General features: G+C 70.2%; 52 protein-coding genes and 1 tRNA gene (1 of these 53 running past the window's edge). 25 read left to right on the top strand and 28 right to left on the bottom strand.

Features of this window, described 5'->3' with window-relative positions; genetic code table 11:
- The 4 genes from Aco04nite_RS26470 to Aco04nite_RS26455 form a co-directional block, all read right to left on the bottom strand.
- On the bottom strand, positions 1-160 hold the 5' end (the start) of the coding sequence (locus Aco04nite_RS26470) for an HAD-IA family hydrolase (RefSeq protein ID WP_212999967.1). It extends 440 nt beyond the left edge of the window; only the first 160 of its 600 coding nucleotides appear in the window; its start codon is at positions 158-160; the stop codon falls past the left edge of the window.
- A gap of 72 nt (positions 161-232) precedes the next feature.
- Positions 233-550 carry a hypothetical protein gene (locus Aco04nite_RS26465; RefSeq protein ID WP_212999966.1) on the bottom strand — a complete coding sequence of 106 codons (318 nt, stop codon included), beginning with the start codon at positions 548-550 and terminating at the stop codon, positions 233-235.
- Positions 551-607: 57 nt separating this feature from the next.
- Positions 608-1,426, bottom strand: coding sequence for a Bax inhibitor-1/YccA family protein (locus tag Aco04nite_RS26460; protein ID WP_212999965.1), 819 nt, complete (start codon positions 1,424-1,426; stop codon positions 608-610).
- 82 nt (positions 1,427-1,508) lie between these two features.
- Positions 1,509-2,492, bottom strand: coding sequence for a small ribosomal subunit Rsm22 family protein (locus Aco04nite_RS26455; RefSeq protein WP_212999964.1), 984 nt, complete (start codon positions 2,490-2,492; stop codon positions 1,509-1,511).
- Positions 2,493-2,620: 128 nt separating this feature from the next.
- On the opposite strand from Aco04nite_RS26455, the gene Aco04nite_RS26450 reads away from it, so the two are divergent.
- A complete protein-coding gene (locus Aco04nite_RS26450) occupies positions 2,621-3,892 on the top strand; it encodes an ATP-binding protein (RefSeq protein ID WP_212999963.1) in 1,272 nt (423 codons plus the stop codon).
- Positions 3,893-3,919: 27 nt separating this feature from the next.
- Here Aco04nite_RS26450 and Aco04nite_RS26445 read toward each other — a convergent pair.
- The 15 genes from Aco04nite_RS26445 to eno form a co-directional block, all read right to left on the bottom strand.
- A tRNA-Leu gene (locus Aco04nite_RS26445) sits at positions 3,920-4,003 on the bottom strand.
- A gap of 78 nt (positions 4,004-4,081) precedes the next feature.
- A complete protein-coding gene (locus tag Aco04nite_RS26440; RefSeq protein ID WP_212999962.1) occupies positions 4,082-5,431 on the bottom strand; it encodes an NAD(P)/FAD-dependent oxidoreductase in 1,350 nt (449 codons plus the stop codon).
- Between the two features lie 126 nt (positions 5,432-5,557).
- Positions 5,558-6,121 (bottom strand): hypothetical protein, encoded by a 564-nt coding sequence (locus tag Aco04nite_RS26435; RefSeq protein ID WP_212999961.1) that lies wholly within the window; start codon positions 6,119-6,121, stop codon positions 5,558-5,560.
- 1 nt (position 6,122) lies between these two features.
- Complete coding sequence (locus Aco04nite_RS26430; protein WP_213000019.1) at positions 6,123-7,457, bottom strand: DUF58 domain-containing protein; 1,335 nt, start codon at positions 7,455-7,457, stop codon at positions 6,123-6,125.
- Between the two features lie 32 nt (positions 7,458-7,489).
- Positions 7,490-8,476, bottom strand: a complete 987-nt coding sequence (locus tag Aco04nite_RS26425) for an AAA family ATPase (RefSeq protein WP_213000018.1) — start codon at positions 8,474-8,476, stop codon at positions 7,490-7,492.
- Between the two features lie 20 nt (positions 8,477-8,496).
- Entirely contained in the window at positions 8,497-9,117 is a 621-nt protein-coding gene (locus Aco04nite_RS26420) for a hypothetical protein (protein ID WP_212999960.1), read from the bottom strand.
- Positions 9,114-9,812, bottom strand: a complete 699-nt coding sequence (locus Aco04nite_RS26415; protein WP_212999959.1) for a DUF4129 domain-containing protein — start codon at positions 9,810-9,812, stop codon at positions 9,114-9,116. The genes Aco04nite_RS26420 and Aco04nite_RS26415 overlap by 4 nt, the downstream gene beginning before the upstream one ends.
- A gap of 92 nt (positions 9,813-9,904) precedes the next feature.
- Positions 9,905-10,642: a uracil-DNA glycosylase gene (locus Aco04nite_RS26410; protein WP_212999958.1), complete on the bottom strand. Its 738-nt coding sequence runs from the start codon at positions 10,640-10,642 to the stop codon at positions 9,905-9,907.
- Between the two features lie 26 nt (positions 10,643-10,668).
- Complete coding sequence (locus Aco04nite_RS26405; RefSeq protein WP_212999957.1) at positions 10,669-11,649, bottom strand: HAAS signaling domain-containing protein; 981 nt, start codon at positions 11,647-11,649, stop codon at positions 10,669-10,671.
- Entirely contained in the window at positions 11,646-11,975 is a 330-nt protein-coding gene (locus Aco04nite_RS26400) for a PadR family transcriptional regulator (protein ID WP_212999956.1), read from the bottom strand. The genes Aco04nite_RS26405 and Aco04nite_RS26400 overlap by 4 nt, the downstream gene beginning before the upstream one ends.
- A gap of 70 nt (positions 11,976-12,045) precedes the next feature.
- Positions 12,046-12,978: a Ppx/GppA phosphatase family protein gene (locus Aco04nite_RS26395; RefSeq protein ID WP_212999955.1), complete on the bottom strand. Its 933-nt coding sequence runs from the start codon at positions 12,976-12,978 to the stop codon at positions 12,046-12,048.
- A gap of 9 nt (positions 12,979-12,987) precedes the next feature.
- Positions 12,988-13,494, bottom strand: a complete 507-nt coding sequence (locus Aco04nite_RS26390; RefSeq protein WP_438874942.1) for an amino-acid N-acetyltransferase — start codon at positions 13,492-13,494, stop codon at positions 12,988-12,990.
- Positions 13,491-13,991 (bottom strand): DUF501 domain-containing protein, encoded by a 501-nt coding sequence (locus Aco04nite_RS26385; RefSeq protein ID WP_212999954.1) that lies wholly within the window; start codon positions 13,989-13,991, stop codon positions 13,491-13,493. The genes Aco04nite_RS26390 and Aco04nite_RS26385 overlap by 4 nt, the downstream gene beginning before the upstream one ends.
- Positions 13,992-14,615, bottom strand: coding sequence for an FtsB family cell division protein (locus tag Aco04nite_RS26380; RefSeq protein ID WP_212999953.1), 624 nt, complete (start codon positions 14,613-14,615; stop codon positions 13,992-13,994).
- Between the two features lie 109 nt (positions 14,616-14,724).
- Complete coding sequence (gene eno, locus Aco04nite_RS26375) at positions 14,725-16,008, bottom strand: phosphopyruvate hydratase (RefSeq protein WP_212999952.1); 1,284 nt, start codon at positions 16,006-16,008, stop codon at positions 14,725-14,727.
- A gap of 167 nt (positions 16,009-16,175) precedes the next feature.
- Between eno and Aco04nite_RS26370 the strand changes: the two genes are divergently transcribed.
- Both Aco04nite_RS26370 and Aco04nite_RS26365 read left to right on the top strand, forming a co-directional pair.
- Positions 16,176-16,793, top strand: coding sequence for a hypothetical protein (locus Aco04nite_RS26370; protein WP_212999951.1), 618 nt, complete (start codon positions 16,176-16,178; stop codon positions 16,791-16,793).
- A 44-nt stretch (positions 16,794-16,837) separates the two neighbouring features.
- On the top strand, positions 16,838-17,509 hold the full coding sequence (locus Aco04nite_RS26365) for a hypothetical protein (protein ID WP_212999950.1): 672 nt from the start codon (positions 16,838-16,840) through the stop codon (positions 17,507-17,509).
- On the opposite strand, the gene Aco04nite_RS26360 is transcribed toward Aco04nite_RS26365, so the two are convergent.
- The 5 genes from Aco04nite_RS26360 to mfd are packed head-to-tail and all read right to left on the bottom strand — an operon-like array spanning position 17,487 to position 25,475.
- The gene (locus Aco04nite_RS26360; protein WP_244876314.1) at positions 17,487-18,440 is read right to left on the bottom strand and encodes an alpha/beta fold hydrolase; all 954 of its coding nucleotides are present in this window, start codon (positions 18,438-18,440) and stop codon (positions 17,487-17,489) included. The two genes, Aco04nite_RS26365 and Aco04nite_RS26360, sit on opposite strands and share 23 nt — an antisense overlap.
- Positions 18,441-18,442: 2 nt before the next feature.
- On the bottom strand, positions 18,443-20,059 hold the full coding sequence (locus tag Aco04nite_RS26355) for a DUF885 domain-containing protein (protein ID WP_212999948.1): 1,617 nt from the start codon (positions 20,057-20,059) through the stop codon (positions 18,443-18,445).
- A gap of 10 nt (positions 20,060-20,069) precedes the next feature.
- Entirely contained in the window at positions 20,070-21,038 is a 969-nt protein-coding gene (locus Aco04nite_RS26350; protein WP_212999947.1) for a nucleoside triphosphate pyrophosphohydrolase, read from the bottom strand.
- The gene (locus Aco04nite_RS26345) at positions 21,038-21,826 is read right to left on the bottom strand and encodes a hypothetical protein (RefSeq protein ID WP_212999946.1); all 789 of its coding nucleotides are present in this window, start codon (positions 21,824-21,826) and stop codon (positions 21,038-21,040) included. Before Aco04nite_RS26345 ends, Aco04nite_RS26350 begins: the two co-directional genes overlap by 1 nt.
- Before the next feature lie 13 nt (positions 21,827-21,839).
- A complete protein-coding gene (gene mfd, locus Aco04nite_RS26340) occupies positions 21,840-25,475 on the bottom strand; it encodes a transcription-repair coupling factor (protein ID WP_212999945.1) in 3,636 nt (1,211 codons plus the stop codon).
- A gap of 186 nt (positions 25,476-25,661) precedes the next feature.
- Between mfd and Aco04nite_RS26335 the strand changes: the two genes are divergently transcribed.
- From Aco04nite_RS26335 to Aco04nite_RS26320, 4 genes are all read left to right on the top strand, one after another.
- The gene (locus Aco04nite_RS26335; protein ID WP_212999944.1) at positions 25,662-27,401 is read left to right on the top strand and encodes a hydrogenase maturation protein; all 1,740 of its coding nucleotides are present in this window, start codon (positions 25,662-25,664) and stop codon (positions 27,399-27,401) included.
- 90 nt (positions 27,402-27,491) lie between these two features.
- Positions 27,492-29,345 (top strand): glycosyltransferase family 2 protein, encoded by a 1,854-nt coding sequence (locus Aco04nite_RS26330; protein ID WP_244876307.1) that lies wholly within the window; start codon positions 27,492-27,494, stop codon positions 29,343-29,345.
- Positions 29,342-31,294 (top strand): radical copper oxidase GlxA, encoded by a 1,953-nt coding sequence (gene glxA / locus Aco04nite_RS26325; protein ID WP_212999943.1) that lies wholly within the window; start codon positions 29,342-29,344, stop codon positions 31,292-31,294. Before Aco04nite_RS26330 ends, glxA begins: the two co-directional genes overlap by 4 nt.
- Before the next feature lie 40 nt (positions 31,295-31,334).
- Complete coding sequence (locus tag Aco04nite_RS26320) at positions 31,335-32,456, top strand: glycoside hydrolase family 6 protein (RefSeq protein WP_212999942.1); 1,122 nt, start codon at positions 31,335-31,337, stop codon at positions 32,454-32,456.
- 3 nt (positions 32,457-32,459) lie between these two features.
- On the opposite strand, the gene Aco04nite_RS26315 is transcribed toward Aco04nite_RS26320, so the two are convergent.
- Positions 32,460-34,049 carry a lysyl oxidase family protein gene (locus Aco04nite_RS26315; protein ID WP_212999941.1) on the bottom strand — a complete coding sequence of 530 codons (1,590 nt, stop codon included), beginning with the start codon at positions 34,047-34,049 and terminating at the stop codon, positions 32,460-32,462.
- Positions 34,050-34,217: 168 nt separating this feature from the next.
- On the opposite strand from Aco04nite_RS26315, the gene ppc reads away from it, so the two are divergent.
- A complete protein-coding gene (gene ppc / locus Aco04nite_RS26310; RefSeq protein WP_212999940.1) occupies positions 34,218-37,013 on the top strand; it encodes a phosphoenolpyruvate carboxylase in 2,796 nt (931 codons plus the stop codon).
- A 15-nt stretch (positions 37,014-37,028) separates the two neighbouring features.
- On the opposite strand, the gene Aco04nite_RS26305 is transcribed toward ppc, so the two are convergent.
- The gene (locus Aco04nite_RS26305; RefSeq protein WP_212999939.1) at positions 37,029-37,487 is read right to left on the bottom strand and encodes a GvpU-like protein; all 459 of its coding nucleotides are present in this window, start codon (positions 37,485-37,487) and stop codon (positions 37,029-37,031) included.
- A 117-nt stretch (positions 37,488-37,604) separates the two neighbouring features.
- Between Aco04nite_RS26305 and Aco04nite_RS26300 the strand changes: the two genes are divergently transcribed.
- The 13 genes from Aco04nite_RS26300 (at position 37,605) to Aco04nite_RS26240 (ending at position 52,372) form a co-directional block, all read left to right on the top strand.
- Positions 37,605-38,519 (top strand): ABC transporter ATP-binding protein, encoded by a 915-nt coding sequence (locus tag Aco04nite_RS26300; protein ID WP_212999938.1) that lies wholly within the window; start codon positions 37,605-37,607, stop codon positions 38,517-38,519.
- Positions 38,512-39,375, top strand: a complete 864-nt coding sequence (locus Aco04nite_RS26295; protein WP_212999937.1) for an ABC transporter permease — start codon at positions 38,512-38,514, stop codon at positions 39,373-39,375. The genes Aco04nite_RS26300 and Aco04nite_RS26295 overlap by 8 nt, the downstream gene beginning before the upstream one ends.
- Positions 39,372-40,283 carry an ABC transporter ATP-binding protein gene (locus Aco04nite_RS26290; protein ID WP_212999936.1) on the top strand — a complete coding sequence of 304 codons (912 nt, stop codon included), beginning with the start codon at positions 39,372-39,374 and terminating at the stop codon, positions 40,281-40,283. Before Aco04nite_RS26295 ends, Aco04nite_RS26290 begins: the two co-directional genes overlap by 4 nt.
- A 1-nt stretch (position 40,284) precedes the next feature.
- Positions 40,285-40,995, top strand: a complete 711-nt coding sequence (locus tag Aco04nite_RS26285; protein ID WP_212999935.1) for an ABC transporter permease — start codon at positions 40,285-40,287, stop codon at positions 40,993-40,995.
- Between the two features lie 41 nt (positions 40,996-41,036).
- Entirely contained in the window at positions 41,037-42,182 is a 1,146-nt protein-coding gene (locus tag Aco04nite_RS26280; protein ID WP_244876306.1) for an FxsB family cyclophane-forming radical SAM/SPASM peptide maturase, read from the top strand.
- 109 nt (positions 42,183-42,291) lie between these two features.
- The gene (gene cysC, locus Aco04nite_RS26275; protein WP_212999934.1) at positions 42,292-43,815 is read left to right on the top strand and encodes an adenylyl-sulfate kinase; all 1,524 of its coding nucleotides are present in this window, start codon (positions 42,292-42,294) and stop codon (positions 43,813-43,815) included.
- Positions 43,816-43,926: 111 nt separating this feature from the next.
- Positions 43,927-45,660 (top strand): tyrosine-protein kinase domain-containing protein, encoded by a 1,734-nt coding sequence (locus Aco04nite_RS26270; protein WP_212999933.1) that lies wholly within the window; start codon positions 43,927-43,929, stop codon positions 45,658-45,660.
- Positions 45,657-47,033 carry an O-antigen ligase family protein gene (locus Aco04nite_RS26265; protein WP_212999932.1) on the top strand — a complete coding sequence of 459 codons (1,377 nt, stop codon included), beginning with the start codon at positions 45,657-45,659 and terminating at the stop codon, positions 47,031-47,033. Before Aco04nite_RS26270 ends, Aco04nite_RS26265 begins: the two co-directional genes overlap by 4 nt.
- Positions 47,023-48,279, top strand: coding sequence for a hypothetical protein (locus tag Aco04nite_RS26260; protein WP_212999931.1), 1,257 nt, complete (start codon positions 47,023-47,025; stop codon positions 48,277-48,279). The genes Aco04nite_RS26265 and Aco04nite_RS26260 overlap by 11 nt, the downstream gene beginning before the upstream one ends.
- Positions 48,279-49,157, top strand: a complete 879-nt coding sequence (locus tag Aco04nite_RS26255; protein WP_212999930.1) for a sulfotransferase family protein — start codon at positions 48,279-48,281, stop codon at positions 49,155-49,157. The genes Aco04nite_RS26260 and Aco04nite_RS26255 overlap by 1 nt, the downstream gene beginning before the upstream one ends.
- Positions 49,154-50,656 carry a lipopolysaccharide biosynthesis protein gene (locus Aco04nite_RS26250; RefSeq protein WP_244876305.1) on the top strand — a complete coding sequence of 501 codons (1,503 nt, stop codon included), beginning with the start codon at positions 49,154-49,156 and terminating at the stop codon, positions 50,654-50,656. The genes Aco04nite_RS26255 and Aco04nite_RS26250 overlap by 4 nt, the downstream gene beginning before the upstream one ends.
- Positions 50,653-51,384 (top strand): methyltransferase domain-containing protein, encoded by a 732-nt coding sequence (locus Aco04nite_RS26245; protein WP_212999929.1) that lies wholly within the window; start codon positions 50,653-50,655, stop codon positions 51,382-51,384. The genes Aco04nite_RS26250 and Aco04nite_RS26245 overlap by 4 nt, the downstream gene beginning before the upstream one ends.
- A gap of 4 nt (positions 51,385-51,388) precedes the next feature.
- Positions 51,389-52,372 (top strand): glycosyl hydrolase, encoded by a 984-nt coding sequence (locus tag Aco04nite_RS26240; protein WP_212999928.1) that lies wholly within the window; start codon positions 51,389-51,391, stop codon positions 52,370-52,372.
- On the opposite strand, the gene Aco04nite_RS26235 is transcribed toward Aco04nite_RS26240, so the two are convergent.
- Positions 52,362-52,727, bottom strand: coding sequence for a VOC family protein (locus Aco04nite_RS26235; RefSeq protein WP_212999927.1), 366 nt, complete (start codon positions 52,725-52,727; stop codon positions 52,362-52,364). The two genes, Aco04nite_RS26240 and Aco04nite_RS26235, sit on opposite strands and share 11 nt — an antisense overlap.
- Before the next feature lie 33 nt (positions 52,728-52,760).
- Positions 52,761-53,540, bottom strand: coding sequence for a WecB/TagA/CpsF family glycosyltransferase (locus tag Aco04nite_RS26230; RefSeq protein WP_212999926.1), 780 nt, complete (start codon positions 53,538-53,540; stop codon positions 52,761-52,763).
- Positions 53,541-53,602: 62 nt separating this feature from the next.
- Here Aco04nite_RS26230 and Aco04nite_RS26225 point away from each other — a divergent pair, with 62 nt between their 5' ends.
- The 4 genes from Aco04nite_RS26225 to galT all read left to right on the top strand — a co-directional run bounded on the left by Aco04nite_RS26225 (position 53,603) and on the right by galT (position 57,404).
- Positions 53,603-54,535, top strand: a complete 933-nt coding sequence (locus tag Aco04nite_RS26225) for a sulfotransferase family protein (protein ID WP_212999925.1) — start codon at positions 53,603-53,605, stop codon at positions 54,533-54,535.
- A complete protein-coding gene (locus Aco04nite_RS26220) occupies positions 54,532-55,446 on the top strand; it encodes a glycosyltransferase family 2 protein (RefSeq protein ID WP_212999924.1) in 915 nt (304 codons plus the stop codon). Before Aco04nite_RS26225 ends, Aco04nite_RS26220 begins: the two co-directional genes overlap by 4 nt.
- 93 nt (positions 55,447-55,539) lie before the next feature.
- Complete coding sequence (locus Aco04nite_RS26215; RefSeq protein WP_203836291.1) at positions 55,540-56,316, top strand: DeoR/GlpR family DNA-binding transcription regulator; 777 nt, start codon at positions 55,540-55,542, stop codon at positions 56,314-56,316.
- A complete protein-coding gene (gene galT / locus Aco04nite_RS26210; protein WP_212999923.1) occupies positions 56,313-57,404 on the top strand; it encodes a galactose-1-phosphate uridylyltransferase in 1,092 nt (363 codons plus the stop codon). The genes Aco04nite_RS26215 and galT overlap by 4 nt, the downstream gene beginning before the upstream one ends.
- Positions 57,405-57,671: the final 267 nt, after the last annotated feature.

Raw genomic sequence — 57,671 nt, 5'->3', positions numbered from 1 at the left:
TGACGGTGCCGATGCTGCCCGCGTGCCACAGGTCTGCGAAGCGGATGTTCAGGTCTCCGGCGGGAAGGCCGAGCCGGTGCTCCCAGCGTTCACCCCAGCCGGTCGCGGGGGTGATCTCCAGGACGCCACCGATGTCGAGGATCAGAGCTCGTTCAGTCATGATCACGACCCTGAGACCTTCCCCTGGGGAAAGGTCAAGAGCTTCAAGAGGGCCCTGGGGGGAAGGTCAAGCTCAGAGGGCTGCGCGCACCGATGTGATCGCGGTGGTGGCCTCGGTCAGCAATTCCGGCGAGGGGGTCGCGGCGAGCAGATCGTCGGACAACACGCGGAGCTGGTCGGGGAGGATCATGTCGTGCTCGCGGGGCACCGGGTGGTGCGGGCGGTGTTCCGCGTCGGCGCCGAGGTCGGCCAGGCGCTGGACGAGGGTGTGGACGAGGTCGCCACGGGTGCCGGGCGTGGCGGTGGCGGCGTGCGCCCAGCGGCCGGTCTCCCAGTGGCCCACCTGGGTGAGGAGTCGCTGGACGGCGGCCTGGAAATCGTCGGCACTCACGCCGGAACCCTACCCGGCCCGCAGGAAGCGGACCGGGTAGCGGCCGGGGCGTCAGACTCAGTCGTCGCCGCTCTGCAGGAAGCTGAGCAGGCGCAGGATCTCCAGGTAGAGCCAGATCAGGCCGACCAGGATGCCGAACGCGGCCGTCCAGGAATAGCGCTGGGGCAGGCCCATGCGGACCGCCTGCTCGATCTCGTCGAAGTTCAGGATGAAGCTGAGCGAGGCGACCACGATGCAGACCAGGCTGAAGATGATGCCCAGGGCGCCGTTGTCACGCAGGCCGGTGTGAACGCCGAAGAGGGAGAGCACGAAGTTGATCAGCATGACGGCGAAGAGGCCGCCCATGACCGCGATCAGCCCTCGGGTGAACTTGGGCGTCGCGCGGATCACCCGGGCGCGGTAGAGCGCTGCCATCAGGAAGAAGACGCCGAAGGTGGCGATCACCGCCTGCAGGACGATGCCCTGGTAGAAGTTGTTGAAGGCCTCGCTGACCAGGCCGACGAAGGCGCCTTCCACCACGGCATACGCGACGACGAGCGCCGGGTTGGCCACGCGCATGAACGAGATGACGAAGCCGAGAACCAGGCCGACGACCGCGGCACCGATCCAGGCGACGCCGGAGAGGCTGTCGGGGATGAGGTTCCAGGCCGCGACGGCGGAGACGCCGGTGATGCCGAGCAGCGTCACGGTCTTGACCACGACGTCGTCGATGGTCATGGGTCGCACGGACGGCGGGGCGGCGGGATAGCCGGGTGCCGATGCGTACGGCTGACCGTAACCCGGCTGGGCGGGCGGCCCGTAGGGTCCGTATCCGGCCCCGCGTTCCCGCTCGGCCGCCTGGCCGAGGCGCGAGAGCACCGGGTTCGATGTCTTCACTTGGAACAGCCTCCCTGATGTTGTGGCACGTCCGTGGATCGTGCTTTTACCAAGGGTAAGCGCACTATCGACGCGGTTCAGGCTACGGAAGCTGTGAAGGGGCTGAAAACCAGGCGTCGCCCCACTCGACGTCCCGCGCCACGCGGTAGAGATCGCCGGCCTTCTTCGAGACGACCTGCGGGCGTACAGTGCCGTCGGCATTGCAGAGCTGCATCGTCACCATGCCCTTGCGGAACTGGGGGTGGCGCAGAACACGCCCGTCCGGCGGCTCGAGCACCGGGGCGGCAGCGCCCGCGACGAAGGAGAACTTTTCGTCCTCGTGTCCCAGTTGGGCGTTCTTCAACCTGCGGTGCAGGGCGCTGCGGTTGACCCGGGCCGAAAAATGGCACCAGTCGCCGGGCGTGGCGGTGAGCGGGCACGCGCCCTGGTGCGGGCACGGCGCGACGATGGTCAGCCCGTGGTCGAGCATCGCCTGGCGGGCGTCGAGGATGCGGGCGTACCCGGCGGGCGTACCCGGCTCGATCACCAGCAGCAGACCGGAAGCCGCCCGCAGAGCCCGGCCCAGCAGCTCGGCCCGCGCTTTCTCGCCGAGCTCGCCGAGCACGTAGGAGATGGTGACGAGGTCCGCGGCGGGCAGCTCCCCCGCGGTCTCGGCCTGCCACTGCTGCCAGGCGGCCTGCGGAAGCAGCCGGCGACCCACCGCCAGGGCCTCTTTGACCTGGTCCAGCACGGTGACTTCGGCCAGGTCCGGAAAGGCATCGGTCGCGGCCCAGGCGGCCGCACCGGTCCCGCCACCGACGTCGAGCTGAGTGCGCGGCTCAAACGTGGGGTACGCCCGGACGACCTGCTCCAGCGCCGTCCGCACAGCGGCAAAAGTCGCAGGCATCCTGTACGCGGCATACGCGGCCACATCCGTGCCGGTAACCAGAATCGGCGCGGTCGCGGGCTTACCCGACCGATAGGCCTCGATCAGCCGCTCCACGGACGACGACATCCGGTCCTCGGAAGCACGCCCGGACTCGGCCACTAGCCCGGCACGAAGGCCGGAAGGCAACTCAAAGCTCACGCTGCGCGATCCTAGGCTATCGAGATCCGGTAGTTGAGGCCGCTCCAATTTTAGTAGCTTGGGGTTCTCCAATTTTGGTAGTTTGGGGTTCTCCAATTTTGGTACTTGAAGCGTGGGAGGCAAGCGGGATGGAGTCGCTCACCGGGATCGCGATGCGACGCGTTTCCGCTCAGCTCGTTGACTTGCTGCACGTGGAGCCCGTCATTGCCCTGCATGGCCCGCGCTCCGTCGGCAAATCCACGGTGCTGAACGCCATCGCCGAAGCCCGGCAGGTGCCCGTCCTGGATCTGGACGATCTCGGCACTCGTGATGCCGTGACAGCCAACCCGCAGACCGCCGTCGCGACGCCGGGCCTACTGTGCATCGACGAGTATCAGCACGTCCCGCAGATCCTCGACGCGCTGAAGGCCCGCCTCAATCGCGAAGGCACCTTGGCCGGCACAGCCGTCCTCACCGGGTCGACCCGGCAGGACGCGCTGCCCCGGACAGCCCAGGCGCTGACCGGCCGGCTACACACCATGACCATCTGGCCGCTGTCACAGGGTGAGATCAACGGTCAGACCGAAAACTTTCTGCCGACGCTACGAGCAGACCCTGAGGCCATGGTCGCGGCTCGGCCAACCTCGGGAACCACTCGCAAGGAATATGTGGACCGGCTCTGCGCTGGAGGATTCCCTCTGGCACTACGCCGCAGCGGCACGGCAAGGGACCGGTGGTTCGACGACTACATTCGCCAGTCTCTGGAGCGGGATGCCATCGAGCTTGTCCGGGTCCGCCAACGCGCGATGCTCCGCGAGCTGCTGGATCGCCTCGCGGGACGCACCGGGCAGGTGCTGAACCTGGCCAACGCATCCCAGGGCCTGACCGGTGAACGCAGAACAATCGAGGAATACGTCCGCCTCCTCGAAGACCTCTTCCTCATCGACCGGTTGCCGGCCTGGGGCAAGACGCTGCGCGTGCGAGCCGCGGCATCGCCGAAAGTGCATGTCGTCGATTCCGGAGTGGCCGCTCGGCTCATGCGGGTCACGCCCACCAGGCTCGCCACTCTCGATCCGACGGCCCTGTCGGAGTTCGGCCACCTACTCGAGACTTTCGTCGTCGGTGAACTCCGCAAGCAGGTCTCATGGCTGGATGAGCGGGCCGCCACCGGGCACTGGCGTACCCACGACGGCGATGAGGTCGACTACGTCATCGAGTTCGACGACGGCCGGGTGCTCGCTTTTGAGGTCAAGGCGAACGAACGCGTCAGCGGCAACGACCTCAAAGGCCTCCGCAAGTTACGCGACACTCTTGGTGACAGATTCATCGCCGGAGTGGCCTTGAGCACCGGACTGCGCTCGTATACCTACGAGGATCGCATCCACGTCATGCCCGTCGACCGGCTCTGGACGCCCACCTGAGGAGGGGCCCACCTGAGGAGGGGCCTGTGCCCGGGGCGGGTCTCGAACCCGCACGCCTTTTTGGGGCAGCCGCTTTTAAGGCGGCCGTGTCTGCCGTTCCACCACCCGGGCCGGAGTGCTGTAAGCCACCGTAGCGGGTGGTGCCCGCCCGGCAAGAAGCCGGACGGGCACAAATGCTACATCGCGATGTCAGCGGGTGGCGGAGACAACCGACTTGTCGTCGGTCAGCGGGGGCGTGACGTCGGTGAACTCTTCGCGGGGCTGGTGGAGCTGGCCCAGGGAGACGGTTTCGCGCTTGAGGACCGAGGCCAGGGCCCAGTCGGCGACGACGCGGACCTTGCGGTTGAAGGACGGGATGTGGCCCACGTGGTAGAGGCGGTGCATCATCCAGGCCGGCCAGCCCTTGACCTTGATGCCGTAGACGTTGGCGACGCCCTTGTGCAGGCCGAGGCTTGCGACGCTGCCGAGGTACTTGTGCTTGTACTCCTTGGGGGTGCCGCCGTAGACGACCTTGCGGATGTTGTCGGCGAGGACCGCTGCCTGGCGCACGGCGTGCTGGGCGCTCGGGGAGCACCAGCCGCCCGGGTTGGTCAGGTCGGGGACCTGGGCGCAGTCGCCGGCGGACCAGGCGCCGTCGAGGACCTTGCCGTCCTCGTCGACGACCTGCAGCGTGGGCAGGCAGTTGACGTGACCGCGCGGGCCGAGCGGGAGGTCGGTCTGCTCGAGCATCGGGGACGGCTTGACGCCGGCCGTCCACACGATGGTCTCGGCGCGGAAGACCTCGCCGTCGGAGAGGTGCACCTCACCGTCGACACAGGACTTCATGATGGTCTCGAGGCGGATGTCGATATTGCGCTTGCGCAGCTGCCGTGCCGCGTAGGCACCCATCTGCGGGCCGACCTCGGGGAGGATCTTGTTGGCCGCCTCGACCAGGATGAAGCGGACCTCGTCCTGGTTGAGCTCGGGGTAGTACTTGAGGCTGTCGCGGACGACGTCCTCCATCTCGCCCAGCGCCTCGGCACCGGCGAAGCCACCGCCGACGAAGAGGAACGTCAGCGACGCCTTGCGGATCTCGGGATCCGGGGTGACGGCGGCGACGTCGAGCCGGTCGAGGATGTGGTTGCGCAGGTAGATGGCCTCGCCGATGGTCTTGAGGCCGATGCCGTGCTCGCGCAGACCGGGGATCGGGAGCGTGCGGGAGACGGAGCCGGGCGCGACCACGATGTGGTCGTACTCGATCTCCGTGACCGGGCCCTCGATCGGCTGCACGGTCACCGTCTTACGGGCGTGCTCGACCTTGGTGACCTCGCCCGCGACGATCCGGCAGCGCTTGAGTTCGCGGCGCAGCGGGACCACCGAGTGGCGGGGCGAGATGTTGCCCGCAGCAGCCTCCGGAAGGAACGGCTGATACGTCATGTGGGGCTGGGGGTCGATGACAATGACCTCAGCCCGGCGCGAGTTGAGCTTCCTCGACAGGCGGAGGGCCGTGTACAGGCCGACGTGCCCTGCCCCTACCACCACGATGCGTTGCGGGTTCACGTATTGATTGTCGCGCCCCGACCGGCCCCGTGCCTCGTTGTGTGACCAAGGACAACCCGTGACGGCACGCGGCGTAACGCTCGGATTTCAGATCCGTGTCGACGACTACTCAAAGCACAGAAACGGTTACGTACGGCGCAACATGCGGGCTAGGACCATGGTCGCGCCGACCGCCGCGGCGAGCCCCACGAGGGTCGCGACGAGGAACGCTCCCCCGGCCAACTCCGAGGTCAGACCCAGGACGATCACCGTGAGGACAGCCGATCCGAGGACCACCAGGGCGGCCCGGAGAAGCCAGGACGTGAGGACGTCCACGTTGACCATGGCGTCGTAGGGAAGGACCGCCGCGAGGGCCACCAGGGTGTGCCCGACGTACGTCAGCGTGGCGATCGCGAGCACCCGCCACAGCGCAACGCGGGCGTCGTAGTAGGTGGTGTCCGCGATCCAGCCGCCCACGACGACCAGGATGGCGAACGTGGTGCCCCGGCCACGCGGCGCGAACGCCGGGTAGACCGCCACCACGGCGAGGATGGCGAGGTAGCGGCTGACCACGAGCGACACCGGCCAGGCGACCGTCAGTGCACCGAAGAAGACAAGGGCGATGGCTGCGCGTACGAGCAGCGGCAGGATCGTCGCCCGCACCACCGCCGTCCGTGCCCGCCCCGCCCGTTGCGTGATCCCACCGGCCATGTCAACGCCCCCGGGGTGCGGAGGCGAGCCGCGAGACGTCACGCAGCACCAGGTCGAGGCTGCCGGCGCCGGCCCACTCGACCACGGGGACGCCGTGCTCGCGGAGCCTGCCGAGCACGTTCTCGCGTTCCATGCGCCAGAGCCGGGTGGCCAGCGGCGTCCACGTGCCGCGCTGCGGCGGCGCGGCGCCCTCGGGCAGGGTGTCCACGGCGACGGTGAAGCGGCCGGACTGGACCAGCCCGGCGAGCATGTCGGCGGCCCGCGGGTCGACCAACGGGGTCAGCACCACCACGAGCGCGTCGGAGGAGACGTTGTGGGCGGCGAAGACAAGCTCGGCCGGGGCGCGGTCGCCCCGTTCGGCCCGCACGTCGAGCAGCCACTCGAGAACGGTGAGGTACTGCCGGCGGCCGGTCGCGCCACGCAGGCGGCGGGCGGACCCGCCGTACTCGGCCAGCGAGACCCGGTCGCCGCGTTGCAGGTAGTGCTCCGCGATGGCGGCGGCCGCGCGTACGGTCGTGTCGAGCACCGACGCCTTGCCCTTCACCCCACCGGATTCCCCCGCCTCGCCGAGCACGTCGAGCAGGAGGAGAACCTCCGCGTCGCGGTCGGAGAGCGTGGAGGCGACATGCAGATCACGCGTACGCAGAGAAACCCGCCAGTCGATGCGCCGCAACCTGTCCCCGGGCGCGAACGGGCGCACACCGGCCAGCTCCCCGCCCTCGCCGGGCCGGCGTGAACGGTGGTTACCGACCAGGCCGGCCGCCGCGGGCATCGCCTCGGTGGCGGCGAACGGCTCGGTCTCCGGGTAGACCCGCACGCCCTTGGCCGGGATCACGACCGGACGACAGGCGAGCAACCCGCCGCACGCCGCGACCCGGGCGGCCGCCGGACCCACGGACTGCCGGCCCCAGCGCGTCGCCCGGCCGCTCAGGTCGACCGCCGTCCAGCCGTCGGGTGCGACCGTGATCGCGTGCGGCCGGTCGGCGTCCTCGAGCTTGAGCCACGGGGAGGTACGCGTACGCACCACCACGAGGTCGTAATTGATCACGTCGGGATTCGCCACCGTGAGGCCGGCCTCGACCTCGCCGCCCTCGACGATGTGCTCCTCCTCGGCCGAGATGGTCAGCTCGGGCGCGGAGCGTGGCATCCGGCGCAGTCCGACCGCCGCACCGATCGCGAACGGCGCGGCGAGCAGCACGAGGTCGACCCGCCCGAGGGCGACGCCGAGCACCAGCAGCAGCCCGGTGAGCAGGACCGTACGCCCGAGGGCCCGGGTGGGCACCCAGACCGGTGGCGCCCAGCTCTCCTCGGACCCGGGCGCCCCGGTCGGCGGCACGGCGGCCCGCAGCGTCGGCGATTCGGTCCCGGTCACTGCTCGGCGTATCCGCCCGCGTACGTCGGCAGCGCGCCGCTGGCCGGCGCCGCGACGTTCTGCAGCACCTCCTGGACCACGAAGCCCGGGTCGACCCGGCGCAGCCACATCTCCGGCCGCAGCGTGAGCCGGTGTGCCAGGGCCGGCACCGCGACGTCCTTGACGTCCTCGGGCACCACGTAGTCGCGGCCGGACATGACCGCGCGGGCCCGTGCCAGCAGCAGCAGCGCCAGGGAACCACGCGGGGAAGCGCCGACCAGCGTGGCGGAGTGCTCGCGGGTCGCCGCGGTCAGCTCCACGATGTAACGGCCGATCGAGTCCTCGACCTGCACCGTCTCCAACGCCGCCTGCATCGCCTGCAGGGTGTGGGAGTTGACCACGGGGGTCAGCTGCGACTCCTCCTGGCGGCGCGACATGCGCCGGCGCAGGACCTCCCACTCCTCGTCGGCGGTGGGATAGCCGAACGAGACGCGCAGCAGGAACCGGTCGAGCTGGGCCTCGGGCAGCGGGTACGTGCCTTCGTACTCGATGGGGTTGGCGGTGGCCAGCACGTGGAACGGCGGGTCCAGCCGGTAGGTCACGCCCTCGACCGAGACCTGCTTCTCCTGCATCGCCTCGAGCAGCGCCGACTGGGTCTTCGGCGGCGTCCGGTTGATCTCGTCGGCCAGCAGCATGTTCGTGAAGACCGGGCCGGCCCGGAACGCGAAGTCGCCCTTGCGCTGGTCGTAGAGGAAGGAGCCGGTCACGTCCGCGGGCAGCAGGTCCGGGGTGAACTGCAACCGCCGGAAGTCCAGCCCGAGCGCCTGCGCGAAGCAGCGGGCGGTCAGCGTCTTGCCCAGGCCGGGCAGGTCCTCCAGCAGCACGTGCCCGCCGGCCAGGATCCCGGCCAGCACCAGCTCGAGGGAGTCCCGCTTGCCGACCACCACGCTGCCGACCGAGTCGAGGACCGCGCCGGCCAGGCGGCCCACCTCGTAGGGCGCCATCGCCTCCACGCTCGAGTCCGTCACCGATCCACCCTTCTGGAGATCCGTTCCAAGGCGTCGACGAGTGCCGACAGATCACGGGGCTTCGGCGCACGCCGGCCCGGTTCGTTCAGCAGCTGCCACAGCTGCTCGCCCATCAGCTCCCGCGCGCGCCCGGGATCCGATTCGCGGGTGAATCCGTGCCGCAGCCGCAGCCGTTCGTCCGCCATCTCCGAGAGCGCGGGCAGGACGATACGCGAAAAGCGGTCGGCGTCGTTCTCCGACCAGTCGAGTTGCTGCTCCCAGCGGCGTACGCCCACGCGCAGCAGGTCGCCGGAGGCCCAGAGATAGTCACCGGACTCCTCGCCGCCCCGAGCGCGCCGGCGGGGAGGTGCCGGCGGGGCCACTTCGGACACCGCGAACATCAGCAGCCGCAATGCCACGAAAGCGACCACGGTCAGCAGCACCGAGATCTTGATGCCCTGCGAGCGCGACACCGCGATGGTGATCACGGTGGCCGTGCCGATGAGCAGCACGTTGCCGGCGATCCGGTCGATCCGGATGCGGCGCTTCTCGACCGGGCCGGGCGGTTCCTCGGCGCTGTACCGCTCATCGGTGGCACCGAACAGATCGGCGAGACCGCCGTCAGCGTCGAGACTCATGCGGAAACCCCCGCTCCCAGGTCGGTACGGAGCCGTTCGAGCGCCGCGCGGGCCTGCTGGCGCATCTGGTCGTCAACCGTGTGCGTCGCGTAACGGGCCTGCCGGTAGACGTGTGCGAACGGCGTCAGCACCGCCGTGTCGAGGTTCTGCTCGTTCAGCAGACGCGCGACCAGGTCGGTCGGGCTGTCGCCGGCGTGGCGCGGTGTCCCGGCAGCGGCGGCGGCCTGCTCCAGGCGCACCCAGCAGGCGATGACGGCGCGGCGTGGATCCCTGTCGGTGTCGGTGAGCTCCTGCAGGCCCGCGTCCACCGCGGCCACGATGTCCTCGGCCGCACGCGCGTTGGAGCGGGGCGCTGCCCGCTTGCCCTTGCGGGGTCCCCGCCGCCGCGCGACGTCCCGCAGCAGCGCGACGGCCACCAGGACCAGCACCGCGGCCAGGGCCACGCCGATCACGATCCACGCGACGGTCCCGACCCAGTCGGGCAGCCCGGCGGCGGCCTCCACCGGGCGGGGCGCCTTGCTGGCGATCGGCTCCGGGGACGGCGGGAGCAGCGGTGCCAGCGGTGCCTCGGGCTCGGCGTCCGGGTTGAAGCGCTCGAGCTGGGGCGCCGAACGGGTCGCGGCCAGGGCGGCGAGACAGAGCAGCGCGAGGACGGCGGCCAGCGGCCACCAGCGTCGCAGTGCGGCGAGATCCAATTCTCAGGCCCTTGATCGTTCGTGCTTCGGTCCTTGGTCTTCCACCGCGGGAGAGCTCAGGGTTCGGCGTGGGGAAAATGCGGTGGCCCGAATCATGCCAGGCCCGCGAGGCGTTTCGCACTGCCGAACACGTCGTCGAGCATCGCGGGGGTCAAGCGGCCGGTGAAAGTGTTCTGCTGGGACACGTGGTAGCAGCCGAGCAGATCGGGTCCGCCGGGCAGCACGACATGGGCACCGTGAGTGAAGCGGGGGCGGGGAACCGGGGCGCTCACGGCGTACACCTGCTTGAGAACCGGCCACCACGCGGCCCAGGCGAAGGCACCCAGGGCGACCACGACGCGCAGGGTCGGTCTGATGAGTGAGACCTCGCGATGCAGCCAGGGTGCGCAGGTGTCGCGCTCGACCGGCAGCGGCTTGTTGTCCGGCGGGGCGCAGCGGACCGCGGCGAAGATTCGGGTGTGCGCGAGGGTCAGGCCGTCGTCCGCGCTGACGCTGGTCGGCTGATTGGCCAGGCCGGCGCGGTGCAGCGCGGCGAAGAGGACGTCGCCGGAGCGGTCACCCGTGAAGATGCGGCCGGTGCGGTTGCCGCCGTGCGCCGCGGGGGCCAGACCCAGGATCGCGATCTCGGCGTCGCCCGGGCCGTACCCGGGGATGGGCCGGCCCCAGTAGGTCTGGTCACGGAATGCGGCACGCTTCGTGGCCGCGACCTCCTCACGCCAGGTGACCAGGCGCGGGCAGGCGAAACAATCCGCGATGTCCGCGTCGAGCACGCTCAGTCGCGGCGCGGCGGCCGCTCGGGCGCTGACTTCCTCAGGGGTACGGGTGGGCACGCGCCCAGCTTCGCACCTCCTGTCACCTACTTGCTGGGCGACGGGCTGACCGAAGGGCTGGGCGTCGCCGGGGCGTCGCTGGGCTCGGCCGCGGACGGGCTGATCCCGCTGGGAGCGGGGCTGGGCAACGGGGCGTCGGAGGCGTCCGGCATCCGGAAGGGGGCCTTGCTCGCACAGTACGGATAGACGCCCTCGGGCGCGTCGGCGTAGGTGCCCTCGTCGTCGTAGCAGTAGGCGTTGCCGAGATGGATCGGCTGGCCGTTCTGGTCGAGCAGCCGCGCGCCGGTCACCAGCCGCCCCTGCGCGTCATAGACGAACACATCCTCGACCTGACTGTACGGATTGTCGTAGGAAGTGACGTTCGAGTAGTACGAGTCGCGGGTGTAGCCGTCGGCCTGGGTGAACCCGGTCAGCGCGACGATCACGAGCACGAACGACGTGCCGTAGAGGACGGCCTTCGGCCAGGTCGACAGCCGGAACGAGCGCCGCCCGAGCCAGATCGACCCGAGGATCCCGGCGGCGAGCAGGATCAGCGCGACCCCGTCGCTGCCACCGATCCGGGGCAGCAGGCCGATCGGCTGGTCGCCGCCGTCGAGGATCTCGGCGACCACCATCGCCGCGAGATAGCCGCGCAGCACCCACCAGGCGGGGCGCAGCAGCCGGCCGAAGTCGCTGGCCCGCTCGTAGCCGAGCACGCCGCCCACCTTCACATCCGCTGTCCGCAGGACCGGCAGCACCTGGTCGCGCAGCTCGATCAGCGGGTTGGGACGCGTGGGCGGATCGGGGAACCCGCCGACGAACGGGGCCGTGCCGCGCAGCTCGGCCGCGTAGGCCTCCGGGCTGCCCACCCGGTCGGTGAGCGGCCCCTCACCGTCGGCCATGACCTCGGTCAGATGCTCGGTGAGGTCCTCGAGCAACTCGTCGCGCTGCGCCTCGGGCAGATCGCCGAGCGCCGCCCGGACCGCGAAAACATACGCGGTGATCTCGTCCTGAGCCGTCGAATTCACGCCGTCCCCCGCTCGCGAAGCAGATCGTCCATCGTAGATGCGAAGCCTTGCCACACTTTGCCCGACCGCTGCAACTCCGCCCGGCCGGCGGGATTGAGCGAGTAGTACTTGCGGTGCGGCCCCTCGTCGCTGGGCACCACGTAGGTGGTCAGCAGCCCGCCGTTGTAGAGCCGCCGCAACGTGCCGTAGACGCTGGCATCCCCGACGTCGCCCAGCCCCGCCGTGCGCAACCGGCGCAGGATGTCGTAGCCGTAGCCGTCCTCGTCACGGAGCGCGGCCAGCACGGCGAGATCGAGGACGCCCTTGAGCAGCTGCGTCGTATCCACGCGATGCACACTACTGTGCGATGCGAAGTAGTGTCAAAAGAAAAGTAGTAGCGGCCGTGCCGGCGGCGTTCTATGCGAGGGAGAAGGCGATCCCGTCGAGGATGTCGTGCTCGCTGGCGATGACGGAGGCCTGACCGGTGCGCTCCATGATGATGCGCAGGATCAGTGCGCCGGCGGCGATGACGTCGGCGCGGCCGGGGTGCATCACCGACAGTTCGAGGCGGTCGGCGACGGTTGAGCCGAGGAGGTCGGCTGTCACCCGGACCACGTCGTCGTACGCGATGCGGGCGTGGTGGATCTGGTCGGAGTCGTACTCGGCGAGGTTGAGCGCGAGCGCCGCCACGGTGGTGACCGACCCGGCAAGGCCGACCAGCGTCGCGGCGTCCTTGCCGGAGACCGCGCGCAGGGCCTCGTCGACAGCGGCGGTGATGTCCTTCTCCGCGGCCGCGATCTCGGCCTCGGTCGGCGGGTCGCTGCGCAGATGCCGCTCGGTCATCCGGACGCAGCCGATGTCCATGGAGATGGCGTTCCGGACACCGGTGTCGCCGACGACGAACTCGGTCGAGCCGCCGCCGATGTCCACCACCAGGTAGGGCGTCTGCGCGTCGAGGCCGGTGACCGCGCCGGCGAAGGAGAGCAGCGCCTCCTCCTCGCCGGTGATCACCTGGGGCTCGACACCCAGCACCGAACGCACCATCGCGCGGAAGTCCTCCGCGTTGGAGGCGTCGCGGGAGGCCGACGTGGCACACATGCGGACCCGGTCGACGCCCAGCTCGGCGATCTCGGCGGCATATCCGATGAGGGCCTTGCGGGTGCGCTCGATGGCCTCCGGGGCCAGCTCACCGGTGCGGTCCACGCCCTCGCCCAGCCGGACGATCTCCATCCGCCGGGCGACGTCGGTGAGCGCCGGCATCGTCCCGTCGGGAGCGGAGAGGTCGCCGCTCACGTCAGCGATCAGCAGACGGATCGAGTTGGTTCCGCAGTCGATGGCGGCGACACGCAAGGCAGTCTCCTAGAGATGTAGCAACATCCGCTTGTTGCCGAGCGTATTCGGCTTGACCCGTTCCAGGTCGAGGAACTCGGCGACACCCTCGTCGTACGAGCGGAGCAGCTGCTCGTAGACCGTGTGCGGGACCGGCGCGCCGTCGATCTCGGTGAAACCGAACGACCCGAAGAAGCGCGTCTCGAACGTGAGACAGAAGACGCGGGCGACGCCGAGCAGGCGGGCCTGGTCGATCAGCTCGGCGACGAGCCGGTGGCCGATCCGCAGGCCGCGGCAGGCCGGGTCGACGGCGACCGTGCGGATCTCCGCCAGGTCCTCCCACATCACGTGCAGGGCACCGCAGCCGACCACGCGCTCGTCATCGGTGACGGCGACCCAGAACTCCTGGACGCTCTCGTAGAGCGTGACCGTGGCCTTGCTGAGCAGCCGCCGATCCGCTGTGTACGTGTCGACGAGCGCACGGATCGCCCGGACATCCGAGGTGCGCGCCCGGCGGATCTCCACCTGCACGGTCACTCGGTTTCCAGATGCACGCAGGCACCGTCGGCCCACCAGGGCTCGATCGCCGCGCGGACCTCGTCGCCGAACGGGTTGACCCCGGGGCCGGCAGCGAGCGCGTGACCGAGCTGGACGTGCAGGCACTTCACCCGGTCGGGCATGCCGCCGGCGGAGACCTTCGCGATCTCGGGGACGTGGCCGAGCGCCTCGCGGCGGGCCAGATAGTCCTCGTGGGCGGCCCGGTAGCGCTTGGCGAGCTCGGGATCGGTGGAGAGCCGCTCCTGCATCTCGCGCATGACCCCGGCGGACTCGAGACGGCTGCACGCCGCCGTGGCCCGCGGGCAGGTCAGATAGAAGGTGGTCGGGAACGGGGTGCCGTCATCGAGGCGGGGCTCGGTCTCCACCACGTCCGGATTGCCGCACGGACAGCGGTGGGCGATGGCACGGGTGCCCCGGGGGCGGCGGCCGAGCTGCTCGGCGACGATCTCGAGATCGGTCTCGGAAGGAGTCGTCATCTACTTTCGGGATTCTGCATTGGCTGCTGCGACACTTCCCCACAGTGTGTCGTACCACCGGCCGGGCTCGGCCGTCGCGGTCTTGGTTCCGTCGCGTTCGGCGCCGGTCGGGTCGTCGAACACGACCAGCGGCACCTCGCCCGGTTTCACATACATCAGCCGGTCACGGGCCTGGCTGCGGACGTATTCGTCGTCCTGCCACTTGTCCGCCTCCTCCTGCAGCCCCTTGATCGTCGACTCCTGCAGGGCCTGGTCGGCCTGGATCTGAGCGATCTGGGATTCCTGCGCGAGATAGACGCGGACCGGGTAGGTGTAGGCGAGAGCGAGCACCACGAGGACGGAGATCAGAACGGTCGCCCGGGCGGTGAACGCCTTGGGCCGGGTCGCAACGGTGCGCTTGGTGGCGCCGGACGCGGCCGCGCGGCGGGCTGCCGCCGGTCTGCTGCTGGATCTGTTGACGCTGCCGGTGCTGCGGGCCGACGGCATGTGCCGCGGCTCGATGCGGGTCGGCACGGTGTCACGGGTGCGCGAAGGACGGGCGCCGTTACGGACACCCGGACGCCCCGCATAGCCGGTGGAGCGGCGCGACGGCCCCTGTCCACTCGGACTGCGGCGCTGCGTCATCCCTGCCCTCCCCCGGCACTCGCCAAAGACCATGGAGTTGCGGCACCTGTCCCTGGACACTATGCCCAAAAAACGGGGAGCCACAACTCCATGATCTCGTGACAGAGCGTTACGCGGAGCGGTAACGCGGGAACGCGCCTGCCCCGGCGTAGCGGGCGGCGTCGCCCAGCTCTTCCTCGATGCGCAGGAGCTGGTTGTACTTCGCGACCCGGTCCGAACGCGCCGGAGCACCGGTCTTGATCTGGCCGCTGCCGACGGCAACTGCCAGGTCGGCGATGGTGACGTCCTCGGTCTCGCCGGACCGGTGGCTCATCATCGTCTTGAAGCCGGCCCGGTGCGCGAGGTCCACCGCGTCGAGCGTCTCGGTGAGCGAACCGATCTGGTTGACCTTCACCAGAACAGCGTTGGCGGCGCTCTCGGCGATGCCCCGGCCGATTCGAGTGGGGTTCGTCACGAAGAGGTCGTCGCCGACGATCTGGATTTTGTTACCCAGCTGTGCGGTCATCGCCGTCCAGCCGGCCCAGTCCTCCTCCGACAGCGGGTCCTCGATGGAGACGATCGGGTACGCCTCGGCGAGCTTGGCGTAGTAGTTGATCATTTCCTCGGTCGACTTCGGCGAGCCCTCGAAGACGTACGCGCCGTCCTTGTAGAACTCGGTCGCGGCGACGTCCATCGCCAGCACGATGTCCGTACCCAGAGTGAAGCCGGCAGCCGCGACGGCCTCGCCGATCAGGTCCAGGGCGGCGGCGTTGGTCGGCAGGTTGGGGGCGAAGCCACCCTCGTCGCCGAGGCCCGTCGAGAGGCCCTTCTTCTTCAGCACCGACTTGAGCGCGTGGTAGACCTCCGCGCCGGTGCGAAGCGCTTCGCGGAAGCTGGCCGCACCGATCGGCGCGATCATGAATTCCTGCACGTCGACGTTCGAGTCGGCGTGCGCCCCGCCGTTGAGGATGTTCATCATCGGCACGGGCAGCAGGTGCGCGTTGGGGCCGCCGACGTAGCGGAACAGCGGCAGCTCGGAGCTCTGCGCGGCGGCCTTGGCGACCGCGAGCGAGACGCCCAGGATCGCGTTGGCGCCCAGCTCCGACTTGTCGGCCGTGCCGTCCAGGTCGAGCATCTTCTCGTCGATCAGGCGCTGCTCGCTGGCCTCGTAGCCGATCAGCTCGTCAGCGATCTTGTCCTCGACGTTGCTGACCGCCTGCTCGACACCCTTGCCGAGGTAGCGGCCCTTGTCGCCGTCACGCAGTTCGATCGCCTCGAAGGCGCCGGTGGAGGCGCCGGACGGGACCGCGGCACGGCCGATGGTCCCGTCGTCGAGCCCGACCTCGACCTCGACGGTCGGATTTCCCCGTGAGTCGAGGATTTCCCGGGCGACGATCGCTTCAATGGTGGCCATCTGTCGTGTCGCTCCCTATTAGTTAGAAACTTTGAGCACGAGTCTGAGGGTATAGACCTCGGATGAGCGGGGTGCTGGGGGCTCATGAACTTCCCAGAACACTTGCGCCGTTCTTGAGCGACGCGGGGCTCATGGCCGGGCCGGGCGGGCCGATGTCCCTGGTCGCTATGACTACTCTCGCGCAGCTCCCCGATGCCGGCTCGTACGTCGAGATGACCGCCTCCGACGAGCAGGCCGCCCGTGTCCGTGTGGTTCACGCCGGTGGCGCGGGCCTGACCCTCTCCACGCCGCTGGCGGCCGTGCCCCGGGTGGGCTCGTCCGTCACGCTGCGCTGGTCGGCGGCCCCGCGCGGCAGGTTCGCCCTGCCGTGCGCAGTCGTCGAGGTCGAGGAGAACCGGGTAGAGGTCCTGCCCGCCGGTGAGGCCCACGTCGAACAGCAGCGCCACTTCGTCCGCGGTGGCGGCGGCGAGCAGATCATCCTGCGCCGCGACGGCTGGATCGACGCCCACGGCTGGGTCCGCGACATCAGCGAGCACAGCGCCCGCGCCCACTTCGAGGGCACGAACGTGGTCGAGGGCGAGGAACTACGGCTCTGGATCCAGCTCGGCAGCGAGATCATCAACGTGCCGGCCACCGCCTCCCGGGTCGCGATGCTCCCCCAGCAGGTGCCGCCGGGCCCGATGTCGGTCGAGATCGTGGCCGTCTTCGACTCCGGCGAGGCCCAGGCCCGGCTCATCCGCCGGTACGTCATGCGCCAGCAGCTGCTCAGCCGCAGCCGCGCCTGACAACTCGTTTGCGCCGGGTTGCGGGCATCGGCAAAGGTGGGCCCGTGCCCTCATTACGCCTGCGTTGCGCAGCGGTTGCGCTTGTCGCCCTCGTCGCCCTGCCGGGCTGCTCGGATCTGGACAAAGCGTCGGCTTCCGGACTGAGCCGCAACGACCTGGTGGCCGATCTCGCGGCTCAGCTCGCCGGCGCGGGAGACCTGACCTTCGAGGCGACCTATCAGCTAACCGGGGGCAAGACCGGGACGATCGCACAGGTACGCGATCCAGCCGGCACGGCGTACGTCTACCCGGGCGGCAAGGTGCTCGTCACCTCGGCGGCGATCACCTCGTGCACCACCACGCCCGCCCCGGTGACCTGCACGTTGACCGCGCCGGCCACCGCGACGAGCCCACCGCCCGCCGCGGTCTTCCGCGGAGCCACCAACGCCGGCATGGTGATGCCCGACGCGGTGCAGACGGCTCTCAACCGCGCCTCCCTCGACCCGGACATTTCAGTCACTCAGCGCGACACGACGATCGCCGGACGACACGCCACGTGCGTCAAGCTGGACGGCTTCGACGCCTGCATCACCAACGACGGCCTGCTCGGCAGCTTCACCGGCCTGCTCGGTGCGGGCCGAGCCGACGTGGCGATGACGCACTACTCGGAGCAGGTCTCCGCCGACACGTTCGAGCTGCCCGCGGGCGCGAAAATCATCGACCACCGAAAGAACTGAGAACGGCCCACACCTCCGCGGGCTCTTCCTCGAGGGTGAAATGCCCCGCGCGCGGAATCCGGACACCCCGAACATCGTCGACCCCTGCCGCCCGGAACCCCGCGACGTAACGGTCAAGATCGCCGCCCTCCTTCTCCCCACGCACATAGAGCAACGGCGTCCCCACCCGCCGCGCGTCGAGCGCGATGTCGGACGCCGGCCCTACGTCAGGACCGGACGGGGCAGGGCCGGACGTGGCGGGTTGTGGGGTGTTGTTGGCGGCATCGGCGTGGAGTTGGCGGTACCAGGAGAAGCCGGCGGCGAGGGATTCGGGGGTGCTGTAGGCGGCGACGGCGGCCTGGCGGGCGTCGTCGGTGATCCGGGCCGGGTCGGGTGAGAGGACGTCGAAGAAGTAGTCGAAGTAGGGCCGCTCGCGGCCGGTGACCATCGTCTCGGGCAGCCCCGGGATCGAGTGGAACGCGAAATGCCAGAGATACGGGTTGGCGAGCACGTCGTTCCACGGGTCGATCCCGGGCACGACGGTGTCGAGGATCGCGACGGCCGCGACGTCGTCATAGGTCTGGAGGTAGGACCAGCCGATCATTCCGCCGCAGTCGTGGCCGGCGAGGACCGGGCGGTGCAGCCCCAGCGCGCCGATCAGCCCGTGGACCACCTCGGCGAGGGAGCGCTTGGTGCCGTCGGTCGCGTCGCCGGTCGACTCCCCCACCCCGGGCAGGTCGAACGCCACCATCCGGGCACCAGCCGCCGCGCCGGCGGCCATCACGCCCCGCCACGAGAACCAGGACTGGGGCCAGCCGTGCACCAGGAGAAAGACCTGGCCGTCCGCGGGACCCGCCTCGACGACGTGCAGCGTGGACGCCCCCACCGCGACGTGGCTGTGCCGGAAGAGGCCGCCGGTCGGGGAGCCGGGGGCGAAGCCGGCCGGACGCATGGTCACACCCCCAGCAGGAAGCGCAGGTGGCGCGGCGGCGGCGAGCCGTGGGCCAGCATCGCGTCGTGCCAGGCCTTGGGGGTGGCGCCGAAGGGCCGGGCGGCCGCGATCTCGGCGATCTCGGTGTAGCCGACGAAATAGGTGGAGAGCTGGGTCGAGGTCAGCAGCGCGCGCTTCCATTTGCCCGCTGCCTCGCCCTCCTCCTGGAAGCCGAGCCCGGTCATCATCGCCATCGCCTCCGCCTCGGGCAGGTCCTCGCAGTGCACGAGCTGGTCGAGCACGGCGTTGAGGCTCATCCGGAGCTGCATCTTGAGCTGCTGCAGCCGGATCGGCAGACCGCCGAAGCCGAGGCCGGTCATCAGCTCCTCGGCATAGACCGCCCAGCCCTCGACGAACGGGCCGGAGAAGCCGAGCGACCGCACCCGGGTGGCGGCGCGGAACCGGCGGGAGTGGGCGAGCTGCAGAAAATGGCCGGGCATGGCCTCGTGCACGGTCAGGTTGCGCAGCATGTGGTTGTTGTATTCGCGGTAGAACGACTCGCGGCGCGCGGCGCTCCACTCGGCCGGGGCCGGGGCGATGCAGTAGAACGTCGGGACGTCGGCGGTCTCCAGCGGGCCGGGCGGGTCGCAGTAGGCGACGGCCACGCCGCGGGCGAACTCCGGCATCTCCTCGATGACGCAGGGGTCGTCGAACAGCGTCATCAGGTCGTGCTCGCGGACGAAGTCGGTGGCCTCGCCCATCGTCACCTTCGCCAGGTCGACGATCGTGGCGTCGTCGGGGTGCTCGGCCGCGAGGCTGTCGAGCGCGCGGCGCACGGTCTCGTCGGTGGCCGGACCGCCGACCAGCTCGGCAGCAGCCTCGCGCAGCTGGGCACCGACGTCGTCGAGGGTGCGCCGGGCCCGCGCGAGGATCTCGGCGGCGGGCAACTCGGTGTCGAGCGTGTGCCAGAGCCGCGCCTCCCAGAGCGGGCGCCCGAGGCGGGGGTCACGGCCGGAGTCGGCGCTCTCGAGCCGCCGGGCGAGGAAGCCGTCGAACTCCTCGAAGGCCTTCAGCGCCGCCGCGGCAACGGGCTCGATCGCCGGGCGCGGGCCGGGCGCCTGACCGACGAGCCCGGGCAGCTCGTCGCGGATCAGCGCGGCGGAACCGGCGAACTGGCCGCGGGCGACCTCGGTGTGCAGCCGGGGCATGTCGCGCAGCACCGCGCGGGCCGTCGCCAGCGCGTCGGGGATCGCCGCGAGCCGGCCCTCGAGGCTGGTCAGCCGCTCCTCGGCGGGCGCGAACGGACGCGCGATCAGCATGTGCAGCAGCGGGCCGGGGTTGTGCTCGAGGGGGTTCCACTCGTGCTCGCGCACGTCGGTCAGCTCGAAGATGCCGCGCTCGACCACCGCCGAGAGGATCGCGTGGTCGACCTGATCCTGCTGGTCGAACGAGTCGGGGTCGATGCCGGAGAGGGCGTCGGCCGCGTCGCGCAGCATCGTGACCCGCTCGGTGACCGCACCCGGGGACAGGTCGGGCAGGGCGGCGTCGAAGCGGTGGTCCCCCGCGTAGGAGGCGAGGGCGGGGTCGCTTTCGAGGATCGCGTCGACGATGCGCTCGGCGAGGGGTACGAACTCCGGCATGGAGCAGAACTTACTCGGCCGGTGCGACACTTTCCGCGTCGCGCACGGCGCCGGCGTAGCGCAGAGCGGCCGCACGCAGCAACGACTCGGCATCGAGACCGTCGACCCGGGACTGCGCGACGAGCCGTAGCAGGGTGGACCCGAGGTCGGCATCGGACGGTAGCGGCACGTCCAGACCGGCGCGCTCCGTGCGCTGCAGGATCTTCGCGGCGAGCGCCAGCGCGGGCTGGCTCAGGGCGATTCCCTCCAGGACGGACTCGCGGGACTTCTCCGCTTTCTTGATGCGTTCCCAGTTGTCGATGATGTCCTCGACACTGGCGACGCTCTCCCCGGCGAACACGTGCGGGTTGCGCCGGACCATCTTGTCGACCAGGTCACCGGCCACGTCGTCGACGTTCCAGCGCTCGTCCTCGGGCAGGTCCTCGGCGAGCCTGGCGTGCAGGACGATCTGGAGCAGCACGTCACCCAGCTCCTCGCGGAGGGCGTCGAGGTCGTTGTCGGCGATGGCGTCGTACGCCTCGTAGCTCTCCTCGAGCAGATACTGCGCGAGGGTCTCGTGGGTCTGCTGCTGCTTCCACGGGTCACCGCCGGGCGACACGAGCCGGTCCATCACGGCGACCGCGTCGAGCAGCCGCGCACCGGGCGGATCCCACGAGCCGTGACACAGCTCCAGCTCGGCCAGCCCGGGCTCGCGGGCGAGCCGCATTCCCAGCCGGCGGGCGAAATCCTCGTCGCCTGCGGCACCCGCCAGCCACACGACCGTCGAAGACGAAGTCAGCGACCCGACAAGTTGATCGATAGAGGGAGAAACAACGTTCACAGTCACCCCGGAGGCACGCAGGGCGACCACCTGCGGCCCGTCGTAGGCCGTGAAGACCGGGTTGCTACGGACCAGATCCCACGCGTACGCCGTGAGCAGCCCCGCCGGCAGCCGAGGTGACGTAACCAGGAGAACGATGCGGCCGGCGGGCTGGGTCATCAGCCGAGGGTAGTCACGGCCGAGACGTCGGTGACGTACGGGGCCTCGTCAGCATTACCGGCGAACGACACCACCACGAGCGGCACGTCCTTGCCGTCCGCGGACTGTGCCGACAGCAGCGTGACCTGCTGGTTGCCGTACCGCGGGTTGAGCTTGACCTTCGCGTCGGCGGCGATGTCCTGCAGCTCGTTACGCATCGCGACATACGTCTCGAGCAGCTTCTTGTTATCGGCGGAGAGCTGGCTCGCGAACTGGTCGTACGGCGTGCTCGGGTCGGCGGCCCCGCCCGCGATCAGGCGCTTGTAGACGTCGCGCAGGTCGGCGTCGGTGAGCGTCGCCGGCGTCACCTTGCTCTGCAGCGCGGCGCGCAGCTGGAACGTCTGCGTGTAGAGCTTGGTGTATTCCCAGGTCGCCGAGTAGCTGCGGGACTGGGCGACCTGGTCGACGGTCGGCTCGGCGGCGGCCTGCACACCGTGCGCCTGCGCCGCCTTGCTCAGCACGTCGATGCTGAGCAGCGTGTTGACCACGTCCTGCTGCTTGATCGGCATGACGAGCGGGCTCACCGCGCCGGCCGAGGCACCGCCGGCCTCGCCCGTGGCCGCGGCCTTGCTCCGGGCCTCGGTCAGATCGTCGCGGACCTGATCGAGGATCTTCTCGACCCGGTCCTCGGAGATGCTCTGCTTCCCGACGTAGGCAGCGACGTCCGGCGACTGCTGGCACGCGGACAGGCCGGTGACGGCGATGGCGGCAACGACGGCGGTGGATGCGATACGGCGGGCACGGCGCATGGTCACGACTCTCTCACGCCTTGGCTGTGACGCCCGACACCGGGGCCGGGATGTCGCCGAGGACGTCCTTGAGCAGCTGCGTGCACCATTGCAGCAGTGCGAGGTCGCGCAGGGGCTCGCCGCCGACCCGCCGGGTGCTCGGCCGAGGCACGCTGACCTGGTCGTTCACCGACTTGTAGACGGAGTCGGGGTGATAGCGCTTGAGCCGCATCTGCTTCGAGTCCGGCAGTGGCAGCGGCGAGAAACGCAGGTGCTTGCCCTGGACCGAGACGTCCGTCAGGCCGTACGCCCGCGCCACCTGCCGGAAGCGTGCGACCGCGATCAGGTTGGCGACCGCCTCCGGGGGCTCCCCGTAGCGGTCGGTCATCTCGGCGACCACCTCGTCGAGGCGGGCACCGTCGCGGGCCTCGGCGAGCTTGCGGTACATCTCGAGGCGTAGCCGCTCGACGGAGATGTACTCGGTGGGCAGGTGCGCGTCGATCGGCAGGTCGACCTTGACCTCCGGCTCCTCCTCGGGGCGCTCACCCTTGAACGCGCTGACGGCCTCGCCGACCATGCGTACGTAGAGGTCGAACCCGACGCCCTCGATGTGACCGGACTGCTCGCCGCCGAGCAGGTTGCCGGCGCCGCGGATCTCGAGGTCCTTCATCGCGACGTACATGCCGGCGCCGAGCTCGGTGTGCTGGGCGATGGTGGCCAGCCGCTCGTGCGCGTGCTCGGTGAGCGGCTTCTCCCGCGGGTAGAGGAAGTAGGCGTACGCCCGCTCGCGCCCCCGGCCGACCCGGCCGCGGATCTGGTGCAGCTGGGAGAGCCCGAGCAGGTCGGCCCGCTCGACGATCAGCGTGTTGGCGTTGGGGATGTCGATGCCGGACTCCACGATCGTCGTGCAGACCAGGACGTCGAACTCCTTCTCCCAGAAGCCGACCATGACCTTCTCGAGCTGTTCCTCGCTCATCTGGCCGTGCGCGACGGCGACCCGCGCCTCGGGCACCAGCTCGCGCAGCCGGCGCGCGGCCTTGTCGATCGTCTCGACCCGGTTGTGCAGGTAGAACACCTGGCCGTCGCGGAGCAGTTCGCGGTGTACGGCGGCGGCGACCTGCTTGTCGTCGTACGCCCCCACGAACGTCAGCACGGGGTGCCGCTCCTCGGGCGGCGTGGCGATGGTCGACATCTCGCGGATGCCGGTGATCGCCATCTCCAGCGTCCGCGGGATCGGGGTGGCCGACATCGTCAGCACGTCCACCGAGGCCCGCAGCGCCTTGAGCTGCTCCTTGTGCTCGACACCGAAGCGCTGCTCCTCGTCGACGATGATCAGGCCGAGGTTCTTGAACTTCGTCGAGTTGGACAGCAGCCGGTGCGTGCCGATGACGATGTCCGCGGTGCCGGCGGCGGCCTCCTCCAGCGTGAGCGTCGCTTCCTTCGGCGTCTGGAACCGGGAGAGCTGCTTGATGCTGATCGGGAACTGGCTCATCCGCTCGGCGAACGTGTTGTAGTGCTGCTGGGCGAGCAGCGTGGTCGGCACGAGGATGGCGACCTGCCGGCCGTCCTGGACCGCCTTGAACGCCGCTCGCACGGCGATCTCGGTCTTGCCGTAGCCGACGTCGCCACAGATCAGCCGGTCCATCGGGACGGCCAGCTCCATGTCGTGCTTGACCTCGCTGATCGCGGACAGCTGGTCGGGCGTCTCCTGGTAGGGGAAGGCGTCCTCGAGCTCACGCTGCCACGGCGTGTCGGGGCCGAACGCGTGGCCCTTGGAGGCCTGCCGGGCCGCGTAGAGCTGGATGAGCTGGGCGGCGATCTCGCGGACGGCCTTGCGGGCGCGGGCCTTGCTCTTCTGCCACTCGGAGCCGCCCATCTTGTGCAGCGTGGGTGTCTCGCCGCCGACGTAGCGGGACAGCTGGTCGAGCTGGTCGGTGGGGACGAAGAGCCGGTCGCCGGGCTGGCCACGCTTGCTCGCGGCGTACTCGATGACGAGGTATTCGCGGTCGGCGCCGTTGACCTTGCGCTGGACGAGCTCGACGTAACGGCCGATGCCGTGCTGCTCGTGCACCACGAAGTCGCCGGGCTTGAGCTCAAGCGGATCGATCGTGTTCCGCCGGCGGCTGGGCATCTTGCGCATGTCCTTGGTGGACGCGCCCCGGCCGCCGGTGATGTCGTTGCCGGTGATGACGGCGAGCTTGGAGCCCTCGTCGACGAAGCCGTGGTTGATCCCGCCGCGGGTGATGATCAGGCTGCCCGGCTCGATCGCCTTGTCGATCGAGTCGGCGGGGGTGATGCCGAGGCCGGCGTCGCGCAGCAGCTCGGTGGCGCGCTGGGCGGTGCCGTGACCCTCGAAGATCAGCGCGATGGCCCAGCCGTCGGCCGACCACTGCCGCAGGTCGTCGGCGAGTTTGCCGGTGTCCCCGTGGTAGAGCGGCACCGGTTGGGCGTGCAGCGCGATGGCGTCGCCGAGATCCGGCGAGACCTCGACGGGCGCGGTCTCCAACCAGGGCGTGTCGCTCTCCGGCGAGTCGGAGTCGGCGAGCCCGAAGGGAGAGACGGTCCACCAGGGTTCACGCAGCGTTGCGGCGTGTGCGCGCACGTCCGCGAGGGTGCGGAACGCGGCGGCGCCGACGTCGATCGGAGCCTCGCCACCGACCGCGGCCGCGGCCCAGCTCGCCTCGAGGAACTCGTTCGAGGTGCGGGTCAGGTCGTGCGCGCGGGTGCGGATGCGCTCGGGGTCGCAGAGCAGCACGTGCGTACCCGCGGGCATGCAGTCGATCAGTAGTTCCATGCTGTCCGTGCCCTGCAGCAGGGCCGGCGCCAGCGACTCCATGCCCTCGACCGGGATGCCCTCGGCGAGCTTGTCGAGGATCTCCCCCAGCTCGGGGTGCTCGGCGGACAGCTCGGCCGCCCGGGCCCGCACCTGCGGGGTGAGCAGCAGCTCACGGCAGGGTGGTGCCCAGAGCCGCTCGACCGGGTCGATGGTGCGCTGGTCGGCGACGGAGAACGTGCGGATCTCCTCGACCTCGTCGCCCCAGAACTCCACCCGGGAGGGGTGCTCGTCGGTCGGCGGGAAGACGTCGAGGATGCCACCGCGCACGGCGAACTCGCCACGCTTGGTGACCAGGTCTACGCGGGCGTACGCCATGTCGGACAGCCGCCGTGCGACCCCCTCCAGCTCCGCCTCGCCACCGCCGCGCAGCTCCACCGGCTCGAGATCGCCGAGCCCCTTGAGCTGCGGCTGGAGCAGGGAGCGCACCGGCGCGACGACGACCTGCAGCGGCTCGACGCCGGTCTCGTCGGGGTGGGCGAGGTGCCGGAGCACGGCGAGCCGGCGCCCGACGGTGTCGGAACGCGGCGACAGCCGCTCGTGCGGCAGCGTCTCCCAGGAGGGATAGACGGCGACGCGGCCGGGCGTGATGAGACAGCCGAGCGCTTCGGCGAGGTCGTCGGCCTCGCGGCTGGTCGCGGTCACGGCGAGCACCGGGCGCCCGGCGCCGCCGATCTCGGCCGGTCCGGCGACGGCGGCCACGATGAACGGGCGCAGCGAGGCGGGGGCGGTCAGGTCGAGGGCATCGGAGTCGGCTCCGCCCTTGCGGGCCAGGTCGCGGGCCCGGGCGAGCCCGCGGTCACGCAGGGCGGCCGGGATGAGGCCACTGAGTTGCATGAAAAAGACTCTCTAGAAGACACATCGAAAAACCCCGACGCCAGTTGGACGGGGGGTACCCGTCCAGCTTAGTCCGCGGACGGGGTGACGGAGGCGACGCCCGCTATCGGACAACAAGTCCGACATAACCCGAAACGGGTAGCGAAGACTCGCCATTTGTCGGGGGAAGTTGTCTGGGGAGGCGATGTGCGGATCCTTCTTTTGGTGTCGGTGTTCAACGGCCTGAGCCAGCGTGTCTGGTGTGCGCTCGCCGACGCCGGGCATGACGTCGGGGTGCAGCTGGTGACGGGTCGCCAGGAGATGGTCGAGGCCGTCCGCACCGGCCGCCCCGAGCTGGTCATCTGCCCCTTCCTCAACGAGCGGGTGCCCGCGGAGATCTGGCGGCACCAGCGCACGGTGGTCATCCATCCGGGGCCGGTGGGCGATCGGGGCCCGTCACCGCTGGACTGGGCCATCGCGGAGGCCGCCCCGATCTGGGGAGTCACCGCGGTCGAGGCCGTCGAGGAGCTCGGGGCCGGGCCGGTCTGGGCCTCCCGGACCTTCCCGATGCCGCCCGCCGCGCCGCGCAAGGCGTCGCTCTACAACGGCCCGGTCGCCGACGCGGCCGTGGAGTGCGTGCTCGAGGTGGTCGCGAAGGCAGCCGACCCCGGGTTCCAGCCGGCGACCGCGAGCGACCTGACACTCGAAGTGATGAACGCCCGGCCGCGGCCCGCGATGAAACAGGCGGAACGGGCCTTCGACTGGGCGGAGGGCACCGAGCCGATCGTCCGGCGGATCAGGGCGGCGGACAGTGCTCCGGGCGTACGCACAGAGCTTGCGGGTTTGCCCGTCTTTGCCTATGACGCACATCCTGGACTCACCCGCGGTGCCCGGCCCGGCACCCTGCTCGGCCGCCGGCAGGGCGCGGTGCTGGTGGCCACCGGCGACGGCAGCGTCTGGCTCGGCCACCTGCGTGACGATCGGCCGGGCGCGGTCAAGCTGCCCGCGACCACCCTGCTCGGCGGGCGGCTGCGCGGCGTTCCGAACTCCCCGCTCGTCGCGGGCGCCGAGCCGGAGGGACCGTCGTACCGGCAGGTCAGATATCGGCGCACCGGTCCGGTCGGGTGGCTCTGCTTCGACTTCTACAACGGCGCGATGTCGGCCGGGCACTGCCGCCGGTTGATGGGGGCGCTGCGGCACGCCATCGGCCAGGACACCCGGGTGCTGGTGCTGCGGGGCGGTACCGACGCGTTCAGCAACGGCATCCATCTCACCGTCATCGAGGCCGCCGCGGACCCCGCCGGCTCCGCATGGGCCAACGTCAAGGCCCTCAATGAGATCTGCCGCGAGCTGATCGGGTGCACCCGCCAGGTCGTGATCTGCGCGTACGCGGGAAGCGCGCGAGCCGGTGGCGCCATGCTCGGCCTCGGCGCCGACATCGTGGCGGCCCGCGACGGCATCGTGCTCAACCCGTACTACGACATCGGGCTCTACGGCTCGGAACTGCACACGTTCACGCTGCCCCGGCGCGTCGGACAACCCATGGCACAGCGGCTCGTCGAGGCGAAGCTGCCGGTGAGCGCCCAGCGCGCCCGCTCGCTGGGACTGGTGGACGAGGTCGGGCCGCGTCACCCGGAGGCGTACGCCGAATGGCTCGGTGACCTGGCCGCCCGGCACGCCGACGCCCGCGCAGCCCGGGTGCTGCAGTCCGCCAAGGCCCGTCGCCTCGCCGCCGAGCGGGTGCCGCTGGACGTCTACGAATCCCGCGAACTGGCCGAGATGAGCAGCGACATCTACGCCGACCGGTCCGGTTTCACCGCGGCCCGGCGGGCGTTCCTCGCCGGTGTCCGCCCCGCCCGCCCCCACCTGACGCCCCCATCGTCCCAGGGTGCGGGAGATCTGGGACGTCATCCCGCGGTCCGGCCGGCGGTTCCGATCTCCGCCTGACGCCGGCGACAACTGAGCACCGCACCACACCGGGATGACGGCTGGCCGGCCGTCGTCACGATGCGTCACGTCCACCGACGGAAGGAAGTCATGAGCGTCGTTCAGACACCGCCACCCGAGCCCCCTGACCTCGACGAGACCAGGGTCATCCCGGCGCCCCGCGCCCGGCTCGACATGGAGAACCTGAGCGGCGGCAACGACCGGACCGACATCCTCCCGCTCCGGTTCAGCTACAGCGCCTACAGCGTGCTCGCGGGTCCCGCCGAACTCCGCCCACAGCGCCGGGACCAGCCGTACCGGGTAACGATGAAACCGCTCGCCCGGCGACGCCCGATCGCGACCGTCCTCATCACCCTGTTCGCCTTCGCGTTCGAGTCGACGTTCTTCGGCTGGCTGCTCGCCTCGATCGCACTGCCCGACCCCGACCTGCACACCGCCGTCTTCGCGGCGACCATCTTCATGATCGCGGCGACCTGCCTGATCGAACTGTTCCGGCTGGTCAACGTCGTCACGCTCTGCCTGGCCTCGATCTGGGCGCGGGACCCCGTGCCGGTCGTCCCGGACGCGAACCTGCGCGTGGCGTTCCTGACCACCATCGTGCCCGGCAAGGAACCCCTGGAGATGGTGGAGCGCACCCTCGCCGCGGCGATGAAGATCCGCCACCCCGGGCCGTACGACGTGTGGCTGCTCGACGAGGGCGACGACGACGAGGTCAAGCAGATGTGCCGGCGCCTCGGGGTGCGGCACTACACCCGGCGCGGATTGCCACGGTTCAACACCCCGGCCGGCGCGTTCAAGGCGAAGACCAAGCACGGCAACTACAACTCCTGGTGCGAGCGGCACGGCGAGTCGTACGACGTCTTCGTCTCGGTCGACCCCGATCACGTCCCGCAACCCAACTTCTGCGAACGCCTCCTCGGCTACTTCGACGACCCGGACGTGGCCTTCGTGGTCGGGCCGCAGGTCTACGGCAACTACGACAGCGTGGTCACCCGCTGGGCGGAATCGCAGCAGTACCTGTTCCACTCGCTGCTCCAGCGCGCCGGGAACAAGCGCGGCATCGCGATGCTGGTCGGCACTAACAACGCGGTACGCATCGCGGCGCTGCGCAGCATCGGCGGCCTGCAGGACTCGATCACCGAGGACATGGCCACCAGCGTGGTCATGCACAGCACGAACAATCCGCGTACGGGCAAACGCTGGCGCTCGGTCTACACCCCGGACGTGCTGGCCGTCGGCGAGGGCCCGTCGAGCTGGACCGACTACTTCACCCAGCAGCACCGCTGGTCGCGCGGCACCGACGAGGTCGTGGTCCGCAAGTTCGCCCGGATCGGCTGGAAGCTCGGCATCGGCCGGGCGCTGCACTACGCGCTGCTGATGGCGTACTACCCGCTGACCGCGCTCGCCTGGGTGCTCGGTGCGCTCGTGGCCGCCTGCTACCTGATCCTCGGTGCCAAGGGTGTCCAGGTGCCGCAGCAGGTGTGGCTGATGCTCTACGTCGACGCCGCGCTGTTCCAGATCGGGCTCTACCTCTTCAACCGCCGGCACAACGTCAGCCCGCACGAGGAGGACGGCTCGTCCGGCCTGCCCGGGATGCTGGTCTCCACGTTGTCCACGCCGCTCTACGTGTCGTCGTTCTTCGGCGCGCTGCTGGGCCGCAAGGCGGGCTTCGTGGTGACCCCCAAGGGCGACTCGACCAGCCCGGACCGGCTGCTCACGTTCCGGCACAGCCTCGCCTGGGCGGGCTTCTACGCCGCGCTGCTGATCGCGTCGCCGTTCCTCGGTCACGTGGACGGCGCGATGTGGCTCTGGCCGACGCTCAACCTGGTGATCTGCCTGCTCCCGGTGGTCGTCTGGCAGATCCAGAAGGTCCACGCCAGGACGACGAGGAACCACAAGAAGAGAGTCCTGGACCCCAAGACCATGGAGAGGACGTACGCGTGAAGCCACGCACCCGCCCCACCGTTGCCCGCCGGCTCGCGAGCGGTCTGGTCGCGATGCTGGTCCTGGGCATCGTCCTGGTCGTGAACCGCCCGATGGTCGCCGCCGCCTCCGAGGCCTACCACGAGTTCAGCATCAACAGGCAGTCGTACAAGCAGCGGTACGGCCACTGGTCGGACCTGCCCGTGCCGCAGGACTTCAAGGTCAACGCGATCCACGCCGCCCTGCTCAACACGGGCAAGCTGCTGATCATCGCGGGCAGCGGCAACAACCGGGACGCGTTCGAGGCGGGCACGTTCCGGACGGTCGTCTACGACCCGGCGAAGGACGAGTTCTCCGACGTAGACACGCCGAGTGACGTGTTCTGCGCGGGCCACACGTTCCTGCCCGACGGCAACCTGCTCATCGCCGGGGGCACGAAGGACTACGAGGTGCTGCCGCAGGACATCGAGCACGCGTACGGCGTGATGAAGTTCAAGAACGAGTCGGCGACCAGCGGCCCGCACACGTTCAAGAAGGGCACGAAGCTCGTCTCGAAGACCGGCCACATCTACCGAACGCGCGACGACGTCGTGCTGGGCAAGGCCACGACGATGAAGCACGGCGAGATCGTGATGACGCACGCCGCCGAGGCCGAGGTCTTCGTCGACGCCGTGGAGAAGGGTGACGCCCCGCTCGTCGAGACGCCCGGGCAGTACACCGTGCAGGGGCTGACCGGCGCGGACAAGCAGAACGTCTACGGGGTCTCCGACAAGATCACCCATGAGAAGCAGGAGTACGCGGGGGACAACAAGTCGTACGAGTTCGACCCGGTCACCGAGTCGTACGTGAAGGTCGGCGACATGGTCGAGAAGCGCTGGTATCCGACGCTGGCCGAGCTGCCGAACGGCGACGTGCTCGCGGTCTCCGGGCTCGACGAGTTCGGCCGGATCATCCCGGGCGACAACGAGAAGTACATCGCGTCGCAGAAGCGCTGGGTGGATGCCCCGGAGCTGCACCGGACGTTCCCCACGTACCCGTCGTTCCACCTGATGCAGGACGGCAATTTCTTCTACTCGGGGTCGAACGCGGGCTACGGCTCGGACACCGTCGGGCGTACCCCCGGGGTCTGGGATGTCCGGAAGAACACCTTCCGGGAGGTGCCCGGGCTGCGCGACCCGAAGCTGACCGAGACCAGTTCCTCGGTGCTGCTCCCGCCCGCCCAGGACCAGCGCGTGATGATCTTCGGCGGGGGTGGCGTCGGCGAGTCCGAGGTCTCCACGAAGCGCACCGACATCATCGACCTGACCGAGGACTCGCCGCGCTACGCACCCGGGCCCGACCTGCCCGCACCGGCGCGCTACCTGAACGCGGTGGTCATGCCCGACGACACCGTCTTCACCACCGGTGGCTCGTCCGGATACCGCGGCGGCAAGCACGGCTCCAGGACCCGCTCCGACCTGTTCAACGCGCAGATCTACCAGCCGGGCACGAACGTGTTCACCACCGCCGCCGAGTCCACGGTCGGCCGCAACTACCACTCCGAGGCGATCCTGCTGCCCGACGGCCGGGTCGTGACGATGGGCAGCGATCCGCTCTACGACGAGTCGGGCAAGGGGCCGGGCACGTTCGAGAAGCGCATCGAGGTGTACTCGCCGCCGTACCTCTTCCACGGCGCGCGACCGAGCATCACCGGCGGGCCCTCGCAGGTGAAGCGCGGCACCACCGTCGCGTTCACCAGCCCGGACGCCAGCCGGATCAGCAAGGCGCGACTGGTACGCCCGAGCGCGGTCACCCACGTCCTCGACGTCGACCAGCGATCGGTGGCCCTGGACATCACCCCCGGGAGGGGCGATTCCCTGAAACTCTCCGTGCCCAAGGCGCGGGGCCTGGTGCCGTCCGGCTGGTACATGCTCTTCCTGCTGGACGCCAAGGGCATTCCGTCGGTCGCCCGCTGGGTTCAGGTGCTCTGATCTGATGCGCCATGCCAGGCCCGCTCCTAGGGGGCGGCGAATGCTGCTGGCGGCGACCGCGGTTCTCGCGGTCGCCGTCGGCGTGGGCGCGTTCGCCCTCACCCGCGACGACGCCCCGGTCTCCGAGCCGCCGGTCACCGAGTCGCCGGTGGCCGCTCCGAGCGCCACCGGCAGCCCTGCTTCTGCGCCCGTTTCGCCACCTTCGGGCGTACCCTCCGCTTCGGCTTCTTCCGCGAATTCGCCTTTGCCTTCGCCGAGCGCCTCGTCGACGCGCGCCCCATCTCCATCCCTCTTCGTCGATCCCTCGGGCGCGGCCGCGAAACAGGTCCGGTCGTACGAGAACGCAGGGGAGATCGAGAACGCCGCCCTGGTCAGGAAGATCGCGAACAGCTCTACCGCCACGTGGTTCGCCGACTCCTCGGCCGGCACCGCGAGCCGGGCCCACAGCCTGGTCACCGCGGCGGCGAAGGCCGGGAAGCTGCCGGTCCTCACGCTCTACAACATCCCGTACCGCGACTGCTCCGGGCAGTCCGCGGGCGGAGCGGCCGGCGCCGACGAGTACCGCTCCTGGATCTCGGCCATGGCCGGGGCGATCGAGGGCAGGGACGCGCTCGTCGTCCTCGAACCCGACGCCGTGCCCCAGGCCGTCCAGGGCTGCCTGGACGAAGAGCGCAAAAACCAGAGATACGAGCTCCTCGCGTACGCGGTGAGCACGCTGAGCGAGAACGCCGGCACCCGGGTCTACCTGGACGCGGGGAACCCGACGTGGATCACCGACACCGCCCTGCTCGCCGGGGCACTGCGCCAGGCCGGGGTCGAGCGGGCCACGGGCTTCTCGCTCAACGTGGCCAACTTCGAGACGACCGGATCCAACGTCACGTACGGCACCGCGCTCTCCGGCCGGCTCGGCGGCGCGACGTTCGTGGTCGACACGAGCCGCAACGGCAACGGGCCGGCCGAGCAGGGTCCGCAGGGCAACGAGCACTGGTGCAACCCGCCCGGGCGCAAACTCGGGGACCCGCCGTCGACGCGGACCGGGAACGCGCTGGTCGACGCGTATCTGTGGGTGAAAAGGCCGGGCGAGTCCGACGGCGCGTGCGGGAACGGTGCCCCCGCGGCGGGCCGGTGGTGGCCCGAGTACGCCCTCGAACTCGCCCGTTGACGGTTAGTCCAGCCCGTTCACCGACGGGACCTCGAGGGTGCGCGCGGTGGGCGTACCGCCGAGGTGGATCTCTCGAAGTGCCGTGTTGTTCGTCGTGCTGAGCTCGGTCAGCTTGTTCGACGGGTTCGCCTTGACCTCGATGTAGTACGTGCCGTTCGGCAGATCCGTGACCTCGAACGACTGACCCGGCCGGGCCTGGGTGTACGTGTCGCCGCTGCCGATGTCGAGCACCTCACGCACCGCGACGGCGGTGTTCTGCCCACACGACGTGGAGAGGTCGGTGTTGTCGGGGCGCCACTTGGCGTTCTTGATCGTGTAGTCGATCGCGTCCGTGTTGGCCAGGCAGAACGCCTCCTTGCCACTGCGGACGGCCAGCTTCTGGTCCGCGGCGAGCAGGTTGTACTGCGCGAAGTCGGTGAAGTGCCAGTGCCGGTGCCCCTCGCGGGCGTCCCACTCCATCGTCCCGGCCTCGACCGAGCCGACCTCCTTGCCGTTCGCGTCGAAGAAGTACTGGTAGGCGTCCATCAGCTCGGTGCCCGTCCGCCGGAACCCGTCCACCAGCAGCGGTGAGGTACCCGCGTTCCACACGGTCGCGCCGAAGTTCACGTAGGCCTTCTCGCCGTCCTGCTCCAGCGAGATGCCCCACGCCGGCAGCGAGCGCAGGTCGGGACGCGGTCCCTTGGCAGCGGCGCTCGTGGCGAGCGCGCTCTTCGACATCGCCTTCGGTGCCTTGGCGGGCGGCCGGAAACCCGGCTTGTACGCCGACACCTGGTGGCTCGCGTCGCCCTGCCCGCCGTGCTCACCGTGCTCGGCGACCGCCGCCTCGGGCGACGTGTCAGCGCCCTCCTGAGCGGCCTTGACCCGGGCGGCGGCCACGCCGGCAGCGGTCTCGTCGGTCTCGTTGACGATGGTCAGGTTGATCGTCTGCGTGGCGTCGGCGTCGGCGATCGCGAAGTAGTCGCGGTACTGCTGGTTCAGTGCGACCGTCACCGTGTACTGCCCGGGCTGCAGGTCGAACTGCTCGTCGCCGGCGGGCATGCTGTTCGTGGTCGCGTTCCAGCCGGCCTGGATGCCCCAGACCCCGCCGAGGTTGAACGGGTTGTACTCCGAGCAGCCCCGGGGGTAGGGGTTCTCCGCGGGCGCGTCGCGGCGGGTGCGCACCGACTCGTACGAATTGGGGCAGAAGTCCGTGGTGAAGCTCTTGACCTCGGTTCCGGCGGCATCCTTGAAGGTCACCGTGGTGAAGTCCTTGAGACCGGACCAGCCGGTGACCATCCCGGAGGGCAGCGTCACCTCCTTCTTCTTGCCGTTCTTGAGCACGATCTGCTTGGCGACGATCGGGTCGGCATACGACTTGCGGGTGGCCCGGACCTCGAACGGGTCCTTGCCCGCGATCACGTTCACACCGAGATCGAGATACAGGTACGCCTCCCCGTCCCAGACGTACCGCTCGGCCGTCACGTTCGAGGTGGCGAGGGTGAACGCCAGTGGCGGCGGATCGGTGGCCGCGTTGGCGACGCCGACCCCCGCTCCGGTCAGCGCCAGCGTCGCACCGACCGCGACCGCTGTGCGGATCTTGGACCTTGTTGTCATGGTTCCTCCCCGGGGTTCTGTGTCGCCCAGGTAAACCGGAATGGTGTGAAGCCGACGTAAGGGGCTATGAGACTTACCTCAAATCACGCCGGTGGGTGGTCGTACCGATACGATCGCGGGGTCGGGACAGCGCGGTCCTGGAGCACCTGAAGGCAAAGGAGCGCCCCAGTGACAGACCAGCAAGGCCACTTAGATCCGGACGGGCCCGACGCCGCGCTGCGCGCGGACATCCGTCGCATCGGAACCCTGCTCGGCCAGACCCTCGCGCGGCAGGAGGGCAAGCCGCTGCTGGACCTCGTCGAGGAGGTCCGCGCGCTCGTCCGCACGGACGCCCCGGCGGCAGCCGAGCGCCTCGCCGCCATGGACGTCACCACCGGCACCAAGCTGGCGCGGGCGTTCTCCACCTACTTCCATCTGGCGAACATCACCGAGCAGGTGCACCGCTCCCGGGACCTGCGGCGCCGCCGGGCCCGTGACGGTGGCTGGCTCGACCAGGCCGCCAAGCTCATCGCCGAGAAGGGGGTGCCCGCCGACGAGATCGCCGCGGCCGCCCGCCGCCTCGCGGTGCGCCCGGTCTTCACCGCGCACCCCACCGAGGCCTCGCGCCGCTCGATCCTGTCCAAGCTGCGCCAGCTCGCCGACACGCTCGACGCCGAGGCCAGCGCCGCGATCCTGTTCGGCGCGTCGGACACCAGCCAGTCGACCCGCCGCTTCGCCGAGCTGATCGACCTGCTCTGGCAGACCGACGAGCTGCGCCTCGACCGGCCGGACCCGACCGACGAGGCCCGCAACGCGGTCTACTACCTCAAGGACCTCTACGCCGAGGCCGCCCCGCAGGTCCTCGACGACCTCGCGGAGACCCTGCGCCAGCTCGGCGTGGAGACCGCCCCGACCGCCCGCCCGCTGACGTTCGGCACGTGGATCGGCGGTGACCGCGACGGCAACCCGTTCGTCACCCCGGCGGTCACCCGCGACGTGCTGATGATCCAGCATGAGCACGGCATCCAGGCCACCGAGCAGGCGATGAACGCGCTGATCGACGAGCTGTCGGTCTCCCGCCGGCTGCGCGGGGTCTCGCTCGACCTCTCCGCCAGCCTCGCCGCCGACCTCGACGCGCTGCCCGAGGTGGCCGAGCGGTTCCGCCGGGTCAACGCCGAGGAGCCCTACCGGCTCAAGGTCCGCTGCGTCAAGGCGAAGCTCGCCAACACCCGCGAACGCCTGCGCCGCGGCACACCGCACGTGGCCGGCCGCGACTACCTCGGCACCGACGAGCTCATCGCCGACCTCGAGCTGATGCGCGCCTCCCTGGCCCGCAACTCCGGCCAGCTCACCGCGGTCGGCACGGTCGCCTCGGCGATCCGCACGGTTTCCGCCTTCGGCCTGCAGCTGGCCACCCTCGACGTGCGCGAGCACGCCGAGAAGCACCACGAGGTGCTGGCCCAGATGTACGCCGAGGTCGGCGAGGTCGACGACTACAACGCGCTGAGCCGCGAGGAGCGCACCAAGCTGCTCGCCACCGAGCTGACCGGGCGCCGCCCGCTCTCCTCGGCCGACACGCCGCTGACCGACTCGGCCCGCAAGACCTTCGACGTCTTCGGCACGATCCGCGACTCCCAGGACCGGTTCGGCTCCGAGGTCATCGAGTCGTACATCATCTCGATGACCCTCGGCGTCGACGACGTGCTCGCCGCGACGCTGCTCGCCCGCGAAGCCGGCCTGATCGACATCCACACGTCCCGCGCGCGGATCGGCATCGTCCCGCTCCTGGAGACCCCGGCCGAGCTCGACGCCGGTGGGGAGCTGCTGGACGAGATGCTGTCGCTCCCGGCGTACAGGGAGATCGTCAGGGCCCGCGGTGACCTGCAGGAGGTCATGCTCGGCTATTCCGACAGCAACAAGGAAGCCGGCATCACCACCAGCCAGTGGTCCATCCACAAGGCGCAGCGCGCGCTGCGTGACGTGGCGGCCCGGCACGGCGTCCGCCTGCGGCTCTTCCACGGCCGTGGCGGCACGGTCGGCCGTGGCGGCGGCCCCACCCACGAGGCGATCCTGGCCCAGCCCTACGGCACGCTCGACGGTGCCATCAAGGTCACCGAGCAGGGCGAGGTCATCTCCGACAAGTACACCCTGCCCGCCCTGGCCCGGGAGAACCTCGAGCTCACGGTCGCGGCGGTCCTGCAGGCGACCCTGCTGCACACCGAGCCGCAGGTCGACCTGAATTCCCTGGTCCGCTGGGACGCGGCGATGGACCTGGCGTCCGGCTCGGCGTTCAAGCAGTACCGCGCCCTGGTCGAGAACCCGGACCTCCCGGCGTACTTCTGGGCGGCGACCCCGACGGAGCTGCTCGGCGCGCTCAACATCGGCTCCCGCCCGTCCAAGCGCCCCAACGCCGACGCCGGCCTGGGCGGCCTGCGAGCGATCCCGTGGGTCTTCGGCTGGACCCAGACCCGCCAGATCGTCCCCGGCTGGTTCGGTGTGGGCACCGGTCTGACCGCCGTCCGCGAGGCGGGCCAGTCCGACGTCCTCAAGGAGATGTACGCCAACTGGCAGTTCTTCCGCACGTTCATCTCCAACGTGGAGATGATGCTGGCGAAGACCGACCTCAGCATCGCCCGCCGCTACGTCGAGACCCTGGTCCCCGAGGCGCTCCGCCCGATCTTCACCACGATCGAGGAGGAGTACGCCAAGTCGGTCGAGCAGATCCTCGACATCACCGGCCACGAGACGCTGCTGTCCTCGCAGCCGGAGCTCTCCCGCACCCTCGGCGTCCGCGACACCTACCTGGAGCCGCTCCACCACCTCCAGGTGGCCCTCCTGCGGCAGTACCGCGACCTGGGCGAAACGGAACGCCAGATGGCCACGGCCCCGGGCGGGCGCCGCTCACCGTCGGACTCGACGGCCCTGGAGCGGGCCCTGCTCACCACGGTCAACGGCATCGCCGCCGGCATGCGTAACACCGGCTGATCGGATATTTGCAGGTCAGGGGCGCTTGTTCGTCGTTCCCGGAGTCCATCCGGAGACGTCGGACAGGCGCCCCCGCCACAGCACCCCGTCGCCCGACGCGTCCTGGTTCGGGTGATAGATCAGCGTGTTGCGCAGGTGGATGTAACGGGTCGGCGCGGTAAGAGCGACATATTGCCGCTGGGTCATCTCGCCGCCGATGTCGCGGACCTTGGTCGCCTCGTGGGCGAGGTCCGACTGCTCCTTGACGTTCTCGGCCACGCCCACATAGAAGGCGTCGGCGTGGTCGTTGAGTTCGCTGAGCTCCGCGAACCACTGCCACTGCGGGATCAACTCCCCGCTGACCAGCAGGCCGTCCACGGTGAGGCTCAGAATCGGGCCGGGGTCGACAGGCTCGATGAGGTGGTCCATGAGCGTGACGTAGGTGGCGAGCACGCTGTCGGGCTCGCCCCAGTCGGACCGCAAGGAATTGGGCACGGCCCTGACTGTAAGCCAGCATCCGGTCGCTTCTAGTGAAAACGGGTGATCACCTCAGGGTTGGCTCCGGGTCATCACCGATCCCCGCGGGTGCGTGGCGTCCCTACTCTGAGTCGCGTGAGCCTCATCGTGACCCAAGGGTTGACCAAGACATACGGCGGGCGGGTGACCGCGCTCGACAACCTGACCGTCGATGTCGAGCCCGGCATCGTCGGCCTGGTCGGCGCGAACGGCGCCGGCAAGTCCACCTTCATCAAGATCATGCTGGGCCTGATCGCGCCGACCAGCGGCACGGTCCGGGTCTTCGATCTCGATCCGACCTCGCAGCCCGACCAGGTCCGCAACCGGGTCGGGTACATGCCCGAGCACGACGCGCTGCCGCCGGATGTCTCGGCCGCCGAGTTCGTCACCCACCTCGGGCGGATCAGCGGCCTGCCGCGGACGGCCGCGCGCGAGCGCGCCTCCGAGGCGCTGCGCCACGTGGGGCTCTACGAGGAGCGTTACCGGCAGATCGGCGGCTACTCGACCGGCATGAAGCAGCGGGTCAAACTCGCTCAGGCGCTGGTTCACGACCCCGATCTGCTGCTGCTCGACGAGCCGACCAACGGGCTCGACCCGGCCGGCCGCGACGCGATGCTCGCGCTCGTGCACCGCATCGGCACCGAGTTCGGCATCTCCGTGGTCACCTGTTCGCACCTGCTCGGCGAGGTCGAGCAGATCTGCGACTCGCTGGTCGCGATCGAGGGCGGCAAGCTGCTGCGCGCCGACCGCATCTCGAACATGACCGAGGTGAGCGACGTTCTCGCGGTCGAGGTCTCGGAGGGTACGCAGGAGCTGGCCGACGCCCTCGAAAAGCTCGACCTGCCGGTGCGCATCGACGGGCGGGTGCTGCTCGTGCCGCTCGAGCGCGAGGACACGTACGACCGGATCCTGCGGGCCGTCGCCGACCTGGATCTTCCGCTGCACCGCCTTGACCAGCGCCGCCACCGCGTGGCCGAGCTCTTCGCCCCGAGGGAGAAGGCTGATGTCTGAAGCCAGCGTCATCCATGACATCGGATACCAGCGTTACGAGGGCCCCCGGCTCGGTCGCGGCGCGGTGTTCAACTCGCTCTACGTGCACGGGCTGCGCGCGGCGTACGGTTTCGGCCGCTCCGCCAAGGCCAAGATCTTCCCGTGGCTGGTGTTCGGGATCGTCAGCCTGGTCGCGGTGATCCTCGCGGCCGTGCGTGCCCAGACCGGTCTCCTGCCGCTGAACTACATCCAGTTCGCCGACGCGATGAGCTGGCTGATCATCTTCTTCGTGGCGATCGTCGCGCCGGAGCTCGTGTCCCGCGACATGCGCGCCGGGGTGCTGCCGCTCTACTTCAGCCGGCCGTTGCGTGCCGCCGACTACGTGGGCGCGAAGGTCGCCGCGATGGTGACGGCCGTGTGGGCGCTGCTCGCCGTGCCGCAGTTCATCATGTTCCTGGGCGCGGCCTTCACCGCCAAGAACGGCATGAGCGACGTCTGGAAGGAGCTCGGCGACCTGCTCCCGGCATGGGGTTACAGCCTGTTGTGGGCGCTGCTGTTCACCAGCATCGGCCTGCTGATCGCGTCGCTGACCGGCAAGCGGGCGTTCGCCGCCGGTGGCATCGTCGCGGTGTTCCTGATGACCACGCCGGTGGTCGGGGTGCTCTCCATCCTGCGCTCCACCGACGCCCAGGAGCTCGCCGGTCTGGCCAGCCCGATGACGCTGGTCAGCGGGGTCGGTCAGTGGCTGGTCCCGGATGCCAACACGGGCCTGTTCATCGGCCGCTTCGGCCCGGTGTACCTGATCGAGGCGATCACGCTGATCGCCGGCTGCCTGCTGCTCCTGCTCGCCCGCTACCGGAAGGTGGCTTCGCTGTGACCACCGTGAACCTGCAGAACGTGTCGCGCTGGTACGGCAACGTCGTCGCCGTCAACGACATCAGCATGACCCTCAACCCGGGCGTGACCGGCCTGCTCGGGCCCAACGGCGCGGGCAAGACGACGATCCTGCACATGATGGCCGGGTTCCTCGCGCCGTCACGGGGCACGGTCACCGTGGACGATGCCCCGACCTGGCGGAACCCCGATATCTACCGCCGGCTGGGCCTGGTCGCCGAGCGGGAGGCCGTCCACGGCTTCCTCACCGCCCGCGAGTTCATCGCCGCGTCGGCGCGGATGCAGAAACTGCCGGACCCGAAGGCCGCCACCGAGTGGGCGCTCGGCATGGTCGAGATGAAGGACGCCGCCGACCGGCGCATCGAGACGTATTCCAAAGGCATGCGCCAGCGCACCCGGGTGGCGGCGGCGCTCGTGCACAACCCGCAGGTACTGCTCCTGGACGAGCCGTTCAACGGTATGGACCCGCGCCAGCGCATGCACATGATGGAGCTGCTGCACGGGCTCGGCGACCAGGGCCACACGATCCTGTTCAGCTCGCACATCCTCGAAGAGGTGGAGCAGGTGTCGGGCACGGTCCAGGTGATCGTGGCCGGCCGGCTCGCGGCCTCCGGCGACTTCCGCCGCATCCGCCGCCTGATGACCAACCGCCCGCACGTCTTCGCGGTGCAGTCCTCCGACGACCGCCGCCTCGCCGTCGCCCTGATCGGCGAGAAGTCGGTCAGCGGCGTCGAGATCGACGCCACCGGCATGACGGTCCGGGCCGCCGACTACGGCAACTTCACCCGCGCCCTGCCCCGCATCGCCCTCGACTCGGGCATCCGCCTGCGCAAGCTGATCCCGTCCGACGAATCCCTGGAGAGCGTCTTCTCCTACCTGCTGGAGGCCTGACATGTCGACCGTCGCCTGGATCACGGCGCGGGGCCTGTTCGGCCGCCGCCGCGCGCTGCTCCTGCTGCCACTGCCGGTCCTGCTGATCGGCCTGGCCACACTGTGCCGCGCGGTCGGCGTCGCACCCGCCGACTGGGGTGTCCCGGTCCTCGTCGGGCTCGGACTGGCCGTGGTCCTCCCGGTGATCTCGCTGATCGTCGGCACCGGCGTGCTCGGCTCCGAGGTGGACGACGGCACCATCGTCCACATCCTCACCAAGCCGCTCCCCCGCCGCGACATCATCCTGGCGAAGCTCGGCGTCGCGGTCGGCGTCAGCGCGCTCAGCTCGGCGATCCCGTTGTTCATCGCGGGCTGGCTCGCCGACTCCGTACGTTTCGGGTTGGCTCTCGCCGTGGCGGCAGTGGTCGGCGCATTCGCCTACTCCGCACTGTTCCTGCTGCTCAGCCTCCTGACCCGCCGCCCGGTCCTGCTCGGCCTGGTCTACATCCTGGTCTGGGAAGGCCTGCTGGGCCGCTTCGTCAGCGGCACCCGCGTACTCTCGATCGAGCAGTACGTGATCACGATCGCCGACAAGATCGAGCCGACCGCACTGCTCGAATCCAAGGTCTCCCTGCCGGTCGCGGCGATCATGGCAGCCATCTTCATCCTCGGCTGCGCCATCGCCTCCATCGACCGGCTGCGGAGCTTCTCCATGGCGGGAGAGACCAGCTGACCGAAATCCCGGATCCGCGATGGCCACATCGCGATCTCGACGTGGGCCGCCTCCGCAGCAGCGGGTGGCGGCCGACGCCGTTGCGGGAATTCGTGCTGAAGGTTCATCAGCGCTGCAACCTGGCCTGCGACTACTGCTATGTCTACGAGCTCGCTGATCAGAGCTGGCGGGATCGGCCAAGGGTCATCACGCCGGCGCTCTGGCGGGCGGCAGCGCGGCGGATCGGCGAACATGCCGCTCAGCACGGGCTCGACCGGGTGCACGTGGTGCTGCACGGCGGTGAGCCGCTGCTCGCGGGGACGCGACGGCTGATCAGCCTGATCGGTGACCTGCGGGCCGCGATGCCGTCCGGGTGCCGGTTGACGGTCGGCATGCAGACCAACGGGGTCCTGCTCGACGACGCGATGCTCGACGCGCTGGCCGGTGCGGACGTCAGGATCGGGGTGAGCGTCGACGGCGTCGAGGAGGACCACGACCGGCACCGGCGATTCCGCGACGGCGGGGGTAGTTACCGTGCGGTGGAGAAGGCGTTGCGGCTGCTCGGGGCCCGCAAGGGGGTTTTCGCCGGGCTGCTGTGCACGGTCAACCCGGCGGCCGACGCGGTCACGACGTACGAGAGCCTGCTCGCGTATGCCCCGCCGGAGATCGATTTTCTGCTGCCCCACACGAACTGGGCGAACCCACCGGCAACGGGCCGGGCCCATGGCGCCTGGCTGACAGAGGTCTTCGACCGCTGGTACGCAGCACCCCGGCAGGAGACCCGGATCCGGCTGTTCGAGGACGTCATGAGCCTGGTGCTCGGCGGCCACGGCCGGTCCGAGCAGGCCGGGCTGAGCCCCGTCGCCGTGGCGGTGATCGAGACCGACGGCTCGATCGAGCAGGTCGACTCGCTGAAGAGCGCCTACCCGGGCGCCGCCGGGACCGGGCTCAACGTGCTCACGGATTCCTTCGACGCGGCACTGCGGCATCCCGGGATCGTCGCGCGGCAGATCGGCGTCGAAGCACTCGCCGAGACGTGCCAGCAGTGCCCGATCCACCGGGTCTGCGGCGGTGGGCACTACGCGCACCGGTTCCGTCCCGGCGAAGGATTCCGCAACCCGACCGTCTACTGCGAGGATATGCGGCTGCTCATCGGGCATATCAGCCGTCGGCTGGCCGCTGACCTCGCCCCACTCGTCACTCTGTAGTGACTCAGGTCACAACAGCCCCGTAAAGAGCAGTATCGGAGGACCCCGCTCGACCTTGGGGAGCACGACTGAGAAACTGTCCATCAAGTCACTGCAGGGGGAGTCTCAGGTGAACGACGGTTCCGTGCTGCCCGAGGACGTGCTGCGTGACGCGCCGTCCTACACGCCGCGCGCGCACGAACTCGCCGACCTCGAGTTGTTGTTGTCGGGTGCCTATGCGCCGCTGACCGGGTTTCTCGGCCGGGCGGATCTGCAGGCGCTGCGACGCCGTGGCCGCTTGGCGGACGGGACGTCGTGGCCGGTGGCGGTGACCTGCGAGATTCCGGCTGAGCTCGGTGAGCGCCTCGACCTGGGCGATCCGCTGCGGCGCACGGTGGTGCTCACCGATCCCGAGGGGGCGCCGGTCGCGGCCGTCGAGGTGACCGACACGTGGCCGACCGCCAATCGGATGTGGGCGATCGGTGGCACGGTGCGGCGGATGGGCGACGGCGGGCACGGGCCGTTCCAGCGTCTGCGGCGTACGCCCGAAGAAGTGAAGGCTCTGCTCCCACCGGGACGGGTCCTCGGGGTGATCGCCGACCGGCCGTTGCACCGACCGCAGCTGGCGCAGATCGCGCATGCCGCGCGCACGCTCGCCGCCCACCTGCTGATCTTCATTCCCGTGGTCGGGCCGGGGCCGGACGGGTTGCCGCCGGAGGCGCTGGTCCGGGCGATCTTCGCCGCGCGGGACCGGATGCCCCCGGCGACGATCGTGGCGGTGCCGCTGATGACCCGCGGCGACGAGATGCGCGACGCGTTGCTGCGGGCGCGGGTCGCCGTCTCCTACGGCGTGACGCACGTGCTGTCCACCGGGGACATGCTCTCCGGTGGTGGCCTGCGGGTGCTGGTGCCGCGCGAGCTGGCGTACGACAACCGGGACGGTCAGTGGCGCTGGCGCGACGACATCCCACCGCGCAACAGGCGGCTGGCGATGCGGCCGCAGGAAATCAACGACCTGCTCGACCGGGGTTTCCCGCTGCCCGACTGGCACACGCCGCCGGCCGTGGCCAAGGAGCTGTCCCGGGTCCGGCCGCCGCGCCGGCATCGCGGCCTGGTGGTCTTCTTCACCGGCTACTCGGGCTCCGGCAAGTCCACGGTCGCCCGCGGGCTGGCCGACTCGCTGCGGGAGAGCGGCGAGCGCACCATCACGTTCCTCGACGGTGACGTGGTGCGCCGCGAGCTCTCGGCCGGGCTGGGGTTCAGCCGCGCCGACCGTGATGCCAACGTGCGACGGATCGGCTGGGTGGCAGCGGAGGTCGGCCGGCACCGGGGCATGGCGATCGCGTGCCCGATCGCCCCGTACGAGGACGCCCGCGCGTCCGTGCGCGCGATGGCCACGGATGCGGGAGCCGGCTTTGTGCTGGTGCACGTGGCGACCCCGCTCGAGGTGTGCGAGCAGCGCGACCGCAAGGGCCTCTACGCCCGAGCACGCGCAGGTCAGCTGCGGGGCATGACCGGCATCGACGACCCTTACGAGGTGCCCGCCGACGCCGAATTGACGATCGACACCACGGACATCACAGTGCCCGAGGCCATCGATCAGGTCCTGGCATACCTCGTGGAGAGCGGCTGGGTGGAGCCCGCCATGAAGTAACACGTCGCGGCGGAGTAGTTACGCAACGCCGATCGAGCCGTTTACCCCTCCGGGGGCAACACGCCCGATCGCCGTTGCAGCTATTCCACCCGCGAAAGGGCCGCCGTACCGATGGAAGCGACTCGCCCGTCCGCCGATTTCTCGCACTTCCTGGGTGTGTTCCGCCGCCACTGGTGGCTGGTGCTGCTGCTGACCGTGGCGGGGGTCGCGGCCGGCGTAGCGGTGACCCGGATCATGCCGAAGGTCTACGAGGCCTCGACCCTGGTGCTGGTGCTGCCGGTCGAGCAGGATGCCAACTCCCAGAACGGCCGGACCAAGGGCTCCGTCAACCTCGACAACGAGGCTCAGCTCGTGGTCTCCGGCGCGGTGGCCACCCGGGCCGGGGCGCTGCTGCGCTCGCCGGTCTCCCCCGTGGAGCTGGCCCGCGACGTCTCGGTCGAGGTGCCGCCGAACACCACGGTTCTCACGATCCGGTTCTCGGCGGACAACGCGCGGGACGCTCAGACGGGGTCGCACGCGTTCGCGGAGGCGTACCTGCTGAACCGGGACGAGACCGCGCGGGCCGTGCTGGATGAGCAGATCAAGTCGCTCAACCTGAAAGTACGGCAGCAGAACGCCAGCCTCAACCTGATCAACACCAAGCTGTCCCGGTCGCCCAGCGGCAGCTCCGAGCGCTCCAACCTGGAGAGCCTGCGCAGCAACTCGCAGAACCAGCTCAACGATCTGACCGGCCGGCTCAACGCGCTCACCACCGCGACCATCAACGCCGGCAGCGTCATCAGCGACGCGCGGGAGCCCGAGTCACCGGTCAGCCCGAACTCGATGCTCAACCTCGCCGGCGGCGCGATGATCGGCCTGCTGCTCGGGCTCGGGTGCGCGTTCCTGCGCGAGCGGTTCGACCGGCGGCTGCGTACGGCCGTCGACGTCAGGGACCGGGGGCGGATCCCGGTGCTGGCCGCCCTGGACGAGCGGACCACGCCGACCTTCGACGACGTCCTGCAGCCGTACGGGCCGGGCGGGCGGATCTTCAACCGGCTGCGCAACGAGATCCTGGCCAGCCTCACCGCCGGCGATCAGATCATCGTCGTCACGGGGGCCAGCCGGGGTTCCGCGACGACGCTCGTGGCCGCGAACCTGGCGACGTCGCTCGCGCGTACCGGCAGCGATGTCGTCCTGATCGGCGCGCACCTGCCGGACAGCGTGATGGACGCCGCGCCGCTGGCCCGGATGCTCGGGGTCTCGACCTCGCCGGGGCTGTCCGAGCTGCTGGCCGGGCGGGTCGTGCTCAAGGACGTGCTGCAGCGCACCCCGCGGATCCCGGCGCTGCGGGTCATCACGACGGGTGGCGCGGCCACCGCGGCGGGGCTGATGCAGTCGCAGCGGCTGCGCGACACGCTGGACGCGTTGCGGCGGCAGGCTGCCTACGTCGTCATCGAGGCGCCGTCGACGAGCAGCAGCGCCGACGCGCAGAGCCTCGCCAGCCTCGCCGACGCGGCCATCCTCGCCGTCGAGCTGCGCCGCTCGAAGCGCCCGGCCCTGCTGGACGCGGCGGAGCAGCTGCGCCGGGTCGGCACCCGGCTGCTCGGTGCGGTGGTACTGCCGCAGCTCAGCAAGATGCCGCGCAGCATCGCGGAGGAGAACCTGCCCGCGGTCATGCTGGGCGCGCAGCAGGCGCCGGAACTGCCGGCCGTCGACAGCGACCGCACCCAGAAGCTGCCGACCGTGGCCGGCGCCCGCGCCCCGCGGCAGATCGAGGGCGCCGGTGAGGTGACCACCGTGATCAAGGCGGAGAAGGCCACCGCCGGTGCCGGTAAGAAAGAGCAACCCACGGACGAGAAGAAGTGACACTGGTCGTCCCGGGCGGGGCGCTGCGCGGGGCACACAGCGCGGAACCGCCACGGCCGACCGCGCTCCCGGCCTGGCCGGTAGCGGCGATCCTCGCCCTCTACCCGCTGTGGTGGGCGCTCGGCCTCGGGGTGCTGATCTTCCCGATCATGGCGGCGCCGATGGCTGTGCTGCTGGTCCGGCGCCGGACCGCCGGCCGGGAGCTGCGACTCCCCCCGGGCGCCGGCTGGTGGGCGCTCTTCCTGATCGCGGTTCTGATCAGCATCGCGGCGCTGGGTGCCGATCCGGCGGGGACGGTGGCCGAGCACGCGGGCGATCGCCTGCTGGCAGTCGTCTACCGCCTCGTCATGTACGCGTCCCTGACGCTCCTGCTGCTCTACACCGGCAACCTCACCGAGTCCGAGCTGTCCCGCCGCCGCCTCGTGCGACTCCTCGGCTGGCTTTTCGTCGTCACCGTCGCGGGCGGGCTGCTCGGCATCCTCGCGGGGAAGTTCGAGTTCACGTCGCCGGTCGAGTGGCTGCTGCCGGAGGGCGTACGCGGCAAAGGCTTCGTGCAGTCGCTCGTCCACCCGTACGCGGCCCAGATCATGGACATCGTCGGCACCGAGAAACCCCGCCCGGCCGCGCCCTGGGGCTACACGAACACCTGGGGCAACAACTTCTGCCTGCTCGCGGGCTGGGTCGTGGTGGCCGCGTGGGCGACCCGCCGGACCGGCCCGAAACTGCGCGCCCTGCTCTGCCTCGTGGTCGCGATCGTGCCGGCCGTCGTCTCGCTCAACCGCGGACTGTGGATCGGGATCGGCGTCGTGGTCCTCTACGTCGCCGGACGCTACGTGCTGATGGGCCGGCTGTGGGTCCTCGCGGCGCTGGGCCTGGCCGGTGCCGGGCTCGCTGTCGCGCTCACCGTCACTCCCCTGGGCGACGTGGTGAACGCCCGGCTCGACAACGGCAAGTCCAACGGCGTGCGTACGTTCCTGATCGAGCGGGCCGTCGACGGTTTCACCGAGTCGCCGATCATCGGGTACGGCTCGACCCGCAACACCATCGGCGGGCGCAACTCCATCACCGTCGGCGAGAGCTCCGCGTGCGAGCGCTGCGGCAACTTCACCGTCGGCGGCAACGGGCAACTCTGGCAGCTCATGTACGCCCACGGCACCGTCGGCACCATCGCCTACCTGGCCTTCTTCGGGTACGGGCTGTGGCGCTTCCGCCGTGACCGCACCCCGATCGGCATCGCCGCCGGAGCCGCGATCGTCAGCTCGTTCTCCGCGATGCTCTGGTACAACGCCATCCCCACCCCGCTGGCGTTCATGTTCCTGGCCTACGCGCTGCTCTGGCGCAACGAACTCGAGGGGGACGTTCATGGCAGTTAAGACCGCGCCGGAGCAGCTGACCGCCGGCGACTCGGCGCTGCGGACGCAGTACCTGACCGAGGTCCTGGAGCTGCTCTATCCGGCGCCCTGCGAGACCGGGTTCACGTTCGGCCAGCATCGCGGCGGCGGTGACCGGCACGGCGAGCCGATCGCGGAATACCTCGTCGTGCCGGATGCGCGCCGCCCCCGGCTGCTGGTTCCCACCACGTCACGGCGGGTCGCGACGGCGGCCGTACGCCGCTACGCCGAACCCCAGTCCCGGGCCGCCCGGCTCAAGCGCGACGCCGTCGTCGCGGCCCTGCGCACCGGGGCGTCGAGCGTGCTGCTCCGCGACCGGGTGCGGGTGACCGGGCCCGCGTCGGCGAGCATCGACGGCTACCTGCGGGAGGCACTCGGCCGGGACCTGTCGATCAGCATCCACATCGGACCCGTGCGGGCCAACCGCAAACCGGTCCTCCAGCTGATCAGCCCGGACGGCGAGACGTTCGGCTTCGGCAAGGTCGGCATCGGGCCGCTGACCCAGCGCCTGGTGAAGGCCGAGACCGCGGCGCTGATCGCGCTGGACAAGACCGGTCTGGAAAAGCTGACCGTGCCGAAGGTGCTGCACGCCGGTCAGTGGCGTGGCCTGCAGGTGCTGGTCCAGTCGGCACTGCCGGTGTGGCTGCCGCGGGCGCCGCTGACCCCGCGCCGGCTGGCCGCCGCGATGGTCGACATCGCCGGGTGCTGCGGCTACACCAACGGGTCGCTGGGGGTGAGCGCGTACTGGCACGACCTGCGGGGACGGCTGCACTCCGTCGGCGACCGGCCGGAAGGGGTTGCGCTCACGGCGGCGGCCGAGCTGCTGGTGGCCCGGTCCGGCGAGCAGAGCATGCGGTACGGCGCGTGGCACGGCGACTGGGCGCCCTGGAACATGGCGAACCTCGCGGACGCGCTGCTGGTGTGGGACTGGGAACGGTTCGCGAACGGCGTACCCGTCGGCTTCGACGCCGTGCACCACGACCTGCAGCGCCGCATCCAGACCAGCGGCGACGCGGGGTCGGCGGTCGAGGCGACCGTACGCCGCGCCGATGAGCTGCTCGCCCCGTTCGGCGTACCCGCCGAGCTGCGTGAGCTGACCGCGCTGCTCTACCTGGTCGACCTCGCCACCCGCTATCTCACCGATCGCCAGGCCGAGGCCGGCGCGCGGCTGGGAGTGCTCGGGACGTGGCTGCTACCCGTACTCATCAGAAGGGTTGAGGAGCTGTAATGGATGTGCGGAGGGTTCCCTCGCCGGTCAAGCGGGTGGTGCACCTGGGGTCGCGGTCGTACGGGCGGCTCACCTCGCCCAGCCGGATGACACCGTCGTTCCTCATCTGCGGCGGTCAGCGCTGCGGCACCACGTCGCTGTACCGCGCGCTCGCCGCCCATCCGGTCGTGCTCAAGGCCGTCCTGCACAAGGGTGTGCACTACTTCGACATCGACTACGACCACGGCATGTCGTGGTACAAGGCGCACTTCCCGCGCAAGCGGCACGCCGAGCGGATCCAAGAGTTGCACGGCGTGCCGGCGCAGACGTTCGAGTCGAGCCCGTACTACATGTACCACCCGCAGGCCGCGGCCCGGATCGCCGCGGACCTGCCCGCCGCGAAGCTCGTGGTGCTGGTCCGCGACCCGGTGGAACGCGCCTACTCGCAGCATCATCACGAGGTCGCGCGAGGGTACGAGAACGAGCGGGACTTCGGCAACGCGCTCGCGCTCGAACCCGCCCGGCTGCACCGCCAGGAGGACAAGCTCGCCTCCGATCCGGCGTACTACTCGTTCGCGCACCAGCACCACGCCTACAAGGCCCGCGGCGAGTACGCGCGCTACCTCAGCGTCATGGCGCAGCACGTCGGCCGGGAACGCATCCACGTCGTCGAGAGCGAACGCTTCTTCGCGCAACCCGAGCAGGTCTACGACGAGGTCTGCGCGTTCCTCGGGCTGCCGATCAACATGAAGCGCCCGGTGTTCGACCAGCACAACGCCCGCCCGCGCGAGTCCGACATGGACCCCGGCCTGCGGCGTGAACTGAAGAACTACTACGCGTCACACGACGAGGCGCTGACCGCTTGGCTGGGTCGCGTACCCGTGTGGCGTAAAGCGTGAGTCTCGCCTTTGCCGAGAACAAAACGCGGGGTGTCGCTCGTGGGGGTCTCGCCAACATGGTGGGGTCCGCGCTCGCGGGTGGCACCGGCGTCATCGTCACGTGGGTCGTCGCGCGCGCGCTCGGTGCGGAACAAGCAGGCGCATTCTTCGCGGCGACCGCGGCCTTCGTGCTGGGTGGCGGTCTCGCCAAGCTGGGTACGCCGACCGGGCTCGTCTACTGGCTGGCCCGCCTCCGGGCAACGGGTCGCGAGCACCTGCTCGGCACGTGCCTGCGTACCGGTCTCGTTCCGGTCTTCGTGCTGTCGTTCGTGCTGGCCGGGGCGTTGTGGTGGTGGGCGCCGGCGTTCGACCAGCACGCCGCGGGCCTGCGGATGCTCGCCGTCTTCCTGCCGTTCCAGGCGATGACCGACACGCTGCTCACCGCGACCCGCGGTTACAAGGCGATGCGCCCCACCGTGGCCCTCGACCGCGTGGTCCGCAGCGTTCTCCAACTTCTCTGCGTGGGTACGGCTGCCCTGCTGTTCACCTCCTCCCTGCCGGCGCTCGCCTTCGCCTGGGCTGTGCCGTACGTGCCGGTCACCGTGCTGGCGGCGTTCGCGCTGCGCCGCGTCTACCGCTCCGGCAGACCGCGCGAGCGCAGCAGCCGGGGTAGCGAACGGCTCGCCCTGCGCCGCGACTTCTGGCGCTTCACCGGCCCGCGCGCGCTGGCCAGCGTCGCGCAGCTAGCCCTGCAACGCGTGGACGTGCTGCTCGTCGCGGCGCTCGGCGGGCTCGCCGCGGCTGCCGTCTACGCCGTCGCCGGCCGTTTCGTCGTGCTGATCCAGTTCGCCAACCAGGGCATCTCGCAGTCCGTGCAGCCCCGCCTCGCCGAAGCCCTCGCGGTCGGTGACCGGGCCACGGCGAGTCACCTCTACCAGACCGCGACCGGCTGGCTGGTGCTGGTGACGTGGCCGATCAACCTGCTGGTGATCCTCTACGCGCCCGTCTACCTGCGGATCTTCGGCGGGCACTACACGTCCGGCGCGCCCGTGGTGGTGGTGCTGGCGTGCGCGATGCTCGTCGCCACCGGGTGCGGGATGGTCGACATGGTGCTCGCGATGGCCGGGCGTACGTCGTGGAACCTGCTCAACGTGCTCGTCGCGCTCGTCGTCACGATCGGGCTCGACGTGCTTCTCATCCCGGCGTACGGCGCGCTCGGCGCGGCGATCGGGCTGGCCTGCGCGATGGTCGCCAACAACCTGCTGCCCCTCGTGCAGGTCGCACGGTCCGCGCGGCTGCACCCGTTCGGGCGCGGGACTCTCGCCGCCGGGACGTTGTCGATCGCGTGCTTCGGCGTACTCCCCCTTGCTGTGACAGCGATCGCCGGTGAGGGCGCGTTCGGTCTCGGCCTGTCCACCGCCCTCGGTGCGATCGCCTTCGCCGCCGGCACGTGGTTGCTGCGTCACCGCCTCGCGCTCCACGCCTTCAAACCCCGACAGCCTTCGAGAGGATCGCTTTGACCACGAACTACACCAAGGTGTTCCAGGACGCGGACGCCGTCGAGAAGTACGAGCACATCACGTACGCGCCGGACAGTTACGCGTCGCGGATCAACGAGCGGCAGCAGGCATACCTGCGTGACCTCGTGGCCCGCCAGTTCGGCCGCAAGCTTCCCGCGCAGCACGACTTCGCCTGCGGGACCGGGCGGGCGATCCGTACGCTGCACGGCCTGGTCCGCGAGGCGCACGGCTACGACACCTCGGCCGAGATGATGGCCAAGGCGGAGCAGGTCGGCTCGCAGGCGAAATGGCACCAGATCCCGGCGGACGGCCCGGTCCCGAACCCGGTCCCCGCGGGGCACCCGGCGATCGTGACGCTGTTCCGGCTGCTGCTCAATGTGGACGAAGCCGTGCGCGACCGGGCGATCGAGTTCGCCGGCAAGGTGCTGTCGACCCCCGACTCGGGCGTGCTGGTCGTGGAGAACCACGGGAACGCCGGCTCGGTGCGGCACCTGCGGGCACGGCGGCACTCGGGGGAGCGCTGGTTCGCCGAGCTCTCGCACGCCGAGATCGTCACGCTGCTGGACCGGCACGGCTTCGAGATCATCGAGCGCAAGGGCTTCACGATGCTCACCGAGTCGCTCAGCCGCAATCCGGTGGCGCGGGCGATCGACACGGCTGCCCGCGCGCTGCCCGGTACGGACGGGCTGGCGGTCAACGTGCTCTACACCGCGCGGCGCAGGAAGTAGCTGCATGCGTCGCGCTGCCGCGTTTCTCCTCGTGCTCGCCCTCGCGGGGTGCACCTCGCACCCGAAGCCCGAACCGCCACCGGCTCCCGACCTGACCAGCCCGCCGGCCGCGGTCGCCGTCAATCCCGGACCGTTCGAGGCCGGGCCCGTCGACGCGCCGACCTCGGGCGCGTACGTCGGGGCGTGGATCAAGCCGGCCGACCTCAGCGACAAGGGACGGCTGCGGGCCGTCGACTCGCTGGAGGACGACCTCGGGCGGCCGCTCGACATCGTCAACACGTACCGCCGCTTCGAGCAGCTCGTCGGCACCGACTCCGACTACGAGCTGCTCGACGAGGGCGCGACGCTGATGGTCAGCTGGGCCACCGGCGACAACCGCTCGATCACCGCGGGCAACTACGACCGGCTGATCCACAAGCAGGCCCGGGCCATCAAGGCCGTGGACGCGCCGGTGCTGCTGCGCATCCGGTGGGAGATGGACCGGCCCAACCTGCGGGCGACGATGTGGTCGGGTCCGGACTACATCGCCGCGTACGAGCACATCCGCGAGATCTTCGCCGAGGAGCACACGAGGAACGTCTCCTGGGTCTGGTGTCCCACCGCCGAGGGTTTCACCCGGGGTGACGCCCCGGCCTTCTACCCCGGCGACGACCAGGTGGACTGGACCTGCGTCGACGTGTACGCCGGCAACGCGTTCCAGCCGATCGGCGCACTGATGGGCCCGTTCCTGCAATGGGCCGCCCAGCGCCCGAAGCCGATCATCATCGGGGAGTTCGGGGTGGCCCGCGCGTGGGGCTCGGCCGGGCGCGCGGCGTGGCTGTCGGACGCCGAGCGCACCTTCAAGGCGAACCCGCAGATCAAGGCCGTCGTCTACTTCGAGTCCGACCCCGACGGCAACGGCCCCAACCAGCAGTTCCAGCTCACCGGCGACGAACCCGCGTTCGACGCCTTCACCAAGCTCACCGAGGATCCCTACTTCAACCAGTAATGGGCTCCAGGAACTCCAAACGGTTGCCGTGACCGTCGAAGGAGTACAGCCGCCGGTGGCCTGGGAAGCCGCCGTCCCAGTCCACCGGTCGGCCGTGCGTCCCGAGCCGGGCCGCGAGACCATCGAGATCTTTGACGAGTACGCCCGGATGCGCCTTTCGCGCGGGTACGAACTCCTTCTCCACGCCGAGGTGGACCTCCCACCCGCCGCTGCGGAACCAGCACCCGCCGCGGGTCCGCAGCTCCTCGGGCTTCTCCAGCTCGGTCATGCCCAGCACGTCGCGGTAGAACGCGCGGGCGTCGTCCTCGCCGCCGGGCGGGATGGCCAGCAGCACGTGGTGCAGTCGCTCGAACATGACAGCCTTTATAGCAAGACGGACGTACGGTTTCTAGCGCCTGCTTGCCTGAGCGAGGAGCCGGAGCGCGTACGGGGCGTCGTGTTTGAGGTAGCGGCCGGCGAGGCGCTTCGGTTCGGTGCCGAGGCGGTGGGCCCATTCGAGACCGGTGCGCTGCATCCAGCGCGGCGCCCGGTCGACGTCGCCCGCTACGAAGTTGACGGCGGCGCCGCAGCCCATGAACCAGGCCCGGGGGAGGACCTCGCGGAGGCGGTCGATCACGGCCTCCTGCTTGGGGAAGCCGAGGCCGACGAAGACGAGGTCCGGGTCGGATTTTGCGATTGTCGCGCGCTGTCGGGCGTACGTTTTGGCGTGATTCTCAAAGCCGTGAGGGGGACAGAGCGTCCCTGCGATGGTGAGTCCGGGGTGGTCTGCGGCGAGTCGCTCGCCGGCGCGGGCGGCACCGTCCCTGCGACCGTCCGCGGCCGGCCTGCCGCCCAGGATGAAGATCGAGCGGCCGTCGCGCGCGAGACCCGCCGAGAGTGACCGGATCAGGCTGCTGCCGGCCACCCGTTCAGGCAGGGGGGTGCCGCTGAGCCGGCTCGCCCAGACCAGGGGCATGCCGTCCGCCACGGTCAGATCCGCGCTGTTCAGGTACGCCCGTGCGCCGTCGTCGCGCCGGGCCTGCCGCAGGATGTCGATGTTCGGCGTGCTGATCCGGCCGCCGCGACCTGCCGCGATCGCCTCCCGTACCACCGCGACCACCTCGCCCTCGGTGATCGGGTCGAAGCCCGTGCCGTCCAGCCGCACGCGCTCGAAAGCCTCGATGGACAACCGTCGCCTCCTTAGCCGTTGTTCGCTCGTTATAGGAGCGAAACGAGTGAAGGTGGGCCAAAGTGGCACGGGTACTTTATTTGGGCGGATTGGGACGAAGTGGCACCACACTCGTCGAACGTCTGCTCGGCGAACTGCCGTCGGTCCGCACACTCGGTGAGATCGTGCATCTCTGGCAGCGCGACATCCGGGACAACGAACGCTGCGGCTGCGGCTCCCGGTTCGCGGCGTGCTCGTTCTGGCGCCGAGTCGGTGACCTCGCGTTCGGCGGCTGGGCCAATGTGGACGTCACCCGAGTGCACGCGCTGCGCGACGCGGTGGAACGCACCCGCTACATCCCGCGGCTCGCCCGGGCTTACCACCCCGATCCTCAGGTACGCGAGTACGCGAGCTTCTACTCCCGCGTGTACGCCGCCGCGGCCGAGGTCTCCGGCGCGTCCGTGGTCGTCGACTCGTCCAAGCACAGCGCACTCGCCCACGTGCTGCGCTGGTCGGAGGACATCGACCTGCGGGTCGTACACGTGGTGCGGGATGCGCGCGGGGTCGCGTACTCGTGGACCAAGACCGTCGCCCGCCCCGAGGCCGACGGCAGCGACATGACGCGCTACTCCCCCGGCCGGTCCGCCCTGCTCTGGAACGCGCACAACGCGGCCTTCGGATTGCTGTCCCGCCGCGGAGTCCCCGTGCGCCGGATCCGCTACGAACAGTTCCTCGAGGACCCGCGCACCGCACTGTTGTCGCTGGCGGGATTCGCCGGCCTCACGATCGGGCCGTCGGACCTGGACTTCCTCGGTGACGGGTACGCGGACCTCGGCGTCGGTCACAGCGCGGCCGGCAACCCGATGCGCTTCACCGTCGGGCGGCTGCCGCTGCGTCGCGACGACGCCTGGGTCCGTTCCCTGCCCCGCAATCAGCGGCGACTCGTCGGTGCCGTCTGCGCGCCCATGCTGCGGGCGTACGGCTACCCCCTCAACCCCTCCCTGGAGCCGTCATGAACTGGCCTTCCGTAGGCGTTGTCATCCCCACCCGCGACCGGCCCACCCTGCTGCGCAAGACGCTCGACGCGGTCCGCGCGCAGAACTACCCCGGAGCTTTGAAGATCATCGTTGTGTACGACCAGACCGAACCCGACTACCTCCTCGCTTCTCTACCGGGCACCCAGGTCCTCGTCCTCACCAACTGGCGCACCTCCGGGCTGGCCGGCGCCCGCAACACCGGGGTCCTCGCCCTGGACACCGAGTTCGTGGCGTTCTGCGACGACGATGACGTCTGGGCGCCGGACAAGCTGCGTCACCAGGTCGCCGCCCTGGTCGCCGCGCCGGAGGCCGAGTTCGCCACCTGCGCCATCGAGGTCGAGTTCGAGGGCCGGACCACCCCGCGACTGGCCGGCCGTAGCCGGGTCACGGTGGATGAGCTGGCCCGGTCCCGCCTGGCGATGCTGCATTCCTCTTCTTTTCTAGTACGCCGCAGCGCGCTGGGCGACGACGCGATCGGACTCGTCGCCGAGGACGCACCGGGCAGTCAGAACGAGGACTGGGACCTGCTGCTGCGGGCCGCGCGCCGGAACCCGATCGTGCACCTGGACGAGCCGCTGGTCCGGGTGCTGTGGGGGCGGACCTCGCACTACGCGTACGAGTACGCCACGAAGATCTCCTCGCTGCGCTGGATGATGCAACGCCACCCGGAGATCAGCGGCTGCGGCCCGGGCGCCGCTCGTGTCTACGGGCAGCTCGCGTGCTGGTCCGCGGCCACCGGTAACCGGTCACAGGCGTGGCAGTTCAGCAAGGAGGCCGTACGCGCCAATTGGAAGGAACCACGCACCGCCATCGCCCTCGCCGCGATGACCGGAGCGGTGAAGGTGGAAAACGTACTGTCTGCCCTGCACAAACGCGGGCGAGGGATCTAACACACTCTTTTGCGCACACCCGCTCACCGGGTAGTGTTCGCACGTGTTCGAAATAGTGCGGTTCCCGCTCTGCCGCCTTGTCGCGGGCTTCTGATGCTTGCCCAGCAGCGGCAGGCTGCGATCCTCGATCGGGTGCGGGCTGCGGGCGGCGTTCGCGTCAGTGAGCTTGCCACCGAATACAACGTCTCCGACATGACGATCCGCCGCGACCTGGAAACGCTTGCAGAGCGTGGCCTACTCGCGAAGGTACACGGCGGAGCGACCACGGTCAGCCCAGGATCCGCGCACGAGCCGGGATTCGCCGCCAAATCCGTGCGCCAGCGCGCCGAAAAGGCCGCCATGGCCATGCGCGCGGCGTCCCTGGTCTCCCCCGGCGACGCGATCGCCCTCTCCGCCGGCACCACCACCGCGGGCCTGGCCCAGCGCCTCGTCGACGTCCCCGACCTGACCGTGGTCACCAACTCGATCCCGGTCGCCGACGTCTTCTACCGCGCTGGGCGCCCCGACCAGACGGTTGTCCTCACCGGCGGCACCCGCACCCCCTCCGACGCCCTCGTCGGCCCGGTCGCGGTCGCGGCGATCGGCACCCTGCACCTCGACATGCTCTTCCTCGGCGTCCACGGCATGAGCGAACGCGCGGGCTACACCACGCCGAACCTCATGGAAGCAGACGTCAACCGGGCCCTGGTCGAAGCGGCGGAACGCCTCGTCGTCCTCGCCGACCACACCAAATGGGGAACGGTCGGCATTTCTTCTATCGTCCCGCTCGACCGCGCCGACGTGGTCATCACGGACGACCAGCTCGACGAAACAGCACGCACGATCCTCGCGGAACAGGTGAACGAACTCATGGTGGTGAGCGCCCAGTGATCGAGAAGCGCACAGCGATCCGGCTGTCCGACGGCCGGGAGCTCGTCTATTTCGATGAGACCCCGACCCACGACCGCGGCGAATGGCCGGACACCCGGGAGCTCCCGCCCCCGCCGCCCACCTCCCAGCTGCGCTACGACCCCCTGGTCGACGAATGGGTAGCGGTCGCCGCCCACCGCCAGACCCGCACTTTCCTGCCGCCCTCGGACAAGTGCCCGCTCTGCCCGTCCACCCCGGAGTTCGCCAGCGAGATCCCGGCGCCCGACTACGACGTGGTCACCTTCGAGAACCAGTTCCCGTCGTTCAGCGACCGCGTCAAACCCGACGAGATCACCGCGCTGACCGACCTGGTCCCCGTCCGCCCCGGCGTCGGCCGCTGCGAAGTGGTCTGCTTCACCAGCGACCACAACAGCTACTTCGGCAACCTCACCCCGGCCCGGGTCCGCACGGTCGTCGACGTCTGGGCCGACCGCACCACCGAGATGTCAGCCCTGCCCGGCGTCGCCCAGGTCTTCCCCTTCGAGAACCGCGGCGTGGAGATCGGCGTCACCCTCAACCACCCCCACGGCCAGATCTACGCCTACCCCACGGTCACCCCCCGGACCCAGGCCATGCTCCGCGCCGCAGCCCGCCACGCCGAGAAGACCGGCGGCCGCAACCTGTACGCCGACGTCCTCGCCGCCGAGATCAAATCCGGCATCCGCATCATCTCCGCCAACGAACACTGGACGGCGTACGTCCCCGCCGCCTCCCGCTGGCCCTTCGAGGTCCAGATCGCCCCGAACCGCCACGTCCTCGACATCCCCGCCCTGAACGACGCCGAGAGGGACGCCTTCGGCCCGCTCTACCTGGACATCCTGAAGCGCTTCGACGCCCTCTTCGACAAGCCGATGCCCTACATCTCCGCCTGGCACCAGGCCGTCACAGGCGAAGGCCGCGAACTCGGCTACCTCCACCTCCAGCTCTTCAGCATCCGCCGCGCCGCCGACAAGCTGAAATTCCTCGCCGGCTCCGAATCGGCCATGGGCTCGTTCATCAACGACGTCATCCCCGAAAAGGCCGCCCAGACCCTGCGCGACATCATCTGACCCACCCCCCGGCTTCCCCGGGCCTCGCCGAGCGGTCCGCTCTCGGCGGGGCCCGACCCATTTCAAGCCCCCACCACCCCGGCACGCCACCCGGCTGACCGCCAGGGCCACCCACCCATGCCCGGCGTCAGAACCCAGCTCAGCCTCAGCGCCAGCCCAACCCCAGCCCCAGGCCGGCCCTAGCGCCAGGCCAACCTCCGTGCCTAGGCTGGCCTCAATACCAGGCTGGCCTCCCTTTGCCCGAACCGGCCTCAAGGCCCGGGGCGG

Origin of the sequence: Winogradskya consettensis, assembly GCF_018332715.1 — a bacterium.
In the GTDB taxonomy this organism is placed as follows: Bacteria; Actinomycetota; Actinomycetes; order Mycobacteriales; family Micromonosporaceae; genus Actinoplanes; species Actinoplanes consettensis.
The sequence above is the reverse complement of the archived record's forward strand: the minus strand, read 5'-3'. Positions and strand labels throughout refer to the sequence as shown.

Bases quoted from the DNA above. Each gene is read 5' to 3' on its own strand.
- Aco04nite_RS26450 (WP_212999963.1), top strand. From the start codon at position 2,621: ATGGAGTCGCTCACCGGGATCGCGATGCGACGCGTTTCCGCTCAGCTC.
- Aco04nite_RS26435 (WP_212999961.1), bottom strand. From the start codon at position 6,121: ATGGCCGGTGGGATCACGCAACGGGCGGGGCGGGCACGGACGGCGGTG.
- Aco04nite_RS26425 (WP_213000018.1), bottom strand. From the start codon at position 8,476: ATGGCGCCCTACGAGGTGGGCCGCCTGGCCGGCGCGGTCCTCGACTCG.
- Aco04nite_RS26420 (WP_212999960.1), bottom strand. From the start codon at position 9,117: ATGAGTCTCGACGCTGACGGCGGTCTCGCCGATCTGTTCGGTGCCACC.
- Aco04nite_RS26385 (WP_212999954.1), bottom strand. From the start codon at position 13,991: ATGACGACTCCTTCCGAGACCGATCTCGAGATCGTCGCCGAGCAGCTC.
- Aco04nite_RS26380 (WP_212999953.1), bottom strand. From the start codon at position 14,615: ATGACGCAGCGCCGCAGTCCGAGTGGACAGGGGCCGTCGCGCCGCTCC.
- eno (WP_212999952.1), bottom strand. From the start codon at position 16,008: ATGGCCACCATTGAAGCGATCGTCGCCCGGGAAATCCTCGACTCACGG.
- Aco04nite_RS26370 (WP_212999951.1), top strand. From the start codon at position 16,176: ATGACTACTCTCGCGCAGCTCCCCGATGCCGGCTCGTACGTCGAGATG.
- Aco04nite_RS26360 (WP_244876314.1), bottom strand. From the start codon at position 18,440: ATGCGTCCGGCCGGCTTCGCCCCCGGCTCCCCGACCGGCGGCCTCTTC.
- Aco04nite_RS26355 (WP_212999948.1), bottom strand. From the start codon at position 20,059: ATGCCGGAGTTCGTACCCCTCGCCGAGCGCATCGTCGACGCGATCCTC.
- Aco04nite_RS26350 (WP_212999947.1), bottom strand. From the start codon at position 21,038: ATGACCCAGCCCGCCGGCCGCATCGTTCTCCTGGTTACGTCACCTCGG.
- Aco04nite_RS26345 (WP_212999946.1), bottom strand. From the start codon at position 21,826: ATGCGCCGTGCCCGCCGTATCGCATCCACCGCCGTCGTTGCCGCCATC.
- mfd (WP_212999945.1), bottom strand. From the start codon at position 25,475: ATGCAACTCAGTGGCCTCATCCCGGCCGCCCTGCGTGACCGCGGGCTC.
- Aco04nite_RS26330 (WP_244876307.1), top strand. From the start codon at position 27,492: ATGAGCGTCGTTCAGACACCGCCACCCGAGCCCCCTGACCTCGACGAG.
- Aco04nite_RS26320 (WP_212999942.1), top strand. From the start codon at position 31,335: ATGCTGCTGGCGGCGACCGCGGTTCTCGCGGTCGCCGTCGGCGTGGGC.
- Aco04nite_RS26315 (WP_212999941.1), bottom strand. From the start codon at position 34,049: ATGACAACAAGGTCCAAGATCCGCACAGCGGTCGCGGTCGGTGCGACG.
- Aco04nite_RS26295 (WP_212999937.1), top strand. From the start codon at position 38,512: ATGTCTGAAGCCAGCGTCATCCATGACATCGGATACCAGCGTTACGAG.
- Aco04nite_RS26285 (WP_212999935.1), top strand. From the start codon at position 40,285: ATGTCGACCGTCGCCTGGATCACGGCGCGGGGCCTGTTCGGCCGCCGC.
- Aco04nite_RS26270 (WP_212999933.1), top strand. From the start codon at position 43,927: ATGGAAGCGACTCGCCCGTCCGCCGATTTCTCGCACTTCCTGGGTGTG.
- Aco04nite_RS26260 (WP_212999931.1), top strand. From the start codon at position 47,023: ATGGCAGTTAAGACCGCGCCGGAGCAGCTGACCGCCGGCGACTCGGCG.
- Aco04nite_RS26255 (WP_212999930.1), top strand. From the start codon at position 48,279: ATGGATGTGCGGAGGGTTCCCTCGCCGGTCAAGCGGGTGGTGCACCTG.
- Aco04nite_RS26240 (WP_212999928.1), top strand. From the start codon at position 51,389: ATGCGTCGCGCTGCCGCGTTTCTCCTCGTGCTCGCCCTCGCGGGGTGC.
- Aco04nite_RS26235 (WP_212999927.1), bottom strand. From the start codon at position 52,727: ATGTTCGAGCGACTGCACCACGTGCTGCTGGCCATCCCGCCCGGCGGC.
- Aco04nite_RS26220 (WP_212999924.1), top strand. From the start codon at position 54,532: ATGAACTGGCCTTCCGTAGGCGTTGTCATCCCCACCCGCGACCGGCCC.
- Aco04nite_RS26215 (WP_203836291.1), top strand. From the start codon at position 55,540: ATGCTTGCCCAGCAGCGGCAGGCTGCGATCCTCGATCGGGTGCGGGCT.